Source organism: Bacillus sp. FSL H8-0492, from assembly GCF_038006145.1.
GTDB lineage: Bacteria > Bacillota > Bacilli > Bacillales > Bacillaceae_G > Bacillus_A > Bacillus_A mycoides.
This window is the reverse complement of sequence record NZ_JBBOUP010000001.1, coordinates 90,001-147,671: the sequence shown is the minus strand read 5'-3', so window position 1 is coordinate 147,671 and position 57,671 is coordinate 90,001. Positions and strand designations below refer to the sequence as shown.

The window sequence follows — 57,671 nt, the reverse complement described above, 5'->3', positions numbered from 1 at the left end:
CAATACTAAGTAATCTAAATCACCCCACTCTACTTCTGTGAAAAAGTGATTTAACATTTTCCCAAGCATCGGTCCTCTCCAAATAACAGGTGCGTTATCTTCTACAAAGAATCCCATTGAGATTACTTTCACGCCTAGACGCTCCACTGGTATTATCTTATCACCTCTTACGATTGGACGTTTTTCTATACCCATCATATCCGGTACACTAAAACCGTAAATATCCGCGTCAATGATACCAACCTTTTTGCCTAAACGAGCTAAAGCAATTGCAAGGTTAACAGAAACAGTTGATTTCCCTACTCCACCTTTTCCACTTGCCACTGCTAAAAATGTTGTATTTGAGTTCGGTGATAATAAGGATTCACTTTTCTCTTCCTCTTGCGGTGGTGCAAACTGAGCTAATTCCTCTTCTGTAAATTCTGCAAAACGAAGTCCAACTGTTGTTGCTCCAAGTTCTTTTACTAACTTTACAATTCCAGACTGCAACTGCATTTGTTCCGCTGTACCCGTCTTTACAATTGCAATTTTAACACTTACATGTTCCTTCTCAGGTTTGACTGTCACCTCTTTAATTGCATTTGTTTCTTTTAACGTTTTATGTATAAACGGATCTACAATCCCTTCCAATGCTTCCACTACCTGCTCTTTTGTTACCATAATTAGCCCAGCCCCCTGTATGAAAAATAACGTATTGTTAATTAAATTTATCTCTCTTTATTTTTGAAATAAATGCGTTTACATTTCCAGTATAACATATTTTCGGAAAACTTCGTTAACGAGAGAAACTCGAAAAAATCCTCCTTATTCTGGAGGATTTCCTTTTTCCGTAAAATAACGTAATATACCACGATATATTGCAGCAGCTACTTTTTGTTGGTATTTCTCCGAATTTAACATATATCTTTCATTCACATTCGATAAAAAGCCAGCCTCAATTAAAGCACCTGGTGTTTTGGCATACTTCAATAAATACACGTGAGGAATTGTTTTAGCAGAACGATTCGTATTTTCTAAGCTTGTTCTCAATTCAGCTTGTATAAATTTCGCAGCCCGTTCATTTTCAATCGAAGAACGATAGTAGAAAGTTTGTGCGCCCTTAGATCCACTACTAGTTAGGGCATTTAAATGAATACTCGCAAAAAAGTCTACATCAGGCTTATTAATGATCTCAACACGCTTTTTTAAATCCTCTGCTTTACGTCTACTATATGACTTTGTATCTTTATTAGCTAAATCATAATCTCCTTCACGCGTTAAAATAACTAAAGCACCTTGTTCTTGTAAATAATCTTGTACCTTTTTTGTAATCTCAAGTGTAATATCTTTTTCTACAATATCCTTTCCACCAACAGCCCCTCCGTCTGGCCCACCATGCCCAGCATCTAGTACAATCACTTTCCCTGATAAGGGTAAATTCCAAGCTCGCCACGATTTTGTAATTTGAAATTCTTGTTTAACTAAAAAAAACAAAACAACCGCAGCGAGCGCAAAAGAGATAATTCGAATTCTCTTCATACCTTTCCTCCTCCAGCTAGTCCCTCTAATTACTTATATGGGACAAGAGGAAAGTTTATGCTTGTCTTAGTGTAGCTTTAATCGATATCTTCTTTCGCCTTTTTCATAGCCTTCCTGCCACCACAAGCCGATAAACTGCTGGCAAGATTCAAAAAGCAATTCCTCGTCTTGCAACTTAATTTCACGTATAGTCATACTCGTTAAAAATTGAAATAACGTTTCAGTTAATTGTTGTTCTTCTTCTAAAGCCCTATATTTCACATCAAAGAATGATTCGCCATGATAACCAAATTTACTGTATCTCGCTCCTAATAAATAAGATTCTATCCCTAGTTCAATGCAATAATCTTCATACTGACGATGAAGTTCTTGCATTTGAAAGGCATCACGAATATTTAAACGCAATGTTTTTAATGATAATTCTCGCAGCATCTTCCGCTCGTATTTTAACTGCTTTTCTTTTTGTTTTTCTTGTAAGCTGACAATGACATTCATAGTACTTATAAACCTCCCTAATACGTATTAGTCTAAACTTCTAAAGAAGAAGCATACGTAGGACGGTAGCACTAAAATATTCCAAGCTAAAAAAATTACAAAAGAAGAATTAAACATAAAAAAACCCCAACCAAAATGGTTGGGGTTTGTAGTTCGCAAAAATTAACGTTTTGAGAACTGAGGTGCACGACGTGCGCCTTTAAGACCGTATTTTTTACGCTCTTTCATACGTGCGTCACGAGTTAATAGACCCGCACGTTTTAATGTTAGACGGTATTCTGGATCAGCTTTTAATAAAGCGCGAGAAATACCGTGACGAATAGCACCAGCTTGACCAGTGTATCCACCACCATTTACGTTTACAAGTACATTGTAGTTACCTAAAGTTTCTGTTGCAACTAGAGGTTGTTTCACTACTTCACGTAATGCAGCAAATGGGATATAGTTTTCAAAATCACGACCGTTAATAATAACGCGTCCTTCGCCTGGAACTAGGCGTACGCGCGCTACTGAACTCTTACGACGTCCAGTGCCATAGTATTGAACCTGTGCCAAAGTAAGCCCTCCTTTAATTAATTATCCGCGAAGTTCGTAAACTTCTGGTTGTTGTGCTTGGTGTGGATGCTCTGCTCCAGCATACACGTTTAATTTCTTAGACACTTGACGTCCTAAACGTCCTTTTGGAAGCATGCCTTTAATTGCAAGCTCTAACATTTGTACAGGGTAGTTTGTACGCATTTCTAGAGCTGTTCTTTGCTTAAGTCCACCTGGGTGGTTAGTGTGACGGTAGTAAATTTTATCGTTTAATTTATTACCTGTTAAATGAATTTTCTCAGCGTTAATAATAATTACATGATCACCCGTGTCAACGTGTGGTGTAAATGTTGGTTTGTGTTTACCACGTAAAATGGATGCTACTTCAGTAGATAGGCGACCTAAAGTTTGACCTTCAGCATCAACCACATACCATTTACGCTCAACTTCGTTAGCTTTTGCCATAAAAGTCGTACGCATGTGTTTCCCTCCTCGTTATCTTTTCCATAGAAAAAATCTATTGTTTATCTTAAACACGATTTCCTTCCGGGGCTAATCGTGGTTTTAGAAACAATACCATATGTTATGATATACTTTTGAGTTTCTAATGTCAAGCAAATGTTACACCAGGATTAGTTGTTATAGTTTACCTGCCATAAGTAAAGTCCATGACCTGGAGCCATCTTTCCAGCAAACTGGCGATTTTGTTTCGCTAAAATCTCTGGAATACTATCCGGATCAAGCTTTCCTTGACCTACGCTAAGTAACGTACCAACAATAATTCTGACCATATTATATAAAAATCCATTACCTACAAAGCGAAAAATTAATTCATCGTCTTGCTCAATTAATTCGATTTCATAAATTGTTCGCACTTTATCTTTTTTGTCAGTTTTTGCCGAACAAAAAGAAGTAAAGTCATGCGTTCCAATAAAATAAGGAATCGCTTTTCTTATAGAGTTTATTTCGAGCGGATATGGATATTGATATACGTAATTTCTACGGAATACATCCGCAGTCTTTGATAATAATACACGATAGCGATATTCTTTTTTCTCGACACCGTAACGTGCATGAAATTCTTCTTTTTTCTTCTCTACCTGCCTGATAATAATATCATCCGGCAACATTGTATTTAAAGCATTACTCCATTGCCACTCTTCAAGAGACAAAGGTGTATCAAAGTGTATCACTTGTCCTTTGGCGTGAACGGTAGAATCCGTTCTGCCTGATGCCTGCACACGAACAAGTTCTCCTTTATGCAACTTCTGCAATGCTTTCTCTATTTCTTGTTGAACAGTCCGATGCTGTGGTTGAATTTGGTAACCACAAAAATGAATGCCATCATATGCAACTGTACATTTTATTCTTTCCATTTCTCTATTCTCCATTACGACCGCACCCATGCCAAAATACAAGCTAAACAAAGTAAGCTTACAATTGTTACTGTATCACTTATTTTCCAGCGTAGTTGCCTAAATTTAGTACGTCCTTCGCCACTTTTATATCCACGAGATTCCATCGCAATCGCTAAGTCCTCTGCACGCTTAAAAGCACTGATAAATAATGGAACGAGTAGTGAGATAATAGCTTTCATCCTATCTTTTATCGGTCCCCCGGCGAAATCAATGCCACGTGACGCTTGTGCTTTCATAATTTTACTCGTTTCATCCATTAATGTCGGGATAAAACGTAGTGAAATTGACATCATTAATGCGATTTCATGAACAGGAACTTTTATACGCTTGAACGGCTTTAATAACGTCTCCAACCCATCTGTAATTTCAATAGGTGTCGTCGTTAACGTTAATAATGTCGTCATTAAAATAATAACGAAGAATCGTATAGAAATGTATATCCCTTGCTCTAATCCTTTTTCATGTATCGAAAACCAACCAAGCTGGAATAGTACTTCCCCTTCTTTATTTGTAAAAATATGCAGGAAAAATGTAAAAAGAAAAATCCACAGAATTGGTTTTAAGCCCGAAAGTACATAACGAATCGGCACTTTTGCAAAAAATAAAGCAATGAGTGCATATAAAAATAAAAATCCATATGAAATCGCATTATTTGCTAAGAAAACAACAAATACATATAAAAAGACAATCAACAGCTTCGTACGAGGATCAAGTTGATGAATGAGTGACTGACCTGGAATATATCTCCCAATAATCAACTGCTGCATGATTCATGACCACCTTTTCGTAACACCTGTACAACTTCATGAGTAAGATCCTCTAAAGATAAGGTAGCCTTCGAAATTGAAATACCAAACTTCTCTTCAATTGCACGTTTATACTTTAAAGACATTGGAAGATCCACACCGATTTGTTCTAATTCATCAGCATATGAAAATACTTCCTCTGCTCTTCCTTGCAAAAAGACCGTTCCTTTATGCATGACCACTATTTGATCTGCATACTTAGCGGCATCCTCCATATTATGGGTAACAAGAATGACTGTAAGCCCCTGTTCCTTATGCAAATTGTAAAACATCTCCATGAGCTCGTGCTGTCCTTTTGGATCAAGCCCTGCTGTAGGTTCATCTAATACAAGCACTTCGGGTTCCATCGCAAGTACGCCCGCTATTGCAACACGCCTCATTTGCCCACCGCTTAATTCAAACGGAGAACGTGCTAATAACTCTATGTCCAATCCAACAAGCTGGATTGCATCTTTCGCCTTTTGTTTTGCCTCTTCTTCAGATACACCAAAATTAGTCGGTCCAAAACAAATGTCCTTTTCAACTGTTTCTTCAAATAGTTGATGTTCTGGAAACTGAAAGACAACCCCTACTTTTTTTCGTAGCGGCTTAAGCTTTTTCTCTTTCTTCCCTGCTGAAATTAAATGTTCACCAATTTGAACCGTACCATTTGTCGGCTGCAATAAACCATTTAAATGTTGAATCATCGTCGACTTACCTGAACCAGTATGACCGATAATGGCATAATAGCCCCCACTTGGAAACGACACGTCTACATCATAAAGTGCGCGTCTTTCAAATGGAGTTTTATATTGATAACGATGTTCTACTTTTTGGAATGTAATCTCCAAAGTTCGTTCACCAAGCTTTCCATTGTAAGATGCGTATTTTGCAAGTGAATTTCATTTCTTTTTAATAATTCTGCTATTTTCACCGAAAAAGGTACATCTAATCCAATCTCTTGGAGCATATGAGAGGATTTGAAAATTTGCTTTGGAGTACCTTCCTCTAATATTTCTCCCTTGTTCAAAATAATAATACGGTCTGACTGTGCCGCTTCTTCTAAATCGTGCGTAATCGATAACACCGTAATACCCTTTTGATTAACAAGTTGTCTGACCGTTTCTACTACTTCACGTCTCCCCTGAGGGTCTAACATTGAAGTTGCTTCATCTAGTATTAAAATAGATGGTTGAAGTGCTAGAACACCTGCTATTGCGACTCGCTGCTTTTGTCCACCAGATAACGAATGGGGTTCTTCATTTAAAAAATCTTCCATACGGACAAGTTGCAGAGCTTGTTCTAGTCTTTCTATCATCTGCTCCCTTGGCATTCCGATGTTCTCTAGGCCGAATACAACGTCATCTTGTACTGTCGTTCCAACAAATTGATTATCTGGATTTTGAAATACCATGCCAATTTGCTTTCGAACATCCCATACTGTTTCCTCTGATAAAATCATTGTATCATTTAAAGTAATTTTCCCTGATTCCGGTAAAAATAAGCCATTCAATAATTTTGCAAGTGTAGACTTCCCTGAACCATTTTGTCCAATAACAGATACCCATTCTCCTTCATATAAGGAAAACGAAACATCTTTTAATGCATAAGAGGCTGCCCCAGGATATTGAAATGATATATTTTCTGTCCGAAGTTTCTCTTTTTTCAATACAAGGCACCCTTTCTTTCATCAAGTTAGCCTATTTTTATACTTAAAAAAAAAGGGCCATGACCAGTTACTTGAAAAGAACTGTCCTGCCCTTTTAATCATCATTATACTAACTCGATAATTACCATTGGTGCTGCGTCTCCGCGACGTGGACCAATTTTTGCAATACGAGTGTATCCGCCTTGGCGCTCAGCATAGCGTGGAGCTACATCAGCGAATAATTTTTGAAGTGCATCTTGACCAGTCTCAGCGTTAGCAACCTCATTACGGATGAAAGCTGCTGCTTGACGACGAGCATGAAGATCTCCGCGTTTACCTAAAGTGATCATTTTTTCCACTACAGAACGAAGTTCTTTTGCACGAGTTTCTGTCGTTTGGATGCGCTCGTTGATAATTAAATCAGTAGCTAAATCACGTAACATAGCTTTACGTTGCGCACTTGTACGGCCTAATTTTCTGTATGCCATTCGTAGTTCCCTCCTTTGTTGATGGGTTTAAATCCTCAGTCGTCTTTACGTAAACCTAAACCTAATTCCTCAAGTTTATGTTTAACTTCTTCTAAGGATTTACGTCCTAAGTTACGAACTTTCATCATATCTTCTTCTGTTTTGTTCGCAAGCTCTTGTACAGTATTAATTCCTGCACGTTTTAGGCAATTATAAGAACGAACAGAAAGATCTAGTTCTTCGATAGTCATCTCAAGAACTTTTTCTTTTTGATCTTCTTCCTTCTCGACCATAATCTCAGCATTTTGTGCTTCGTCAGTTAAACCAACAAAGATATTTAAATGCTCAGTTAAGATTTTGGCACCTAAAGAGATAGCTTCTTTTGGCCCGATGCTTCCATCCGTCCATACATCAAGCGTAAGCTTATCATAATTAGCCACTTGTCCGACACGTGTCTTTTCCACTTGGTAAGTCACACGTGATACTGGAGTATAAATAGAATCAATAGGAATTACTCCTATTGGTTGATCTTCGCTTTTATTTGCATCAGCTGGCGTATACCCACGGCCACGCTTTGCAGTTAAACGCATGCGGAAATGCGCATTTTTTGCTAACGTCGCAATGTGTAAATCTGGATTTAAGATTTCAACATCACTATCGTGAGTAATATCAGCAGCTGTGACAATACCTTCGCCCTGTACATCGATTTCCAACGTCTTCTCTTCTTCAGAGTAGATTTTAAGAGCTAACTTTTTCAAGTTTAAGATCATCGTCGTAACGTCTTCTACTACGCCATCAACTGTTGAAAATTCGTGTAAAACGCCATCGATTTGGATAGCAGTTACAGCGGCACCAGGGAGTGAGGATAAAAGAATACGACGTAAGGAGTTACCCAAAGTAGTACCATATCCACGCTCAAGCGGTTCAATCACGAATTTGCCATACTTAGCATCTTCGTTAAGTTCAACCGTTTCGATTTTCGGTTTTTCGATTTCAATCATTAACTAAACCCTCCTTCAAAACGTCGAAACCCCGGTTAAACAAAGGAAGAACCTCTGTTTAACCGAAAGTCCCCCTTAGGCAGTTCCCGATTGTGCACAACAAGCGATGTTTCTGTACGAAATTTCTCGATAATGCATCATATCCATTATAGACAAAAGGGAAAATTCTATACAGAAAAATTACACACGACGACGTTTTGGTGGACGACATCCATTATGAGGAACTGGAGTAACATCTCTAATTGCTGTTACTTCTAGACCTGCCGCTTGAAGAGCACGAATTGCAGCTTCACGACCAGCACCAGGACCTTTAACAGTAACCTCTAAAGTTTTTAAACCATGCTCCATTGCAACTTTAGAAGCAGCTTCAGCAGCCATTTGCGCAGCGAATGGAGTAGATTTACGAGATCCACGGAAACCAAGTGCACCAGCACTAGACCAAGAAAGTGCGTTACCATGAGTATCTGTAAGTGTTACGATTGTGTTGTTGAAAGTAGAACGAATATGAGCTATACCAGCTTCAATATTCTTTTTCACACGTTTTTTACGAGTGTTTGTTTTACGTGCCATTGTTAGTTCAACCTCCTTTACTTATTATTTCTTTTTATTTGCTACTGTACGACGTGGACCTTTACGTGTACGAGCATTGTTTTTAGAGTTTTGACCACGAACTGGTAAACCACGACGGTGACGAAGACCACGGTAAGAACCGATCTCCATTAGACGTTTAATGTTAAGAGATACTTCACGACGAAGGTCTCCCTCAACTTTAATACGATCGATGATATCACGGATACGTCCTAATTCATCTTCCGATAAATCACGAACTCGTGTTTCCGAAGAAATACCAGCTTCTGTAAGAATTTTTTCAGCAGTTGTGCGACCAATGCCGAATACGTAAGTTAAAGAAATAACAACGCGCTTGTCACGAGGAATATCTACACCTGCGATACGTGCCATTTTGAATGCACCTCCTTCTGATTAACCTTGTTTTTGTTTATGTTTAGGGTTTTCACAAATAACCATTACTTTTCCACGTCTACGAATAACTTTACATTTTTCGCAGATTGGTTTAACTGACGGTCTTACTTTCATGTCTCGAACCTCCTTAAAGATTACGGAGTGCTATATTATTTAAAACGGTACGTAATACGACCACGATTTAAATCGTACGGAGATAATTCTACCGTAACTTTGTCTCCTGGTAAAATACGAATGAAGTTCATACGGATTTTACCAGAAACGTGAGCCAATACGACATGCCCATTCTCTAATTCTACTTTGAACATAGCATTTGGCAACGTTTCAAGAACGGTACCTTCGACTTCAATTACATCATCTTTAGCCATTCAATAGTTCTCCCTTCTTCAAATCAGTAACATTTTACACTGCTCTGAAATCCCGGAGAGCCAGCTACTTATAAAGTGGTAAGGATTTCGTATCCTGCTTCTGTAAGAGCAATCGTGTGCTCAAAATGGGCACACCATTTACCATCTACCGTTACCACTGTCCAGTCATCAGATAGTGTTTTTACATATCGTCTTCCTTGATTCACCATCGGCTCAACACAGATGACCATTCCCGGCTTTAATCTAGGGCCTCTATTTAGTGGACCATAGTGCGGGATTTGAGGGTCCTCATGTAAGTCTTGCCCGATTCCGTGACCAACATACTCCCTAACGATCGAGAACCCATTCTCTTCAGCATGTGTTTGAACCGCATGCGAGATATTTGATAATCTTTCGCCTGGTTTTACTTGTTCTAGACCAAGATACAACGATTTTTCTGTGACATCAAGTAGCTTTTGAACAGATTCAGAAATGTTTCCAACTGGATACGTCCATGCAGAATCACCATGGTACCCATTGTATTTCGCACCAATATCGATACTGATGATATCGCCCTCTTCGAGCTTACGCTTCCCTGGAATCCCGTGTACAAGCTCTTCATTTACAGAAGCACAAATGCTCCCCGGAAATCCGTTGTATCCTTTAAAAGATGGCGTAGCACCATATTTTCGAATCGTCTTTTCCGCTATTTGATCGAGCTCTTTCGTTGTAATTCCTGGAGTAATATGTTGTTTCAACTCTTGATGAGTTAAAGCAACGATCCTGCCAGCTTCTCGCATGATGTCTATCTCGCGAGGAGTTTTGCAGATGATCATTACGCTAAGTCTCCGATGAGAACATCGATATCAGCAAATACTTTATTGATATCTTGCTCACCATTAATGCTTTGTAAGTAGCCAAGCTCCTCGTAGAAATCAAGCAAAGGTTTTGTTTGCTTAATATTTACATCTAAACGATTTGCTACAGTTTCTTCATTGTCATCAGAGCGTTGATATAATTCGCCACCACATTTATCGCACACATCAGCTTTTGCTGGCGGATTGAATTCTAAGTGGTAAGTCGCACCGCATTCTTTACAAATGCGACGGCCTGTAAGGCGTTTTAATAACAACCCTGAATCCACATTAATGTTTAAAACATAGTCGATTTTTTTGCCAAGATCTTTCATAATCTCTTCAAGAGCTGATGCTTGTGCAACAGTTCGTGGGAAACCATCTAATAAGAAGCCTTTAATACAGTCTTCTTGGCTTAAACGTTCACGAACAATTCCAATTGTAACTTCATCTGGAACAAGCGCACCTTTATCAATAAAAGATTTTGCTTGTAAACCAAGTTCAGTTTCAGCCTTCATAGCTGCACGGAACATATCTCCTGTTGAGATGTGAGGGATGTTATACTTGGCAATAATCTGTTCGGCTTGTGTACCTTTACCAGCACCAGGAAGCCCCATTAAAATCAAGTTCATCCTTGTTCCCCCTCAGTACATGAGCATGTAGGGAAGACAGTTCTTCCCACTTACTCACTGCTTGATAAACCCTTTGTAATGGCGTTTTACCAATTGGCTTTCTAGCTGCTTCATTGTTTCTAAAGCAACGCCGACAACGATTAACATACTCGTTCCACCAATCTGTGCAGATGGAGGAAGATTTCCCAATTTCGTAAAGATAACTGGTAAGATTGCAATCGCTGCTAGGAAAATTGATCCCACAAAGGTCAAACGATACAAGATTTTTGTTAGATATTGTTCTGTATTCTTACCCGGACGAATACCTGGAACATATCCACCTTGCTTGTTTAGATTCTCTGACATTTGCTCTGGATTAACCTGAACAAATGCATAGAAATATGTGAAGGCTACAATGAGCGCAACATATATGATCATTCCCACTGGGTGAGAATAGTTAAAGTTTGCAATAATCCACTGCGACACATCATGTTTCGGGAAGAACTGTGCAATAGTTGGAGGCGTAATTAAGAATGAAACAGCAAAAATGACTGGAATAACACCCGCACTATTTACCTTAAGTGGTAAATGAGTGTTTTGTGCTCCAGCATGATTCCCATTCCCTCCTGTTACACGCTTCGCGTATTGAATTGGGATCTTTCTAACAGCCTGTTGAATGAAAATAACACCAACAATAACCGCTAGCACAGCTAGTAAAATCAATGCAACTTTAACGATACTCATGAACAATTGATCTCCGATATTTTGAAACTGTTGTTGATACACTTGAGATATAACACTTGGGATCGCTGCGGCAATACCGCCAAAGATAAGAATGGAAATACCATTACCTACACCTTTAGCTGTAATCTGTTCACCTAACCACATTAAAAATGCAGTACCAGCAGTCAGTACCGTAGCAATGTATAAATAAGTGCTCCAACCTGGATTCAAAATTAATTGCCCACCTACCATACCGTTAAAACCGATTGACATACCAAACCCCTGAATAAACGCAAGAACAATTGTAAAATAACGCGTGAATTGCGTTAGTTTACGACGGCCCATTTCGCCTTGCTTCGACCATTCCGAAAATTTAGGAACAACATCCATCTGCAATAATTGCACGATGATGGATGCTGTAATATACGGCATGATTCCCATCGCGAAGATGGAGAAGTTCTTCAAGGCGCCACCGCCAAATGTATTTAGGATACCTAAGGCATTTAATTGATCTTGTGCTTTCAGTACGTCTCCATTTGTAAATGGCACTGGGATAAACGTGCCAATCCTGAATACGACTAACATCGCTAAAGTGAATAATATTTTACGTCTTATCTCAGCAACGCGCATAAAGTTGGAGATTGTACGAAACATTAGATCACCTCAACTGATCCGCCAGCTGCTTCAATTGCTTCTTTAGCACTTGAAGAGAACTTGTGCGCTTTAACAGTTAATTTTTTCTCTACTGCTCCGCTTGCAAGAATTTTAACACCGTCGTTTAATTTGCTGATAACGCCAGTTTCCAGCAATAATTCAGGTGTTACTTCTGTACCATCTTCAAAACGATTTAACGTTGATAAGTTTACAATAGTAAACTCTTTACGGTTAATGTTTGTGAAGCCGCGTTTTGGTAAACGACGGAATAGTGGAGTTTGACCACCTTCGAAGCCAAGACGAACACCGCCGCCAGAACGTGCGTTTTGTCCTTTATGACCTCTACCAGCAGTTTTACCGTTACCAGAACCGATACCACGACCGACACGGTTACGTACTTTACGAGAACCTTCTGCAGGTTTTAATTCATGAAGTTTCATTCCCAGGCACCTCCTTATATTAATGAGTTATCCTTAAGCTTCTTTTACAGAGATAAGGTGAGAAACTTTGTTGATCATACCAAGAATAGCAGGAGTTTCTTCCTTAACTACAGTTGAATTCAACTTTTTAAGACCTAAAGCTTCTACCGTCGCACGTTGATCTTGTGGACGACCAATTACACTACGAGTGAGGGTAATTTCTAACTTTTTCGCCATTTGTTTTCCCTCCTTAACCTAGTAGCTCTTCTACAGATTTACCGCGTAATTTTGCAACATCTTCAGCGCGCTTAAGTTCGCTTAATCCGTTCACAGTAGCGCGAATCATGTTGATTGGTGTGTTAGAACCAAGAGATTTCGAAAGAATATCTTGTACACCAGCTAATTCTAGTACCGCACGAACAGGTCCACCAGCAATAACACCAGTACCCTCAGCAGCAGGTTTTAAGAATACTTCACCAGCTCCAAAATGACCGTTGATTGTGTGAGGAATTGTTGTACCAACTAATGGTACAGCGATTAGGTTTTTCTTAGCGTCTTCGATAGCTTTACGGATTGCGTCTGGTACCTCTTGTGCTTTACCAGTACCGAATCCAACATGACCGTTTTTATCGCCAACTACAACTAGTGCAGCAAAGCGGAAACGACGACCACCCTTAACAACTTTCGCGACACGATTTATCGTAACTACACGTTCTTCAAGTTCTAATTTACTTGGGTCAATGCGTTGCATCAATTTTCCCTCCTTTGACCATTAAAATTGTAATCCAGCCTCACGAGCAGCTTCAGCTAGAGCTTTAACACGGCCATGGTATAAGTAACCACCGCGATCAAATACTACTTCTTTAACGCCTTTCTCTACAGCACGCTTAGCAACTGATTCTCCAACTTTCGTAGCAGCTTCAGTATTGCTAGTACCGTTAAGAGCAAGGTCTTTATCAAGAGTAGATGCACTTACTAATGTTACACCATTTACATCATCAATAACTTGAGCGTAAATATGTTGGTTAGAACGGTACACGTTTAAACGTGGACGTTCTGCAGTACCAGTAAGTTTAGCACGTACACGTGCATGTCTTTTCTTACGAGTCGCATTTTTAGCAGCTTTAGTGATCATTCTTGTCACTCCTTTCTTTCACCTAACGGGTTTACTTAGCAGTTTTACCTTCTTTACGACGAACAACTTCGCCTTCGTAACGAATACCTTTACCTTTATATGGTTCAGGAGCACGTACAGCGCGGATGTTAGCAGCAAATTCGCCAACACGTTGCTTGTCGATACCTTTAATTACGATTTTAGTTGGTACAGGTACTTCAACTTCAAGTCCTGCTTCTGGAGTCATTTCTACTGGATGAGAATAACCTACGCTTAAAACAAGTTTATCTCCTTGTTTTTGAGCACGGTAACCAACACCGACTAATTCAAGTCCGCGTACGAAACCTGTAGTTACACCTTCAACCATGTTTCCGATTAAAGCACGAGTTGTACCGTGTAATGCACGGTGTTCCTTCTGTTCAGATGGACGCTCAACTGTTAGTGTATTTTCTTCAATTTTGATAGACATATCAGTTTTGAAAGTACGAGTTAATTCACCTTTAGGGCCTTTTACTGTTACAGTATTGTCTTCTGCAACTGTAATAGTAACACCTGCAGGGATTTCAAGAATCTTTTTACCAATACGAGACATGTGGTCACACCTCCGTTCGTTTTAAATATATATTACCAAACGTATGCTACTACTTCTCCACCAGTTTGTAATTGACGAGCGTCTTTGTCTGTCATTACTCCCTTAGATGTAGAAACAAGAGCGATACCTAATCCGTTAAGTACACGTGGTACTTCATCAGCTTTTGCGTAAACGCGTAAGCCAGGTTTACTGATACGTTTTAATCCAGTGATTACACGTTCATTGTTTGCACCATATTTCAGGAAAATACGAAGGATACCTTGTTTGTTATCCCCAATGTATTCTACATCACGAATGAAACCTTCACGTTTTAAAAGTTCAGCGATCTCTTTTTTGATTTTAGAAGCAGGAACCTCTAATTTCTCATGACGTACCATGTTCGCATTACGGATGCGAGTAAGCATGTCTGCAATTGGATCTGTCATCACCATGTGTTTTACCTCCTTCCCATTTGTGGGTTTTACCAACTAGCTTTTTTAACACCAGGAATTTGACCTTTATATGCAAGTTCACGGAAACAAATACGGCAAAGCTTAAATTTGCGGTATACAGAATGCGGACGACCGCAGCGTTCGCAACGTGTATACTCTTGTACTTTAAACTTAGGAGTACGCTTTTGTTTCGCGATCATAGATTTTTTAGCCACGTTTTCGCCTCCTCTACTTAGCGTTGGCTTCCATTATTTTTGGAATGGCATACCGAATTGTGTTAAAAGTTCACGAGCTTCTTCATCAGTTTTCGCTGTAGTAACGATTACGATGTCCATACCGCGGACTTTACTTACTTTATCATAATCAATCTCAGGGAAAATTAGTTGCTCTTTAACACCTAATGTGTAGTTCCCACGACCATCGAATGATTTCTTAGAAACACCACGGAAATCACGTACACGTGGTAAAGAAACTGATACTAATTTGTCGAAGAACTCATACATTTGTTGTCCGCGTAAAGTTACTTTCGCACCGATTGGCATACCTTCACGAAGACGGAAACCAGCGATTGATTTTTTAGCGCGAGTTACAACAGGTTTTTGACCTGCGATTTGCGTTAATTCTTCTACTGCATTGTCTAAAGCTTTTGAGTTAGATACCGCGTCACCAACACCAGTGTTGATTACGATCTTTTCGATTTTCGGTACTTCCATCACAGATTTATAGTTAAACTTGCTCATTAGAGCAGGAGTAATTTCCTTTTGGAACTTCTCTTTAAGGCGATTCAATGAAGTGACCTCCTTTCTTAAGAAAATTATTTATCTAATAATTCACCAGATTTTTTTGCAATACGAACTTTTTTACCATCTTCTACTTTGAAGCCTACGCGAGTAGGTTCGCCTGTTTTCGGATCTAATACCATAACATTAGAAACGTGAATAGGTGCTTCTTTCGTAATAATTCCACCTTGTGGATTTAATTGAGATGGCTTAGAGTGTTTTTTAACGATGTTAACACCCTCAACGATAACACGGTTTTGCTTTGGGAAAGCCACAAGGATAACGCCTTGTTTTCCTTTGTCTTTACCAGTGATTACCTGAACTTTATCACCTTTTTTTACATGCATCTTAATTCTGCACCTCCTTAGCAAGGCAATACCTTAAATTATAGAACTTCTGGAGCTAAAGAAACGATCTTCATGAAGTTGCTATCACGTAATTCACGAGCTACTGGTCCGAAGATACGAGTACCACGTGGGCTCTTATCGTCTTTGATGATAACCGCTGCGTTTTCATCAAATTTAATATAAGAACCGTCCGGACGACGAGCTCCGCTCTTCGTACGTACCACTACTGCCTTAACAACGTCACCTTTTTTAACAACGCCACCTGGTGTTGCTTGTTTTACCGTAGCAACGATAATATCACCAATATTAGCATATTTACGACCAGAGCCGCCTAATACTTTAATTGTTAAAAGTTCACGTGCACCAGAGTTGTCAGCAACTTTCAAACGAGATTCTTGTTGGATCATGTTATGAAACCTCCCTTCGGACTAAAAATTCCGATTCGTCTATTTAGATAACAACCGCTTCTTCAACGATTTCAACTAAACGGAAACGCTTAGTAGCAGAAAGCGGGCGAGTTTCCATGATTTTAACGATATCGCCAAGTTTTGCTTGGTTTTGCTCATCATGGGCTTTGTACTTTTTAGAATACTTAACACGTTTTCCGTACAAGGAATGAGTTTTGTAAGTTTCAACTAAAACTGTAATCGTTTTGTCCATTTTATCAGACACAACACGACCAGTATAAACTTTGCGTTGGTTACGTTCGCTCACTATGCAAACCTCCCCTCAATTTATCGATTAATTCCGATCTCTCTTTCACAAACTACAGTTTTCATACGAGCAATCGCTTTACGCACTTCACGGATGCGAGTTGGATTCTCTAATTGTCCTGTAGCAAGTTGGAAGCGAAGATTGAACAATTCTTCCTTTAAAGCTTTAACTTTTGTTTCGATTTCGGCAGTGGTTAATTCACGAATATCATTAGTTTTCATTAGATTCACCACCATTTTCTTCACGTTTTACGAACTTACATTTCACAGGTAGTTTGTGAGCTGCAAGACGTAATGCTTCGCGTGCTACCTCTTCAGATACACCCGCGATTTCAAACATAATTTTCCCAGGTTTTACTACTGCTACCCAGCCTTCTGGTGCCCCTTTACCGGAACCCATACGTACTTCTAGAGGTTTTGCAGTGTAAGGTTTAGAAGGGAAAATTTTAATCCATACTTTACCGCCACGTTTCATGTAACGAGTCATTGCACGACGAGCAGCTTCGATTTGACGGTTTGTAATCCATGAAGCAGCTTGTGCTTGTAAACCGAATTCACCGAAAGCAATTTCAGTTCCACCTTTTGCACGACCACGCATTTTACCACGATGCTCTCTACGATATTTTACGCGTTTTGGCATTAACATATTATTTTCCTCCTTCCTCAGAAGCTTTCTTTTTTGTAGGAAGGACTTCTCCACGGTAGATCCATACTTTTACGCCTAATTTACCGTATGTTGTATCAGCTTCAACTGCTGCATAGTCAATATCAGCGCGAAGTGTATGAAGTGGAACAGTTCCTTCACTGTAAGATTCTGCACGAGCGATATCAGCCCCGCCAAGACGACCAGAAACCTGTGTTTTAATACCTTTTGCTCCTGCACGCATAGCACGTTGAATAACTTGCTTTTGTGCACGACGGAATGATACACGGTTTTCTAATTGACGAGCGATGTTTTCGCCCACTAATTTAGCGTTAAGATCAGCTCTCTTAACTTCTAAAATGTTAATGTGTACACGCTTGCCTGTTAATTGGTTAAGAGCTTTACGAAGTGCTTCAACTTCAGTACCACCTTTACCAATTACCATACCAGGTTTTGCAGTGTGAATTGTAACATTTACACGATTTGCTGCACGTTCGATTTCTACTTTAGCAACAGCAGAATCTTTTAAGCGTACAGTAATGTACTCACGGATTTTGATGTCTTCATGTAATAACGTAGCATAATCTTTCTCAGCGAACCAACGAGATTCCCAGTCGCGGATAATACCGACACGAAGACCAATTGGATTAACCTTCTGACCCATCGATTATCCCTCCTTCTTTTCTGATACCACAACTGTGATGTGGCTTGTGCGTTTGTTAATTTGGCTTGCACGACCCATTGCACGTGGACGGAAACGTTTCAACGTTGGACCTTCGTCAACGAAGACTTTTTCAACAACTAGGTTGTTAATATCCATCTCATAATTGTGCTCTGCATTTGCGATTGCAGATTTTAAAACTTTTTCTACAACTGGAGAAGCAGTTTTTGGTGTGTGGTTAAGGATAGCAATCGCTTCACCCACTTGCTTACCTCGGATTAAGTCTACTACTAAACGAACCTTACGAGGAGCAATACGAACTGTTCTCACTACTGCTTTAGCTTGCATTGAAGTGCCTCCTCTCATTATCTTCTAGTTTTCTTATCGTCAGCAAGGTGACCTTTATACGTACGAGTTGGTGCGAATTCACCTAACTTATGGCCAACCATATCCTCAGTGATGTACACAGGTACGTGTTTACGACCATCATATACAGCAATTGTATGTCCGATGAACTGAGGGAAGATTGTTGAACGGCGAGACCAAGTTTTAACAACTTGTTTTTGCTCAGATGCAACTAATTTTTCCATTTTGTTCATTAAGTGATCATCGACAAATGGTCCTTTTTTTAAGCTACGAGCCATTTTGGTGCCTCCCTTCGTGATTGGCGTACGGTTCTTGAAATGAACCGTACTACAATCCCATTATTTTTTACGACGACGAACGATAAATTTATCAGACGCTTTGTTTTTCTTACGAGTCTTGAATCCAAGAGTTGGTTTACCCCATGGAGACATTGGAGACTTACGTCCGATTGGAGAGCGTCCTTCACCACCACCGTGTGGGTGATCAACCGGGTTCATTACAGAACCACGAACTGTTGGGCGCTTACCTAACCAGCGAGAGCGACCTGCTTTACCGATTTTGATAAGTTCGTGTTGTTCGTTACCAACTTGACCGATTGAAGCGCGACAAGCAGATAATACTAAACGTACTTCACCAGAAGTTAAACGTACAAGTACGTATTTTCCTTCTTTACCAAGTACTTGAGCAGACGTACCAGCAGAACGGACTAATTGTCCTCCACGACCAGGCTTAAGCTCGATATTATGAACAACAGTACCTACTGGAATGTTGATTAATGGTAATGCGTTACCGATTTTAATGTCAGCTTCAGGGCCAGACATAACTTCCATACCTACTTCTAAAGTTTTAGGAGCAAGAATGTAACGTTTTTCACCGTCAACGTAGTTAATTAATGCGATATTCGCAGAGCGGTTTGGATCGTATTCGATCGTAGCAACGCGTCCTGGAATTCCATCTTTGTTACGCTTAAAGTCGATGATACGGTATTGACGCTTATGTCCGCCACCTTGATGACGTACAGTAATTTTACCTTGGTTATTACGACCAGCCTTTTTGCTTAAAGGAGCAAGTAAAGACTTTTCTGGTCTGTCAGTCGTGATTTCAGCGAAATCATTCGTAGTCATGTTACGACGACCGTTAGTAGTTGGATTATACTTTTTAATTCCCATCTCAATTTCCCTCCTTCTTTAGTAAGAATTAAACGCCTTGGAAGATTTCGATTTCTTTGCTGTCAGCAGTTAGCTTAACGATTGCTTTACGACGACGGCTAGTAAAACCAGCGTGACGACCAACACGTTTTGCTTTCGGCTTGTAGTTCATGATATTTACTTTGTCTACATTAACACCAAAGATCGCTTCTATAGCGTCTTTAACCTCTGTTTTATTAGATTTAACGTCCACGTCGAACGTGTATTTTTTTTCAGCCATCATTTCCATAGAACGTTCAGTGATAACTGGGCGCTTAATGATATCACGAGGATCTCTCATTATGCAAGCACCTCCTCTACTTTTTCCACTGCCGCTTTTGTCATGATTAGCTTATCATGATGAAGCACATCTAGCACGTTTACGCCATCAGCAGTGATTACTGTTACTCCAGGGATATTGCGAGCAGATAACTCTACAGATTCGTTTGCATCAGCAGTTACGATAAGAGCTTTCTTCTCAACAGTTAATCCTTTAAGTACTGCTACCATGTCTTTTGTTTTTGGTGCATTTAACACTAGGTCCTCAAGAACTACAATGTTGTTCTCAACTACTTTAGTAGCTAATGCAGATTTGATTGCTAAACGACGAACTTTCTTAGGAAGTTTGTACGCATAGCTTCTTGGTGTAGGTCCGAATACCGTACCACCACCACGCCATTGAGGAGAGCGGATAGAACCTTGACGAGCACGTCCAGTTCCTTTTTGACGCCATGGTTTACGACCACCACCACGAACTTCAGAGCGAGTTTTTACTTTGTGTGTACCTTGACGTAAAGATGCACGTTGCATCATTACAGCTTCAAATAGTACAGCTTCATTTGGTTCGATACCGAAAATAGCTTCAGCTAATTCGATTTCACCAACCTGTGAACCAGTTTGGTTATATACAGTAACTTTTGGCATTGGAATTCCTCCTTCCTATTGTGAATTATTTGCTAACCTTCACAGCGCCTTGAACAACTACAAGAGATTTCTTAGCACCTGGAACGTTACCTTTTACTAGTAATAAGTTGCGCTCAGTGTCAACTTGAACGATTTCTAAGTTTTGGATAGTAACTTGGTCTCCACCCATACGTCCAGCAAGTTTTTTGCCTTTGAATACACGGTTCGGAGCAACTGGCCCCATTGAACCTGGACGACGGTGATAGCGAGAACCATGAGACATAGGTCCGCGAGATTGTCCGTGGCGTTTAATAACACCTTGGAAACCTTTACCTTTAGAAATTCCTGTTACGTCAACGATTTCACCTGCAGCGAAAACTTCAACTTTTACCTCTTGACCAACCTCTAATCCGTCCACGTCTGCATCGCGGATTTCGCGAATGAAGCGCTTAGGAGTTGTAGATGCTTTAGCAGTGTGGCCTTGTTCAGGTTTGTTAGTTAACTTTTCACGTTTATCTTCAAATCCTAACTGAATTGCGTTGTAGCCATCAGTTTCAGTTGTTTTCTTTTGAAGAACAACGTTTGGATTAGCAGCGATTACCGTTACTGGGATTAACTCACCGTTCTCAGCAAATACTTGAGTCATACCGATCTTTCTTCCTAAGATTCCTTTGGTCATGAGTTACACCTCCTACATTTTTAAGTTATATGAATTATAGTTTGATTTCGATATCTACACCAGATGGTAAATCTAAACGCATTAATGAATCTACTGTTTGCGGAGTAGGACTCACGATGTCGATTAGACGTTTGTGTGTGCGCATTTCGAATTGTTCACGAGAATCTTTGTACTTATGAACAGCACGAAGAATTGTGTAAATAGTCTTCTCAGTTGGTAATGGGATCGGACCAGAAACTGTTGCCCCAGAACGCTTAGCTGTTTCTACAATTTTCTCAGCTGATTGATCAAGAATACGGTGATCATAAGCTTTTAAACGGATACGAATTTTTTCTTTTGCCATTATTTTCCCTCCTTCGTTCGCCTATTTCTAAAATAGACCTTCTCCATGGAAATTTCCCCACACCATGCCATGGCAAAGCGGCCGGGTGTGTCAGCAACCTTCCACTTCATCGCAGTCAAAGACCAACATTGTCTATTATACAATGTTATTCGTCTAGATGCAAGCATCTTTTTGTTCGCATCTGCTTTTCTCTACTTTTGCTATTATACATGGCACTTTAAAGAATATCAAGTTTTCATCTACTCTTATTCAACTTACAGTTTTTGGGTGTTATTTTCGTTTTATATACTATAGAAGAAACTCATCCGAAAATAGAAAATACATCTCTTTCTTCTATAGTAATAAGCAATAAAAAAACTCAAGGGAGAATCCCTTGAGTTTTTAATAATCTAATTAAAGACTACTCAGCAACGATTGTAGCAACTACACCGTAACCTACTGTACGTCCACCTTCACGAATAGAGAATTTAGTTCCCTCTTCGATAGCGATTGGAGCGATAAGTTCGATAGTCATTTCGATGTTGTCACCAGGCATTACCATTTCAGTACCTTCTGGTAATTGGATGATACCAGTTACGTCAGTTGTACGGAAGTAGAACTGTGGACGGTAGTTAGCGAAGAATGGAGTATGACGTCCACCTTCTTCTTTAGATAATACGAAAACCTCAGCTTTGAATTTAGCGTGTGCTTTTACAGAGCCAGTTTTAGCAAGAACTTGTCCACGTTGGATGTCTTCACGAGCAACCCCACGAAGTAGAGCACCGATGTTGTCTCCAGCTTGAGCTTGGTCAAGAAGCTTACGGAACATTTCTACACCAGTTACAGTTGTAGTAGCATTCTCTTCAGCAAGACCGATGATTTCTACTACGTCACCAACTTTAACGATTCCACGCTCAACACGACCAGTTGCAACTGTACCACGACCTGTGATAGAGAATACATCCTCGATAGGCATTAAGAATGGTTTGTCAGTTTCACGTTCTGGAGTTGGGATGTAAGCATCAACTTCAGTCATTAATTCGATGATTTTTTCTTCCCACTCAGCTTCTCCTTGAAGAGCTTTAAGAGCAGAACCTTTAATTACAGGAATATCGTCGCCTGGGAATCCGTATTCAGATAATAGGTCGCGAACTTCCATTTCTACTAATTCTAATAATTCTTCGTCATCTACCATGTCGCATTTGTTTAAGAATACAACGATGTAAGGAACACCTACTTGACGAGAAAGAAGGATGTGCTCACGTGTTTGAGGCATTGGACCATCAGCAGCAGATACTACTAAGATACCGCCGTCCATTTGAGCAGCACCAGTGATCATGTTTTTAACATAGTCAGCATGACCTGGGCAGTCAACGTGTGCATAGTGGCGAGTTTCAGTTTCGTACTCAACGTGTGCAGTTGAGATTGTGATTCCGCGCTCTCTTTCTTCTGGAGCAGCGTCGATTTGATCGTATCCGCGTGCTTCAGCACCACCAGCTTTTGCAAGAACTGTAGTGATCGCAGCAGTTAATGTAGTTTTACCATGGTCAACGTGGCCGATTGTACCGATGTTAACATGGGGTTTAGAACGTTCGAATTTAGCTTTAGCCATTCTAAATTCCTCCTTAGTTTATATGGGTTATTTTATATTTAGACTAGAAAGTGAAACTTGCGTCTCACTTTCTAAGCTTACATAAGTAGTTATACTTGAACAATCGATAAAAATCAATTATTCACCTTTATTTTTTTTAATAATTTCTTCAGAAACAGACTTCGGTACTTCTTCATAATGATCAAATGTCATTGAGAATGTTCCGCGTCCTTGAGTGTTAGAACGTAATGCCGTTGCATAACCGAACATTTCAGAAAGTGGAACCATAGCGCGAACAACTTGAGCGTTACCGCGAGCTTCCATACCTTCTACACGTCCACGACGAGATGTTACGTCGCCCATAATGTCACCCATGTACTCTTCAGGAATTACAACTCCAACTTTCATCATTGGCTCAAGAATTACTGGGCTACATTTAGAAACCGCAGCTTTAAGCGCCATAGATGCAGCGATTTTGAACGCCATCTCAGATGAATCGACATCATGGTAAGATCCGTCAACTAACGCAGCTTTGATGTCAACTAATGGGTAACCAGCTAGTACACCATTTTTAAGTGAGTCTTCAAGACCCGCTCCAACAGCTGGGATGTATTCACGTGGAACTACACCGCCGACGATTTTGTTTTGGAATTCAAAACCTTTACCTTCTTCGTTAGGTTCAAACTCAATCCAAACGTGACCGAATTGTCCACGACCACCAGATTGACGAGCGAACTTACCTTCAACTTTCGCAGCAGCGCGGAAAGTCTCACGGTATGCTACCTGAGGAGCACCAACGTTCGCTTCCACTTTGAATTCACGGCGCATACGGTCAACGATGATATCAAGGTGAAGTTCACCCATACCAGCGATGATTGTTTGGCCAGTTTCTTGGTCAGTGTGAGCACGGAATGTTGGATCTTCTTCAGAAAGCTTAGATAATGCTGTACCCATTTTATCTTGGTCAGCTTTAGATTTTGGTTCGATAGCTACAGAGATAACTGGTTCTGGGAATTCCATAGACTCAAGGATAACAAGGCTCTTCTCGTCACAAAGAGTATCACCAGTAGTAGTATCTTTTAAACCTACAGCAGCAGCGATATCACCAGCGTAAACTGTTGAAATCTCTTCACGGCTGTTAGCGTGCATTTGTAGGATACGACCTACACGCTCACGCTTACCTTTAGTTGAGTTTTTCACGTATGATCCAGAGTTTAACACACCAGAGTACACACGGAAGAACGTTAACTTACCAACATAAGGATCAGTCATGATTTTGAATGCTAAAGCTGCGAATGGTTCTTCATCGCTAGACTTACGCTCGATAGCTTCATCTGTATCCGGAAGAGTACCTTTAATAGCAGGTACATCTAATGGAGATGGTAGGTAGTCGATAACTGCGTCTAACAGAATTTGAACACCTTTATTTTTGAATGCAGAACCACAGATTACTGGGAAGAATTCTACAGAAGTTGTAGCCTTACGGATACCAGCTTTAAGCTCTTCTACAGTGATTTCTTCACCTTCTAGGTACTTCATCATCATTTCTTCATCAAGCTCAGCTACCGCTTCAATAAGTTTTCCACGGTATTCTTCAGCTAATTCTTTATGCTCTTCAGGAATTTCGACACGCTCGATGTCTGTTCCTAAATCGTTAGCGTACATGTAAGCACACTCTTCAACAAGGTCAATGATACCATTGAACTCATCTTCAGCACCGATTGGTAACTGAATTGGATGTGCGTTTGCTTGTAAACGATCGTGGATTGTTCCTACAGAGTATAAGAAATCTGCACCAATCTTATCCATTTTGTTAACGAATACGATACGAGGTACACCATAAGTAGTAGCCTGACGCCAAACAGTTTCTGTTTGTGGTTCTACACCAGATTGTGCATCAAGTACTGCTACTGCGCCATCAAGTACGCGTAAAGAACGTTCTACTTCTACTGTGAAATCTACGTGTCCTGGAGTGTCAATGATATTTACACGGTGACCTTTCCATTGTGCTGTAGTTGCAGCAGAAGTAATTGTGATACCACGTTCTTGCTCTTGCTCCATCCAGTCCATCTGAGATGCACCTTCATGAGTTTCACCGATTTTATGAATACGTCCTGTGTAATACAGAATACGCTCAGTTGCTGTTGTTTTACCAGCATCGATGTGAGCCATGATACCAATATTACGAGTGTTTTCTAAAGAGAACTCTCTAGTCATTTGGTGTCTTGCTCCTTCCATATATGGATTGGATTATTTTATTTTAAGTAGCAAAAAAGCCACTTTATATTGTTACATATGCCAGTGTCCAGTACCCTCATTATGTAAAACGAGCGCCCAACGAAAGGGAGAGGCATTCTCCCTCTCCACACTTCCATAAGCGACAAATAAAGCGGTTTATGCTTACATTTATTTTACGTTGAATCCTACCAACGGTAATGAGCAAATGCTTTGTTAGCTTCTGCCATTTTATGAGTGTCTTCACGTTTCTTAACAGATGCACCAGCGTTGTTAGCTGCATCTAAGATTTCGTAAGCTAGACGCTCTTCCATAGTTTTTTCACCACGAAGACGAGCATAGTTTACTAACCAGCGAAGACCTAAAGTTGTACGGCGTTCTGGACGAACCTCAACTGGAACTTGGTAGTTAGCACCACCAACACGACGAGCGCGTACTTCAAGAACAGGCATGATGTTCTTAAGAGCTTGCTCGAATACTTCCATTGGTTCTTTATCTGAACGTTCACGAACGATATCGAAAGCGTTATAAAGAATTGTTTGAGATTTACCTTTTTTACCGTCAACCATCATTTTGTTGATTAGGCGTGTTACAAGTTTAGAATTGTACATTGGATCTGGTAACACGTCACGTTTCGCAACAGGTCCTTTACGAGGCATATTGAGTTCCTCCTTTCATTATAAGTTTATTATTTTTTAGCAGGTTTTGGTCGCTTAGTACCATATTTAGAACGTCCTTGCATACGTTTGTCAACACCAGCTGTATCAAGCGCACCACGAACGATGTGGTAACGTACCCCTGGTAAATCCTTTACTCGACCACCGCGAATTAATACTACGCTATGCTCTTGTAGGTTATGACCGATACCTGGGATGTAAGCTGTAACTTCAATACCGTTTGTTAAACGTACACGAGCGTATTTACGTAACGCTGAGTTCGGTTTCTTCGGAGTCATTGTACCAACACGAGTACACACACCACGTTTTTGAGGTGCAGAGATATCAGTTGATTTTTTCTTTAAAGAATTAAAACCTTTGTTTAACGCAGGTGATTTAGACTTCCATACTTTATCAGTACGACCATTTCTCACTAATTGGTTAATAGTAGGCATTTGATTATCCTCCCTTCGCATGTTTGTATGACCACATATCCAGGTGGTTCATTATTAGTTGAAAACAAAGTTTTTGCAAGGAAGAGCAAATGCTCTCTCCTCACAAAAACAGTTTTAACTTATTATTCCTATTGCTGAAGCTCCCACTTGAATCCCCGAAACTTTTCCAAGCTTACGAACTGATTCAACTTTGGTTATGGGTATGTTATGTTGCAAGGCAGTACGAATGATAACATGGGTTAACCGCACATCAGCATCTTCCGCAATAACAACTTCTTTAACTATACCATTTTTGATTGCTTCCAATGTTCGTTTATGACCAACGACTACATTTTCAGCATTTGACACTTTTTGATAAGACATTTAAATATCCTCCAAAGCATCATTCAGGAGCAACCTTGATTATAGTAACATTTTGTCTCATACAATGTCAACTAGGATCAGCTGTTTTTATACAAAATTTACGACGGAAAATTTTACTGTTCCACATAAACTTCATCGTTTTCTACATTCATGTTATCTTGTGTTGTTTTTACAAGATCCACTTTGCGATAACGATTCATACCTGTTCCAGCAGGAACAAGCTTACCGATAATAACATTCTCTTTCAATCCTAGAAGCTCATCGCGTTTACCCTTAATTGCTGCATCTGTTAGAACACGAGTTGTTTCTTGGAATGACGCCGCAGATAAGAACGAATCTGTCTCAAGTGAAGCTTTTGTAATACCAAGTAGAACCGGTCTAGCCGTTGCTGGTTGTTTACCTTTCAGTAACACCTTCGCATTCGCATCAGTAAACTGATGGATATCTAGTAATGTTCCTGGTAATACATCCGTTTCACCCGCATCACTTACACGAACTTTACGTAGCATTTGACGTACCATTACTTCTACGTGTTTGTCACCAATTTCTACCCCTTGCATACGGTATACTTTTTGAACTTCACGTAATAAGTATTCTTGAACTGCTGTAATGTCCGTTACTTTTAGTAATTCCTTCGGATCAATAGAACCTTCTGTTAACTCTTTACCGTGGCTAATTGGCTGTCCTAGAGTTACTTTCAGACGAGCACCGTAAGGAATAGCATACGTACGAGCTTCAACTTCACCCTGTACAACTACTTCTTGGCGATCTTTAACATCGTTGATCGCTGCGATAACACCGTCAATTTCACTGATAACTGCCTGACCCTTCGGATTACGAGCTTCGAAGATCTCTTGGATACGAGGTAAACCTTGTGTGATATCATCTCCGGCAACCCCACCTGTATGGAACGTACGCATCGTTAACTGTGTACCTGGCTCACCGATAGATTGAGCTGCGATAATACCTACCGCTTCTCCTACTTCTACGTCTGTACCAGTTGCTAAGTTACGACCGTAACACTTCTTACATACACCATGGCGAGTATTACACGTAAACGCTGAACGAATGTTTACAGTTTCAACACCCGACTTTTCAACGATATGAGCAATATCTTCAGTAATTAATTGATTTTCAACAACTAATACTTCACCTGTTTCAGGGTGTTTTACAGTTTTTCTTGCAAAACGTCCAACAAGACGATCATATAGTGACTCAATAACTTCATTACCCTCTTTAATCGCACCAATTAGTAAACCGCGATCTGTTCCACAATCATCTTGACGAACAATTACATCTTGTGCAACGTCTACAAGACGACGTGTTAAGTAACCAGAATCGGCAGTTTTAAGTGCTGTATCGGCAAGACCTTTACGCGCACCATGCGTAGAGATGAAGTACTCAAGTACTGTTAAACCTTCACGGAAACTCGATTTGATCGGAAGCTCAATGATACGACCAGATGGATTGGCCATCAGACCACGCATACCAGCAAGCTGAGTAAAGTTCGATGCGTTACCACGGGCACCGGAATCACTCATCATGAAGATTGGGTTGCGTTTATTCAAGGATTTCATCAGCTTTCCTTGGATAACATCTTTTGCATTACTCCAAATAGAGATAACGCGATCGTAACGTTCTTCTTCCGTGATTAAACCGCGACGGAATTGTTTAATTACATTATCTACTTTTGCTTGTGCTTCATGGAGAATTTCATCTTTTTCACCTAATACAAGAATATCTGATACCCCAACTGTAATACCAGCTTTTGTAGAGTATTTAAATCCTAAGTTTTTCATACGGTCAAGCATGCGAGACGTTTCTGTAATTTGGAAACGTTTGAATACTTCCGCAATAATATTACCAAGGATTTTCTTGCTAAATGGTGCCACTTCTTCGCGACTAGCAATAATTTCTTTAATGTTCGCACCTTTTTCAACGAAATATTCCGCTGGTGTTTCTTTTTCAAGGTTTGAGTTTGTTGGTTCATTAATATAAGGGAACGACTCTGGTAAGATTTCGTTAAATATTAATTTACCAACTGTTGTTAATAGAAGCTTACTCTTTTGCTCTTCAGTAAACGTTACATTATTTACCGAACTCGCAGCAACTGCAACACGTGTGTGCAGATGTACATATCCATTTTGGTATGCAAGTATTGCTTCGTTTGCATCTTTGAAGACCATACCTTCACCGATTGCACCCTCGCGCTCAAGTGTTAAGTAATAGTTACCTAATACCATATCCTGAGATGGAGTAACAACTGGTTTTCCGTCTTTTGGATTCAAGATGTTTTGTGCCGCTAACATAAGGATACGAGCTTCTGCTTGTGCCTCTGATGATAACGGAACGTGAACCGCCATTTGGTCACCGTCAAAGTCCGCGTTGTATGCAGTACATACAAGTGGGTGAAGACGGATTGCACGACCTTCTACTAGTGTAGGTTCAAACGCCTGGATACCAAGACGGTGAAGTGTTGGTGCGCGGTTTAGAAGTACTGGATGCTCTTTGATCACAGATTCTAAAACGTCCCAAACTTCAGGGTGTACACGCTCGATTTTACGTTTAGCACTCTTAATGTTGTGTGCTAATCCTTTTCCAACTAACTCTTTCATAACGAAAGGTTTAAACAATTCAAGTGCCATTTCTTTCGGCAATCCACATTGGTACATCTTTAAGTTCGGTCCTACAACGATTACAGAACGGCCAGAGTAGTCAACACGTTTACCTAATAAGTTTTGACGGAAACGTCCTTGTTTACCTTTAAGCATGTGAGATAGTGATTTTAATGGACGGTTACCTGGTCCAGTAACTGGACGGCCACGGCGACCATTATCGATTAATGCGTCTACAGCTTCTTGTAACATACGTTTTTCGTTTTGAACGATAATGCTTGGTGCACCTAAGTCCAATAGACGTTTTAAACGGTTGTTACGGTTAATTACACGACGATATAAGTCGTTTAAGTCAGAAGTAGCAAAACGTCCACCATCTAACTGTACCATTGGGCGTAGTTCTGGTGGGATAACTGGAAGAACCTCTAAGATCATCCAAGATGGGTGATTTCCAGAGTTACGGAATGCTTCTAATACTTCTAGACGTTTAATAGCACGAGTACGGCGTTGTCCTTGTGCTGTTTTTAATTCTTCTTTTAAGAAGTCTACTTCTTTATCTAAATCGATGTCTTGCAGTAATTTTTTAATCGCTTCTGCACCCATAGCAGCATGGAATGTACTGCCATATCGATCACGATATGCACGGTATTCTTTTTCAGAAAGTAATTGCTTCTTATCAAGTGGTGTATCTCCACTTTCTGTTACAACATAAGAAGCGAAATAAATTACTTCTTCAAGCGCGCGAGGGGACATGTCTAAGACAAGTCCCATGCGGCTCGGGATACCTTTGAAATACCAAATATGAGATACAGGAGCAGCTAATTCGATATGACCCATACGTTCACGACGAACTTTTGCACGCGTTACTTCAACGCCACATCGATCACAAACTACACCTTTATAACGTACACGTTTATATTTCCCGCAATGACATTCCCAGTCCTTTTGTGGTCCGAAAATACGCTCACAGAACAAGCCATCTTTTTCAGGCTTTAACGTACGATAGTTAATTGTTTCTGGTTTCTTAACTTCACCGTATGACCAAGAACGAATCTTGTCAGGTGAAGCAAGTCCAATCTTCATATATTCAAAGTTATTTACATCTATCAAGGGGCCTACCTCCCTTTTAGTCTACAGGTTATCCCAATTATTCCTTAGTTGTCTCAACTTCAACATTCAATTTATCTGCTGATTGATGATCATCGTCATCTTCCGTATCACGCATTTCAATTTCTGTATCGTTGATAGACATCATTTTAACGTCCATACCTAAACTTTGCAGTTCTTTAATCAATACTTTGAATGATTCAGGAACGCCTGGTTCTGGAACATTTTCACCTTTAACAATTGCTTCATACGTCTTAACACGTCCAATAACATCATCAGACTTCACTGTTAAGATTTCTTGAAGAGTATAAGCAGCACCATAAGCTTCAAGTGCCCAAACCTCCATCTCACCAAAACGCTGTCCACCGAACTGAGCTTTACCTCCAAGAGGTTGCTGCGTTACAAGTGAGTATGGTCCAGTAGAACGAGCATGAAGTTTATCGTCAACCATGTGCGCAAGTTTGATCATATACATGACACCAACAGATACACGGTTATCGAATGGCTCACCAGTACGTCCGTCATACAGGATTGTTTTCGCGTCATTTGCCATACCAGCTTCTTCAATTGTGCCCCATACATCTTCCTCACGAGCACCATCGAATACCGGTGTTGCAATGTGAATACCAAGGTATCTTGCCGCCATACCAAGATGAAGCTCTAATACCTGACCGATATTCATACGAGATGGTACCCCTAATGGGTTTAACATGATATCGATTGGCGTACCATCTGGTAAGTAAGGCATATCTTCTTCCGGTAAAATACGGGAGATAACACCTTTGTTACCATGACGACCAGCCATTTTGTCACCTTCAGAAATTTTACGCTTTTGAACGATATATGCACGTACAAGTTGATTCACGCCTGGTGGCAATTCATCGCCATCTTCACGGTTAAACACTTTTACATCTAAGATAATACCGCCACCACCGTGTGGTACACGTAGTGATGTATCACGTACTTCACGTGCTTTTTCACCGAAGATTGCATGTAATAGACGTTCTTCTGCCGTTAATTCTGTTACACCTTTTGGCGTTACTTTACCAACAAGTAGATCTCCATCTTTTACTTCAGCACCGACGCGAATAATACCGCGCTCGTCAAGATTACGAAGTGCATCTTCTCCAACATTCGGGATATCACGTGTAATTTCTTCTGGTCCAAGCTTCGTATCACGAGCTTCTGATTCATATTCTTCAATATGGATAGAAGTGTACACATCATCTTTTACAAGGCGCTCACTCATGATGATCGCATCCTCATAGTTATAACCGTCCCATGTCATAAAGCCAACAAGCACGTTACGTCCAAGCGCCAGTTCACCTAGTTCCATAGAAGGACCATCCGCAAGGATTTCACCTTTTACAACTTGGTCTCCAACACTTACGATTGGACGTTGGTTGTAGCAAGTTCCTTGGTTAGAACGAATGAATTTTTGCATTTTGTAGCGATCTAAGTCGCCTTTTACTGTTTGACCGTCAACGTCTACATAGCGACGTACCCAAACTTCACGTGCTTCTACGCGCTCAACAACACCAGGCTGTTTACAGATTACTGCAGCACCTGAGTCTTTTGCTGATACGTACTCCATACCTGTACCTACAATCGGAGATTCCGGATTTATTAACGGAACCGCCTGACGTTGCATGTTCGCTCCCATAAGTGCGCGGTTAGAGTCATCGTTTTCTAAGAACGGAATACAAGCTGTCGCTGCCGACACTACTTGTTTTGGAGATACATCCATGTAGTCGATGCGTTCTTTATTTGTGACAATGTTTTCACCACGGAAACGAGCTACGATATCTTCATCAAGGAATTCCCCTACTTCAGATAATTTCATATTCGCTTGGGCTACAACATAGTTATCTTCTTCATCTGCTGTTAAATAATCAACCTGCCCTGTTACAAGACCAGTTTCTGGGTCAACACGACGGTATGGCGTTTCAATGAAACCAAACTCATTTACTTTCGCAAACGAAGATAACGAGTTAATCAAACCGATGTTTGGTCCCTCTGGCGTTTCAATTGGACACATACGACCATAGTGAGAGTAGTGAACGTCACGTACTTCAAAGCCTGCGCGCTCACGCGTTAAACCACCGGGTCCTAATGCAGATAGTCTTCGTTTGTGAGTTAACTCTGCTAATGGGTTTGTTTGATCCATGAACTGAGATAACTGAGAACTTCCGAAGAACTCTTTAATAGATGCAATAACCGGGCGAATGTTAATTAACGCTTGTGGTGTAATTGCATTTGTATCTTGAATCGACATTCTCTCACGAACAACACGTTCCATACGAGAAAGACCGATACGGAATTGGTTTTGTAGTAACTCTCCTACAGAACGCAGACGACGATTTCCTAAGTGGTCAATATCATCTGTATCCCCTACTTTATATAGCAAGTTAAAGAAGTAGCTAATAGAAGCAAGAATATCACCTGGTGTGATGTGTTTTATATCACGAGTAATATTTGCATTCCCAATTACGTTTATAGATCGTTCGCCTTCTGATTCTGGAGCATAAATCTTAATAGATTGCAGCTCAACATCGCCTGCTACCACTCCACCCATTGGTTTCGCTGTTTTGAATCCAATGTTTTTCTCTAAGTAAGGTAGAATGCGATCCAGTGTACGACGATCTAAGACTGTTCCTTCTGCCGCTAAAATTTCACCAGTTTCTGGATCCACCAGTGTTTCAGCTAAACGTTGGTTAAACAATCTGTTTTTAATGTGTAGCTTTTTGTTGATCTTATAGCGACCTACATTTGCTAAATCGTAGCGCTTTGGATCAAAGAAACGAGACACAAGTAAGCTCTTTGCATTTTCTACTGTTGGTGGTTCACCAGGGCGTAGACGCTCATAAATTTCAAGCAATGCTTTCTCTGTGCTATCTGTGTTGTCTTTTTCTAACGTATTGCTTAAGTATTCGTTATCACCTAAAAGCTCGGTGATTTCTTGATCAGAGCCAAACCCTAATGCGCGTAACAAAACAGTTACAGGAAGTTTACGCGTACGGTCAATACGCACATATACAACATCCTTAGCATCTGTTTCATACTCTAACCAAGCTCCGCGGTTTGGAATTACAGTAGCAGTAAAACCACGTTTTCCGTTTTTATCCACTTTGCCACTATAGTATACGCTTGGAGAGCGAACTAACTGGGAAACGATAACACGTTCTGCACCGTTAATTACGAATGTTCCAGTCTCTGTCATGAGTGGGAAATCTCCCATGAACACATCTTGTTCTTTTACTTCACCAGTTTCCTTGTTGATTAGACGCACTTTTACACGAAGTGGTGCTGCATACGTCACATCACGCTCTTTGCATTCTTCTACAGAGTATTTAGGTTCACCCAAGCTGTAGTCGATAAATTCAAGCGATAGATTTCCCGTAAAGTCTTCGATCGGAGAAATGTCTTGGAACATTTCTCGCAAACCCTCATCAAGAAACCACTGATAAGAAGAGGTTTGAATTTCGATAAGATTTGGTAACTCTAATACTTCACTAATACGGGCATAACTTCTTCGTTGGCGGTGGCGTCCGTATTGAACTAGTTGACCTGTCAACTGCTTCACCCCTCAAATCATGAGTATTATAAATGCACAAAAAAATTTGTGCAAAATCACAAATAAATACAACTACTGCTATTAGCGTAGTTTTTTTCTCTTAAAGATAGATACGTTGAGTCTTTCTACCTGCTCAAAAAAGAAAAATGGCTTCTATAAGAAAACCATCATTCTGTTTCATAATCTGCTGATTTTACTATCTTTTCCAAGAGAAGCAAAAATATACATCTTTCTCAACGCAGAAAATCATATATTGGCATTGTATAATGTTAACATAGCCAAAAATAACCGTCAACGCTTTTTTGATTTTATGATATAATATCCTTTTTTCTTTTCTACAACTTCAACTTCAGAAAATACTTCTTCTAGTTTTTTCATCGCAGATGGCGCACCTTGTTTCTTTTGAATAACAATCCACAATTCTCCACCTGAAACTAAATACTCCACAGCCTTTTCTAAAATCTCATGCACGATATCTTTACCAGCACGAATTGGAGGATTAGATAGAATAACAGCATACTTGCCATCTACATTTTCATAGACACTACTTTGCAAAATACGTATATTTTCAATTCTGTTATTAGCGGCATTTTCTTTTGCAAGTCCCAAGGCCCTTTCATTCACATCCACCATGTGAATTTCACGATTTTGAAACTCTTTCGCTAACGACAAACCGATTGGACCGTACCCACATCCTACGTCTAACACATTACCTTTAACATCTGGCATTTGAAACGCTTCAATTAAAAGACGAGAACCAAAGTCCACTTCGTTTTTCGAGAACACCCCATGGTCAGATAAAAAAGTAAATCGAGATTCACGAAGTGTAACTTCCCATCGTTTACGATCACTTTTACTAGAAGGGTCGTTAGAAAAATAATGGTCTGCCATATGGCCACCTCTTTTCTTTACAGTTAAAAAAAAAGCTCGCATAAGAGCGAGCTTTTTTTAAAGCACCAAAAGTTAATTACTTAACTTCTACAGCAGCGCCAACTTCTTCAAGTTTAGCTTTCATTTCTTCAGCTTCCTCTTTAGTAACGCCTTCTTTGATTGCTTTTGGAGTGTTGTCAACTAATTCTTTAGCTTCTTTTAAGCCAAGACCAGTGATTTCACGTACAGCTTTGATAACTTTGATTTTTTGAGCGCCAGCACTTGCAAGTACTACGTCAAATTCAGTTTGCTCAGCAGCAGCTTCACCAGCGCCACCAGCTACAGCTACAGGAGCAGCAGCAGTTACGCCGAATTCTTCCTCGATAGCTTTTACTAAGTCGTTAAGTTCTAATACAGTCATAGATTTAACTGCTTCAATGATTTGTTCTTTAGTCATTGTAAATATCCTCCCTTAAATAGGTTTGTATTGTTTTATAGATAACAAGTAATTATCTTTTAAAAAATTAAGCGCCTTGCTCTTCCTTTTGATCTGCAACTGCTTTAGTAGCAAGTGCAAGGTTACGGATTGGAGCTTGAAGAACGCTAAGAAGCATAGAAAGTAAGCCTTCACGTGATGGAAGAGTAGCGATAGCTTTAACCTCATCAAGTGTTACAAGTTTACCTTCGATTACGCCCGCTTTAATTTCTAAAGCTTCATGATTTTTAGCGAAGTCGTTTAATACTTTCGCAGGAGCAACTACATCCTCGTTACTGAACGCGATTGCGTTTGGTCCTGTTAAGAATTCGTTTAACTCAGCCATTTCAGCAGACTCTGCAGCACGACGAGTTAAAGAGTTTTTGTAAACTTTGAACTCAACGCCAGCTTCACGTAAGTTTTTACGTAATTCTGTTGCTTCAGAAACTGTTAAACCACGGTAGTCAACAACAATTGTAGATTTACTCGCGCGAAGTTTTTCAGCGATTTCAGTTACAACTTGTTGTTTAGTTTCGATTACTTTGCTCATGTTATTACACCTCCTGTAGATTATATAGAAGATGTACCGAAAGTGCACTAAAAACCTCCATGCCCAACTTGTAGACATGGAGGCATATAGTCACAGAAAAAAGATTCCGCTTCGTATATTAACACCTAGGTAGGAAATTAAGTCGAATCGACTCCTACTGTCTACGGTACACTATTAAAATTCACAACATAAATGATTATATTAAAACTTCTTTATGAAGTCAACTTCCAATTTTTACGCAAGTGTAGAAACGTCTACGCGTACGCCAGGTCCCATTGTAGAAGCAACAGTTGCGTTCTTCATGTAAGTACCTTTTGCAGCAGCTGGCTTAGCTTTTTGTAGCGTGTCAGCAATTGTTTTGAAGTTTTCTACTAATTTAGCATCTTCGAAAGATACTTTACCGATTGGAACGTGGATGTTACCAGCTTTATCAACGCGGTATTCAACTTTACCAGCTTTGATTTCGTTAACAGCTTTAGTTACATCGAAAGTAACTGTTCCAGTTTTAGGGTTTGGCATTAAACCTTTAGGTCCTAATACACGACCAAGTTTACCAACTTCACCCATCATGTCAGGAGTTGCTACTACTACATCGAAATCAAACCAACCTTTTTGGATTTTACCGATGTAATCAGCATCGCCTACGAATTCAGCGCCAGCAGCTTCAGCTTCTTTTGCTTTTTCGCCTTTAGCGAATACTAATACACGTTGTACTTTACCAGTACCGTGTGGAAGAACAACTGCACCACGAATTTGTTGGTCAGCTTTCTTAGGGTCAACACCTAAACGGAATGCAGCTTCTACAGTTGCATCAAATTTAGCTGTGTTTGTTTTCTTTACTAATTCTACTGCTTCTGTTGCAGAGTAAGCAGATGCACGATCAACAAGCTTCGCAGCTTCAACGTACTTTTTACCTCTTTTAGCCATGTTTGTTTCCTCCTTGAATGTGGTTTTAGCGGAATAACCTCCCACGTTTACGCCTTCATTCCGGGAACCCCCGAGGATGTGCGCCCATCCATTTATTTAAAAATGATGATCATTTACGATAATAAAGGTTGCGAATTGGAATTCCAGACCCGCAACCTTTTTTACAAAAAACAAATCGAATTAGTCTTCGATAACGATGCCCATACTGCGCGCAGTACCTTCAACCATACGCATTGCAGCTTCTACGCTAGCAGCGTTTAGGTCAGGCATTTTAGTTTCAGCGATTTCGCGTACTTTATCACGCTTAACAGTTGCCACTTTATTACGATTTGGTTCACCAGAACCAGACTCAATACCAGCTACTTTCTTAAGAAGAACAGCAGCAGGAGGAGTTTTAGTAATGAAAGTGAATGAACGGTCCTCAAATACCGTAATTTCAACAGGGATGATAAGACCAGCTTGATCAGCTGTACGAGCGTTAAACTCTTTACAGAAGCCCATGATGTTAACACCTGCTTGTCCTAATGCTGGACCAACCGGCGGAGCTGGATTAGCTTTACCTGCAGGAATCTGAAGTTTTACCATTTTAATTACCTTTTTAGCCACGAGACACACCTCCTTAAGTCCGTGATGTGGTCAATTGGGCAGTGATTTGCCCTCCCACTTCATATTTTATCATAATGATAAAATCTTTTTCAAAAAACGTCTCCGTTACCGAAGACGTACTGACTTAAAAGATATTATCACTTTTTACAATTCATTTCAAGTTTCATTTTATAATTTTTCAATTTGATGGAAATCAAGTTCAACCGGAGTCTCGCGACCGAACATGTCTACAAGCACGCTAACTTTTTTCTTTTCCACATCAATTTCTTCAATCGCACCTGTATAATCCGCGAATGGCCCCTCATTTACACGCACTGTTTCATGAAGTTCAAATTCGAAATCAACCACTTCATTGTCCATTCCCATATGCTTCATGATGGTAACAACTTCCTCTTCTAATAGAGGCGATGGTTTAGATCCTGAACCAGAAGAACCGACAAAGCCTGTTACACCTGGCGTATTACGAACAACATACCAAGAATCATCAGTCATGATTAGTTCTACTAATACGTAACCTGGGAACACTTTTCTTTTCGTTATTTTTTCTTTACCATTTTTCATTTCTACTTCTACTTCTTCCGGGACAACAACACGGAAAATTTTATCTTGCATACCCATTGATTCTACACGTTTCTCTAGGTTTGCTTTTACTTTATTTTCATATCCAGAATAAGTATGGACAACATACCAACTTTTTTCCATTCATTTAGGACGAGCGTCCTTCCCTCCCTGACGTACATTTTTTTGCGCAAATGAAAAAACCCGTTCACCGGGCTTTTACACAGTTCTTATAAATAACATTATATCATGGATAAGTGCTTCTTATTCAAGAATTAACCAAGAATTAACCAAGAATTAACCGAATTAAAGAAGAAATGCCCATATCAACCACTGCGAAGAAAATCGCAAAGAACACAACTGTCGCGATAACAGTCGTTGTTGATCGGAGTAATTCATCTTTTTTAGGCCAACTTACTTTTTTCATTTCGCGACCTACATCGCCGAAAAAGTTCGTTAAACGCATCTACGGGACCTCCAGTTTATTATTTCAATTATTTATTTTGTTTCTTTGTGAACTGTATGCTTATTGCATGTTTTACAAAACTTCTTTATCTCAAGTCGCTCTACTGAGCTCGTATCTTTCATCGTAGAGTAGTTTCGATTTTTACACTCTTCACATGAGAGTACAACTTTTTTCCTCATTAGTTACACCAACCTTGTAACATTGTCCCTAAAAATGTATCATACAACAAAAGACAATGTCAATGTCATGACTTTCACTCTCTTAACAAAAAGAAAACAGGTGAATTATTTTACACCTGCGTCACTTGCTATGAATTTAAAGTTGTGCTCTCTCTCATCTCCATATATCTTTCTAATTTCCTTTTTACACGCTGCAATGCGTTATCAATAGATTTCACGTGCCTGTTTAACTGTTCTGAAATTTCTTGATAGGAACGACCATCTAAGTATAAAGAGAGCACTTTTCTTTCTAAATCGCTTAATAATTCAGATATTTTAGATTCTATGTCTGTATATTCTTCCTGACTTATAATCATCTCTTCTGGATCAGTTACTTTCGATTCCGAAATAACATCTAATAATGTTCGATCAGATTCCTCATCGTAAATTGGCTTATCTAAAGACACATACGAATTTAACGGAATATGTTTTTGCCTTGTTGCTGTTTTAATAGCGGTAATAATTTGTCGAGTGATACACAGTTCAGCAAATGCTTTGAACGAAGACAGCTTGTCCCCTTTATAATCACGAATAGCTTTAAACAATCCAATCATGCCTTCTTGAACAATATCTTCTCGATCGGCACCCACTAAGAAATAAGATCTTGATTTCGCGCGAACAAAGTTCTTATATTTGTGAATTAAATATTCTAGAGCGTCAGTATTACCTTTTCGAACTAACTCAACGATTGCCTCATCCTCTAAATCACGAAATGTAACGTCGCCTACACTTACGAAGCCTGCTTCCACCCTGATCCCTCCGACCGCTATATATTTAGCAATATTATACAGTAAAAAGATAAAGAGCGTCAATGCTTCAACGCTCTCCTCTTCTTAATTTTTCTAATTTTTCTGTAATATCTTCACTAAATATCTTTCGCATGGCGGGTTGCTTTTCTTTCGTGTCTTTTGTACACCTTCTTACTTGTTGTTCCATCGCTTGCACTTCTAACTCTAATTCACGCGCAGATTTTCGAAGTGCACCTTGCGCAAATATAATCCACTGCTCCGTATAATCCGAAGTTGCAACGTATATTTGTGTATTTATATTTCTAAGCTCAATCGCAAGTTGTTCTATCTTTTCATCTGCAGTTTGATTTTTTCTCGTGAATATTACTTCCACCCGTGATTGTTTCATCTTTTTTTCAATACCATAGACTGTATAGGCATCAAAGACAATCATTACCTTTGTGCCTGTATACCCTTGATAATTCGCCATCTTATCAATAAGTGCGTCTCTTGATGACTGTAAATCTACATCCCGCAGTTTCTTCAAGTCTCCCCAAGCCCCGATAATGTTGTAACCGTCAACGATTAAAATATCGTTCATTTTTTATTTACCAATTTCGTGACGTTTACGATATACCTCATACATTAACAAACTTGCGGCTACTGAAGCATTTAAGGATGTAACTTTACCGACCATCGGTAAAGTAATTAGGAAATCACACTTTTCACCAATAATACGACTCATACCTTTTCCTTCACTACCAATTACTAGTCCGATTGGCATATTACCATCTAAATTACGGTAATCTGTTTTCCCTTTGGCATCTGTACCAGCAATCCAAAGTCCACGTTCTTTTAATTCATCAATTGTACGCGATAAATTTGTTACACGTGCAACAGGAATATATTCAATTGCCCCAGTCGACGCTTTCGCAACTGACGCTGTAAGCCCCACCGCTCTTCTTTTTGGAATAATAACCCCATGAGCCCCTGTTGCATCCGCAGTACGCATAATAGAGCCTAAGTTATGCGGGTCTTCAATTTCATCTAAAATTAAGAAGAACGGATCTTCATTGCGTTTTTCTGCTAATTTAAACAAATCCTCTAACTCAGCATATTGATATGCAGCTACTTGAGCAATTACACCTTGATGATTACCCTCAACCAATTGATCTAATTTTTTCTTTGGTGCGTGTTGCAAAATAACCTTATTCTCTTTTGCTAATGCTAGTACAATTTGCACTTGTCCTTTGGCAGCACCTTCCGCTACCAAAATTTTATTAATATCTCTCCCCGCTCTTAAAGCTTCAATTACAGGGTTACGTCCGATAATATATTCACTACTCATGATGATGTGCTCCCTTCCTTTTCTTCCAAAACGTCAATCGCCTTATATACAATCTCGTCCAATCTTTCACGATTATTCAACAAGTGATGATAACCGATTAGCGCTTCAAAGGCTGTACTATGTCGATATGTTTGTACATCTGTATTTTTTGGAACAGTACCCGAATTCGCATTACGCCCTCTTCTTAATACCGCCTCTTCCTCTTCTGTCAAAAATGCCGTTTCTAATAAATGATAAACAACTTTCGCCTGTGCTTTTGCCGAAACAAAGCCCGTCCCTAAGCGATGTAATTGATTAGGGCGAACTGTCCCCTTTTGAAGGAGGTGATAGCGGATATATTGCTCATATACCGCATCACCCATATATGCTAAAGCTAAGCTGTTCAATTGCTTTGCATCAATCATTCTTATCCTCTTTTCCATCTTGTACCTTGAGCGGTATCTTCTAAAATAATATTACGTCCTTTTAAATCATCGCGAATTTGATCAGATAGTGCGAAGTCACGATTTTGACGAGCTTCAATACGCTTTTGGATTAGTGCTTCAATTTCTTCATCAAGCAACTCTTCTTGTGCTAATTCTAATCCTAAAATACTAAATAATGTTTCAAGTTGTTTTACATACGCTTCAATTACAACTTTAGAAGTATGTTCTTCTAACAAATATTGATTTGCGTGATTTGCTACGTTATATAATTCAGTAATCGCATTAGCCGTATTGAAATCATCATCCATCGCTTCTTCGAATGCAACCTGGAACTTTTCCATTTCAGCTAACCATTTTTCATTATGGTCCGTTAAATCCGTACTACTTTCCATACGATGCTTTAAGTTACCGTAAGCTGTTTTAATTCTTTCTAGTCCATTATTAGTACTTTGCAATAAATCCTCGCTAAAGTTAATTGGGTGACGGTAATGTACCGATAGCATAAAGAACCTGATTAACTGTGGATCATATTGTTTAATGATATCGTGAACTAAAATGAAGTTTCCAAGCGACTTAGACATCTTCTCGTTATTAATATTAATATATCCGTTATGCATCCAATAACGTGCAAATGTTTTTCCAGTCAACGCCTCAGACTGCGCAATTTCATTTTCATGATGAGGAAATGCTAAATCTTGACCACCAGCATGAATATCAATTGTATCCCCTAAATATTTACGCGCCATTGCTGAGCATTCAATATGCCACCCTGGGCGTCCTTTCCCCCAAGGGCTTTCCCAGAAGATTTCTCCTTCTTTCGCAGCTTTCCATAAAGCAAAATCAAGAGGGTCTTGTTTCTTTTCTCCTACTTCAATACGTGCACCGTGACGTAAGTCTGCAATCGGTTGATGTGATAATTTACCGTAACCTTCGAATTCTTTCGTTTTAAAGTACACATCACCTTCTGATTCATATGCATACCCTTTATTCACAAGTTCTTGAATAAATTCAATAATGATATCCATATTTTCCGTTACACGTGGATGAACCGTTGCATGTTTGCAACCTAGTGCCGTTACATCTTCAAAGTAAGCTTCAACAAAACGATCTGCAATTGTTGGCACATCTTCACCTAATTCGTTTGCCGCCTTAATTAATTTATCATCCACGTCAGTAAAGTTAGATACATACTGCACATCATATCCTTTATATTCTAAGTAACGGCGTACTGTATCAAACACCATAGGTGGTCTTGCATTCCCAATGTGAATGTAGTTATACACTGTAGGTCCGCACACATACATCTTTACCTTATTTTCTTCTAATGGCATAAACTCTTCTTTTTGACGCGTTAACGTATTATAAATGTGAATAGTCATTTTTATCCTTCCTTCCTACCTTTACTTCAAGTTGCTTTCTCAATTTATCAAGTTCTACTTCCATAACCTTTAATTTATCAAAAATCGGATCCGGAAGATCAGAATGATTTAATTCTTGACCAATCTTTACTCCATTTTGAATAACGACTCGGCCAGGTATACCTACAACTGTAGAATGCGCAGGAACTTCCTTTAACACGACAGATCCTGCTCCAATTTTAGAATTCTCTCCAATAGTAATAGAACCTAGTACTTTAGCACCTGTTGCAATTAATACATTATCCTGAATTGTAGGGTGCCTCTTTCCTTTTTCTTTACCTGTACCACCTAATGTGACACCTTGATAAATTGTTACGTTTTCGCCAATTTCACACGTTTCTCCAATTACAACCCCCATTCCATGATCAATGAAAAAACGACGACCAATAGTTGCTCCTGGATGAATCTCAATGCCAGTAAAAAAACGGCTAACTTGCGAAATCCAACGTGCCATAAAGAAAAAATTCCTTTTATAAAAAGCATGTGCAATTCGATGGGCCCAAACTGCATGTAATCCAGAGTAAGTTAAAATGACTTCGAAATAACTTCTTGCCGCTGGATCCTGTTCAAAAACGACTTCAATATCTTCCCGAATCCTCTTAAACATCGATGTTCCCTCCCCTTTATGGGCTGCTTTTTTCGAGTGAACTAACTCCCCACTTCCCCCTAAATCTTTATACAAGGGGATAAAACTTATACTCACACCATTTACATGGTATAAAAAAAAGACGCCTCTGTCATATAGACAGAGACGCCTTTTAAGCGCGGTTCCACTCTGTTTAGGCTAAAGAAGCCTCAAACTCATCCATGATAACGGTTTACACCGCTTCTGTTTACTTTGCGCCCTAAGACGTTCCGCGAAATACTTCGCTGTTCAACAGAAGACTCGAAGGGGCATTTCAAAAATCCGCTTATAAACCACTTCCAGCCTAAGGGTGGTTCTCTCTGTAAAAAGCCTGATTTTTTACTTCTCCTTCTCGTCGCTTTTCCTTATTAGATTTTAGATATACTTATTATATTGCTAAACCTAGAAAATGTTAACCAATTACTTTTTGAATACGATTTAAAACTTTTTCTTTTCCAAGAAGAGCAATAGCGTTAGGAAGCTCTGGACCATGTGTTTGTCCAGTAGTAGCAACACGGATTGGCATAAATAGGTTTTTACCTTTATGTCCTGTTTCTTTTTGAACTGCTTTAATAGCCGCCTTAACTGCCGCTGGCTCCATTGCTTCTAAAGCTTCTAATTGATCGGCAAATGCACGAAGTACTTCAGGTACTTGTTCACCTTTCAATACTTCTTGTCCCTCTTCTTCATGATCAACATGATCTTTAAAGAACATTTCAGAAAGCTCTACAATTTCAGCTCCAAAGCTCATTTGGTCATGATATAAAGCAATTACATCACGAACCCACGCTTGTTCTTGTTCGCTTAAGTTTTCACCTACGCGACCCGCCTTCACTAAATGCGGTAAGCTTAGTTCAACAACCGTATCTAAATCTTGTTTTTTCATATATTGGTTGTTCATCCATTTTAGTTTTTGGGAATCAAATAATGCAGGTGATTTTGATAAACGAGCTGCATCAAACATTTTGATAAACTCATCTTGAGAGAAGACTTCTTCTTCACCTACTGGTGACCAACCTAGTAATGCAATAAAGTTAAAAATTGCTTCTGGAAGATATCCAAGCTCTTTATATTGCTCAATAAATTGAATAATAGATTCGTCACGCTTACTTAGCTTTTTACGGCTTTCGTTTACAATTAAAGTCATATGACCGAACTTCGGGATATCCCAACCGAAAGCTTCATAAATCATCATTTGTTTTGGCGTGTTTGAAATATGATCATCACCACGAAGTACGTGTGTAATCTCCATTAAGTGATCATCTACCGCTACCGCAAAGTTATAAGTTGGAATTCCATCTTTTTTCACGATAACGAAATCACCAAAATCATTTGAATGGAATGCAACTTCATCTTTTACGAGATCTTTAAACGTGTAGTCGCTATCAGCCGGCACACGGAAGCGAATACTTGGAATACGGCCTTCAGCCTCAAATCCTTTAATTTGCTCCTCAGTTAAATCACGGTGGTTTCCTGCATAACGCGGTGTTTCACCACGAGCGATTTGACCTTCACGCTCTGCTTCTAGCTCTTCTTCTGTCATATAACATTTGTAAGCTAAATCACGCTCTAATAAATCTTTATATAATTTTTTATAAATATCTAAACGCTCTGTTTGACGATATGGTCCAAATTCACCACCAACATCAACACCTTCATCCCAGTCCATACCGAGCCATTTCAAGTATTTTAATTGGCTTTCTTCTCCACCAGCAACATTACGTTTCACATCAGTATCTTCAATACGAATAATAAACTTACCATCTTGATGACGAGCAAATAAATAATTAAATAATGCCGTACGCGCATTTCCGATATGTAAGTGTCCTGTTGGACTTGGCGCATAGCGCACTCTCACTTGCTTTTCCATAGTTGGTACACCTTCCAATCTTAATGTCAACACATTCTATAATTGTACACCAAAAAAACGTGATTATCCATCTTACGAATTAAAAACCACTATTTTTTCTGTAATAAAACAACCGCTTGAGAAGCAATCCCTTCTTCTCTACCTGTAAATCCTAATTTTTCTGTTGTTGTTGCCTTTACATTAATATTATCAATAGACGTTTCTAATAGTTCACTAATGCGTTTACGCATGCTTTCAATATGCGGTGCCATTTTTGGCTTTTGGGCAATAATTGTACAATCTAGGTTCCCTAGCTCATAACCTTGTTCACGCACAAATTCCCAAACCTTTTGTAACAATACAGCTGAATCCGCATCTTTAAAGGCAGGATCTGTATCGGGAAAATGTTTTCCAATATCTCCTGCTGCAATTGCTCCTAGACATGCGTCAGCAATCGTATGTAACAATACATCTGCATCCGAGTGACCGATTAATCCTTTTTCATGAGGAATTGTAATTCCACCGATAATTAACGGTCTACCTTCCGCAAATTCATGTACATCAAAACCTTGTCCAATTCGAAACATTCTTTACATCCTCCTCAATCTAAACTACTTTATGAATTCTATATTATATTGCTATCTCTATAAAGAAAAGCCCGGCAACTGCCGAGCTTTTCTTTACTATAATACCATCACTTCTATTTCTTCTGAACATGAAGGAAACTTTCAGCAATTAGTAAATCCTCTGGAGTCGTTACTTTAATATTATAGTAACTCCCCTCTACTACGCCTACTTTCTTCCCTACACGTTCTACGAGACTTGCGTCATCTGTACCAAGAAAACAACTTTGCTTTGCACTTCTATGAGCTTCTAATAAAAGAGGAACAGAAAATCCTTGCGGTGTTTGAACCGCTTTAAGCTGAGAACGTTCTACCGTTTCAACAACAACACCCTGTTCTACTTTCTTAATGGTATCCTTCACTGGCACCGCACAAATGGAAGCACCATATTTCTCTGCTGCAGTTAATACATCTTGCATCATCTTATTCGTTACGAACGGGCGCGCACCATCGTGTACGAGAACATATTCAACACCAATCACATACTGAAGCGCATTATACACACTATCTTGTCTTTCGGCCCCGCCTTGAATAAATTGCACCTGCTTTTCAACCGGGTACTTCTGCATTAACTCCTCAAAATAAGGGCGTTCCTCTTCGTTAATTGCCATGATAATACGTTTACATGCTTTATCTTTTTCAAAAGCACGTAATGTATGCACAATGATAGGTACTCCATTTATAAGTAAGAACAACTTGTTTTTGCCAGCACCCATCCGTTTCCCTTGACCCGCTGCTGGAATAATTAACGTATACATATTAATAATCCTCTACTTATAATGCTTTTTCTAATAATTTACGTTTTGCGAAAATCATACGACCAGCCGATGTTTGCAACACACTTGTAACTAGTACATTAAGTTGCGAACCGACATATTCTCTACCGTCTTCTACTACAATCATCGTGCCATCATCTAAATATGCCACACCTTGATTTTGTTCTTTACCATCTTTCACAACATAAACACTTAATTCTTCGCCAGGGAGTACGACTGGTTTAATTGCATTTGCTAAATCGTTAATGTTTAATACTGTTACTCCTTGTAATTCAGAAACTTTGTTTAAGTTGAAATCATTTGTTACAACAGTTCCACCAGTGATTTTAGCTAACTTTACAAGCTTGCTATCCACCTCTTGGATATCCTCAAAATCGCCTTCATAAATTTCCACCGGAATTGGTAGCTCTTTTTGAATACGATTTAAAATGTCTAATCCTCTGCGACCACGATTACGCTTTAAAGCATCAGAAGAATCGGCAATATGCTGAAGCTCTTCTAATACGAATTGTGGAATCACAATTGTTCCTTCTAAAAACTTCGTTTGGCAAATATCCGCAATACGTCCATCAATAATTACACTTGTATCGAGAATTTTCCAATGAGTTGTAGATTTTTCTACCTCTACCTCTTCGTTCTCGCTATTGTTTTTCTTCTTACCTCCACGCTGGGGTAATGTAAATAATCCTAGCAATTCATTTCTCTTTTTAAATCCTACTTGGAATCCTAAATAACCAAGTAAAAGAGTAAAGAACACTTGTAATACTGTACTAATGACTGGAATCGTGAATTCACGAATTGGTATCAAAATTAAATATGCAACAATAAGACCAGAGATCAACCCTAATGTACCAAATAAAACATCCGCTACCGGTGCCTTTACAAGGGCTTCTTCGATATGTTTAATAAGTTGAACAATATAATCCACAAGCCAAAATGTTGTTAAAAATAAAATAATTGCACCAATAATTGCACGAACGTACGATCCCTCAAGCAAAGGAACAGCACCAACGTCCAATACATTAATAACTTTTGGGATTAGAAAAATCCCTAACGCTCCCCCAATCACTAAAAAGAAGAGCTGTACGATCCTTTTTAACATCCAACCACCTCCTACTCATTATTAACCATTGTTTTGCTAATCAAAACGCCGAATGCAAAAGCGGACGTGTTTTTTTGTAAATAGTTTTATTTACCAATATACCATATCATATAACAAAAATGTTCTAGTGTCGTTATATTATGGAATCAATGTAATATTCTTAATTGTGTCTACTCATATAGAGATGCTCTTGAATTCTTTTTAGGCCCTCTCGTATTTTCTTCGCCCTAACTTCCCCAATTCCTTCCACATCATCCAATTCATTAATAGTTGCACGACAAACACCTTGCAATGTTTTAAATCGATTAATTAAATTTTCAATGATAAGTGGTGGAACACGAGAAATTTTGCTTGCGATTCGGTATCCCCTCGGTGTCACGCTTTCTTCTAAGCTCATTTGCCCTGGATAGCCGAGCAATTTAACTAAATCGCTATCCTCTAAAAGCTGTGTATTTGCAAGATCTTGTAACTTTTTCAAAATTTGATGGTGATCCTGCGTTTTTTCTTGATAATAATCCTTAATTAATAACGCTGCCTCTGCTTCTAAGTCGGCTAGTAATTCTGTAAGTTGTAAACGAATTAACCTTCCTTCCGTTCCTAACTCATGAATGTAGCTCACTATTTCATTTTTAATACGCAGTACCATTTCAACACTATGTAAAACGTGGACTACCTCGGACATTGTAACGACCTCTTCAAATTCTAGAATGCCCAAATTCGTAATCCCATCATTCCATACAGCTTTATATTTTTCTAACGTTTGAATAGCTTGGTTTGCCTTTGTTAAAATTACACCTATATCTTTTAGTGTATAACGTAAGTTCCCTTGATATAGTGTAATTACGTTACGTCTTTGTGAAATAGCCACAACAAGGCTAGCCGTCTGCTTTGCTACACGCTCTGCCGTTCGGTGACGCATACCTGTTTCAATAGAATCAATGGATGGATCTGGAACTAATTGTGCATTTGCAATTAAAATTTTGCTCCCAGTTTCATTTAAAATAAGTGCCCCATCCATTTTTGCTAATTCATATAAACTAGCCGGTGAGAATGCACAATTAATGTGAAATCCTCCATCAACAATACTTTTAATCTGCTCATTATACCCAAGAACAATTAGCCCTCCAGTTTGCGCACGAAGTACGTTATCTATCCCTTCGCGTAGTGGTGTTCCTGGGGCAACAAGCTGTAGAATATTAATCATACTTTTGACACGTTGCTTGTTTTCCTCCATAGCCTAGCCTCCTAATGTCAAACGAAGCGCTTCTCCTAAATTAGAAACACCTACTACCTCAATCCCATCTGGAATTGTCCATCCTCCCAAATTTTTTCTAGGAATAATAGCACGTTGAAATCCTAATTTCGCTGCTTCTTGTACACGTTGTTCAATTCTTGATACTCTTCTTATTTCTCCAGTTAGGCCTACTTCTCCTATTACCGCATCGGCTGGTGCAGTAGCTTTATCTCTGAAGCTTGAAGCAATACTTAAGGCGACAGCTAAATCGATTGCTGGTTCATCTAATTTCAAGCCACCCGCAACTTTTAAATATGCGTCTTGATTTTGCAACAATAAACCTGTTCTTTTTTCTAGCACTGCCATAATAAGTGAAACGCGGTTATGATCAATTCCCGTCGCCATTCTTCGAGGATTTCCAAAACTAGTAGGGGAGATTAATGCTTGTATTTCTACTAAAACCGGTCTTGTTCCTTCCATGGAAGCAACCACTGTGGATCCTGCAACTCCAACTGGACGTTCCTCAAGGAAAATTTCAGAAGGATTTAGTACTTCTGCAAGACCTAGTTCCTTCATTTCAAAGATACCCATTTCATTTGTGGAACCAAAACGGTTCTTCACAGCTCGCAAAATACGATATGTATGGTGACGATCTCCTTCAAAGTAAAGAACTGCATCAACCATATGTTCTAGCATACGTGGTCCTGCAATTGCACCTTCTTTTGTCACATGTCCGACGATAAAAATAGGAATCCCTTTCGTCTTTGCAAGTTTCATTAATTCCGCTGTACATTCACGTACTTGTGTTACACTCCCTGGGGCTGACGTCACTTCAGGTAAATGTATCGTCTGAATGGAGTCAATAACAACAAAAGCTGGATTCATCTCTTCAATGTGCGCTGCAATTCTCTGTAAATCAGTCTCTGCTACAACAAATAGATTACTACCCTTTACATGCAAACGATCTGCACGCAGTTTGATCTGCTTTGCTGACTCCTCACCTGATATGTATAGTACATCATATGAAGAATCTGCTAATTGCGATGAAATTTGTAATAACAATGTTGATTTCCCAATCCCAGGGTCTCCACCAATAAGTACTAAAGATCCATCTACAATCCCGCCACCAAGTACACGGTTAAACTCTTGAAATTTCGTTTCAATACGCGCCTCAGACTTTGTTTCTACCTCTGTTAAGCGTCTTGGTTTTGTTACTTCTGATTGAATTGCATTGGCATAATTAAGGCGTCTTGATGATACAACTGGTTCCATCTCTTCAACAAGCGTATTCCATTGACCACATCCAGGACATTTCCCCATATATTTTGGCGACTGATAACCACATTCTTGACATGTAAATTTTGTTTTCTTTTTAGCCATATCTTTTATAGTTCACTTCACTTTCATCTACAAACGTTTATCCTTCTCGTACAAGAAAGAGGGCTATCGCGTAGCCCTCTTTGTTTGTCTATACTTATTTTACCTTTTCCGCACTATGAATGACAAATGATTCTCCTTCTATATCAAAGATAACTTTTTGTCCTTTCTCAATAGCACCTTTTAACAGTTCTTCTGATAGTCTATCTTCTACATGTTTTTGAATTGCTCTACGAAGCGGACGAGCACCGTACTCTCGATCAAATCCTTTATCAGCAATTGCTGAAATTGCTCCTTCTGTTAAGTGCAATTCAATCTCTTGTTCTTTTAAGCGTTTCACTAACTGATTCACCATAAGAGTTACAATTTCTTGAATATGTTTTTTCTCAAGCATATGGAACACGATAATTTCATCAATACGGTTTAAGAATTCTGGACGAAATGCTTTTTTCAATTCATCCATTACTTTACCTTTCATATCTGAATAATCGCGGCTCTCATCTTGTACGTTAAATCCAAGATGTTTATTACGTTTTAATGCGTCTGCACCAACATTAGACGTCATAATAACAATTGTATTACGGAAATCAACTGTACGTCCTTTAGAATCTGTTAAACGGCCATCTTCTAATACTTGTAGTAAAATATTAAACACATCAGGATGAGCTTTCTCTACTTCATCTAATAAGACAACTGAATATGGCTTACGACGAACTTTCTCTGTTAATTGTCCACCTTCTTCATATCCAACATATCCTGGAGGAGATCCAACTAAACGAGAAGTAGAATGCTTTTCCATGTACTCAGACATATCGATGCGGATCATTGCATCCTCATCACCGAACATAGATTCTGCTAATGCCCTTGCTAGTTCTGTTTTACCTACACCAGTAGGTCCTAGGAAAATAAATGAGCCAATTGGACGTTTCGGATCTTTTAATCCCGCTCTCGCACGACGAACAGCTTTTGCCACAGCTACAACTGCTTCATCCTGCCCAATTAAACGATCATGTAAAATTGATTCCAAGTTTAATAATTTATCTGTCTCTGTTTGTGCAAGTTTAGAAACTGGAATACGTGTCCATGTGGAAACGACATTTGCAATATCTTCTACTGTTACTTCTGAGTTTTCTTGTCCTTGTTTCTCTTTCCACTGACGCTTTGTATCTTCTAACTTTTCACGTAAACGTTGTTCCATATCACGTAAGGAAGCAGCTTTTTCAAATTCTTGGCTTTGTACAGCTGCATCTTTTTCTTTTCTAATTTCCTCAAGCTTCACTTCAAGCTCTTTTAAGTTTGGCGGTGTTGTATAAGAACGTAAGCGCACTTTTGATGCAGCCTCATCAATTAAATCGATTGCTTTATCAGGTAAAAAACGGTCTGTAATGTAACGATCTGAAAGTTTTACAGCTGCATCGATTGCATCATCTGTAATAGATACGCGGTGATGCGCCTCATAACGGTCACGTAAACCTTTTAAAATTTGAACTGATTCTTCTAAGTTTGGTTCATCAACATGAATTGGTTGGAAACGTCTTTCTAATGCCGCATCCTTTTCAATATATTTACGATATTCGTCTAAAGTTGTTGCACCAATACATTGTAATTCACCACGTGCTAAAGATGGTTTTAAAATATTCGATGCATCAATTGCACCTTCCGCCCCGCCTGCACCAATTAACGTATGAAGCTCATCAATAAATAGAATGATGTTACCAGCTTGGCGAATCTCATCCATCACTTTCTTTAAACGATCCTCAAATTCACCACGATATTTTGTTCCAGCAACAACTGTACCCATATCTAATGTCATAACACGCTTATCTCTTAAAGTTTCAGGAACTTCATTATTTACAATTTGCTGTGCTAATCCTTCCGCAATTGCTGTCTTACCTACACCAGGTTCTCCAATTAATACTGGATTGTTTTTTGTTCTACGGCTTAACACTTCAATTACACGTTGAATTTCTTTACTACGTCCAATAACAGGATCTAAACGATTTTCACGTGCAACAACTGTTAAATCACGTGCTAGACTGTCAAGTGTAGGTGTATTCGCATTTGTTGATGAACCACCCTGGTGACCTGAACTAGCTTCATTACTTCCAAGGAGTTGTAACACTTGTTGTCTTGCTTTATTTAGGCTTACACCTAAATTATTTAAAACGCGTGCTGCTACACCTTCACCTTCACGGATTAAACCAAGTAAAATATGTTCTGTTCCAACGTAGGAATGGCCTAGCTTACGAGCTTCGTCCATAGACAACTCAATAACTTTTTTAGCACGAGGTGTGTAATGTACTGTTTGAGAAGCTTCTGTTCCACGTCCAATTAATGCTTCTACCTCTTTTTGAACTTTCTCTGGACTTAATCCAAGAGCAATTAACGCTTTTGCTGCAATTCCTTCACCTTCGCGTACAAGCCCAAGTAAAATATGTTCTGTTCCAATATTATTATGCCCAATGCGAATTGCTTCCTCTTGAGATAAAGCTAATACTTTCTGTGCTCGTTCTGTAAATCTTCCAAACATCATAGAAATCGCCTCCTACTTGCGCTTAATTTTGTTCAATTCGTAATCGCTCACGGATTAAGGTTGCTCTTCGATAATCTCTTTCTTCTGGTCCTAAAGGTCCTCCTGCATATTGTTGCAAAATGCCTGGCTGAGTAAGAACCATTAACTCAGTTAAAATATTTCTCGATATACCTTGTATATATCCTAAGTCAATACCAAGCCGTACATCTGATAAGCAAGTGGCTGCTTCTGCAGATTGAATTAAACGACTGTTAGCTAGTATTCCGTAAGAACGATATACTTTATCTTCAAGCTCAATGCTTGAATTTTGTACAATTAATTCTCTAGCCGTTTTTTCTTGATGGATGATTTGTTGAATGACACTCTTTAAATCTGCAATAATATCTTCTTCTGATTTCCCTAGTGTCATTTGATTTGACACTTGAAATATATTACCTAACGCTTCGCTACCTTCACCGTATATTCCTCTTACTACTAACCCTAATTTTTGAATTACTTGTATAATACGGTTAATTCTTTTCGTTAAAACCAGTCCCGGCAAATGAATCATTACCGAAGCCCTTAATCCTGTACCGACGTTAGTGGGGCAACTCGTAATATATCCAAGCGATTCATCAAAAGCATATTCAACCTGCTCCTCGATCCAATTATCTATTTGATTGGCACTTTGAAGCGCCTCTGATAACTGTAAACCTGAAAATAGGCACTGAATCCTAACATGATCCTCTTCATTAAGCATGATACTTATATGTTCACTTTCTGATAGTAGGCATGCTCCGTATTCTGTTCCTGCAAGATTTGGACTAATTAAATGCTTCTCCACTAAAACTCTCCTTTGAAGAGGATTTAATTCATTCATTTTTAATAGTTCAAACTCCCCAAAAGGTTCTACAGTTTTTTTTATAAACTTCTTCTTAAATAACTCATGAATCTGCTTAGCTTCTTCCTCGTTTTGCATAGTAGAGAATTGATATTTTTTAAAATTACGAGCCAAACGAATTCGACTACTTAAAACAATATCAGAATCAGGGCCATCTCCCTTCATCCATGGACTAATCGCTTCATTCATGATTCTGTCCAGTGACATAGAACTATTCCCCCTCTCTATGCTCACTAAGCTGATTTACAAGACCTCGAATTTTATCTCGTACTTCAGCCGCTTTCTCAAATTCCTCTTTCTGTACATATTGTTTCAGATTGAGTTTTAGTTCATCTAATTCTTTCTTTAAGTAGATATTTCCTTCTATACGTTCAGGAATTTTTCCACAATGATCCGTATGCCCACCGTGAAGACGTTTTAACAACGGTTTTAAATGCCCCTTAAATGTATCGTAACAAGAAGCACATCCAAAGCGTCCCACTTTTGTAAATTGTTCATATGTCATCTTACAATTCGGACATCTTGATATATTTGTATTTGAAAATGCATCTTGCCCTTCTTCAAACATTGCCGGTTCACTATGCAATAATCCGGCTAATAGGTCATGGAATGAAAAATTAGACTGCGGTGATTGAAAGAAAGACGTATAGCCACTTTGTTCTGCACATTGCTCGCAAAGATGAACTTCCGCCTTTTTTCCGTTGATTACTTTTGTATAATGTAAAGTTGCTGGTCTTATATTACAGTTTTGACAAGTCATCGCTATCCCCCACCTTTACAACAGGAACGATCTATCTCATGATACTTTTCATACATTACTAGATTGTTCTCTTTCCTTAATCCATTTAGTAAAAGCACATGTCATCTTTCAAAATCCCTACAATATTAAACTGCATTATCTTAGCTATCATTCTTAACAAAAGTTATATTTATTTATATTTCAGTGTTCTTAACATTGCGCATAATATTCGAGCCCTAAGTTCATCTCGAGAAGGAACATCCATTAATAATACAGAACGATCTAGTACGCTTAACATAAGTTTAGCTTCACGATTTGTTATAATACCCTCTTCTATTAAACGTATAATCATGCTTTCTGCATTTCCTTGTGCAACGCTATGATCAATCATATGAAGCATTTGATCAATAATGTCTATATCATCATGCAGTTTGACTTTTATAATGCGAATGTAACCTCCTCCACCTCGTTTACTTTCTACTACGAATCCTCTTTCTAACGTAAAACGGGTATTGATTACATAGTTGATTTGAGACGGCACACAATCGAATCGATCAGCGACCTCATTCCTCTTGATTTCAATCGCATTATTATTGCTTAAGTCAATAACTTGCTTTAGATATTTCTCAATGATATCAGATATATTTCTCATTTATCCGCCACCTTTATTGACTTTGACTATCTTTGACTTTAATTATATACGTATTAAAAAAATTTGCAACTCTTTTGCTTATTCACTATCCTAGCCACATTTCCCTGTCTTTAATCAAAAGGACGATTCTTTAAGTAAAGATTTTTTAAATTACTATGAATTGTAAAAAGAAACACGAAAAAACACAAGTCAAAAGACTTGTGTTTTTATTTTGCTTGGCGACGTCCTACTCTCACAGGGACAAGGTCCCAACTACCATCGGCGCTAGAGAGCTTAACTTCCGTGTTCGGTATGGGAACGGGTGTGACCTCTCTGCCATCATCACCAAACTGATGAAGGTATATTCCTTCAAAACTAGATAACATTAGCTTCATATTATATGGTTAAGTCCTCGATCTATTAGTATTCGTCAGCTCCACATGTCACCATGCTTCCACCTCGAACCTATCAACCTGATCATCTTTCAGGGATCTTACTAGCTTACGCTATGGGAAATCTCATCTTGAGGGGGGCTTCATGCTTAGATGCTTTCAGCACTTATCCCTTCCGCACATAGCTACCCAGCTATGCCCTTGGCAGAACAACTGGTACACCAGCGGTGCGTCCATCCCGGTCCTCTCGTACTAAGGACAGCTCCTCTCAAATTTCCTGCGCCCACGACGGATAGGGACCGAACTGTCTCACGACGTTCTGAACCCAGCTCGCGTACCGCTTTAATGGGCGAACAGCCCAACCCTTGGGACCGACTACAGCCCCAGGATGCGATGAGCCGACATCGAGGTGCCAAACCTCCCCGTCGATGTGGACTCTTGGGGGAGATAAGCCTGTTATCCCCGGGGTAGCTTTTATCCGTTGAGCGATGGCCCTTCCATGCGGAACCACCGGATCACTAAGCCCGACTTTCGTCCCTGCTCGACTTGTAGGTCTCGCAGTCAAGCTCCCTTATGCCTTTGCACTCTACGAATGATTTCCAACCATTCTGAGGGAACCTTTGGGCGCCTCCGTTACACTTTAGGAGGCGACCGCCCCAGTCAAACTGCCCACCTGACACTGTCTCCCGGGTCGATAAGACCCGTAGGTTAGAATTTCAATACAGTCAGGGCGGTATCCCACCAGCGCCTCCACCGAAGCTAGCGCTCCGGTTTCAATGGCTCCCGCCTATCCTGTACAAACTGTACCAAAATTCAATATCAGGCTACAGTAAAGCTCCACGGGGTCTTTCCGTCCTGTCGCGGGTAACCTGCATCTTCACAGGTACTATAATTTCACCGAGTCTCTGGTTGAGACAGTGCCCAAATCGTTACACCTTTCGTGCGGGTCGGAACTTACCCGACAAGGAATTTCGCTACCTTAGGACCGTTATAGTTACGGCCGCCGTTTACTGGGGCTTCAGTTCAGAGCTTCGCTTACGCTAACCCCTCTCCTTAACCTTCCAGCACCGGGCAGGTGTCAGCCCCTATACTTCGCCTTACGGCTTCGCAGAGACCTGTGTTTTTGCTAAACAGTCGCTTGGGCCTATTCACTGCGGCTTTCCGTTAAGAAAGCACCCCTTCTCCCGAAGTTACGGGGTCATTTTGCCGAGTTCCTTAACCAGAGTTCTCTCGCACACCTTAGGATTCTCTCCTCGCCTACCTGTGTCGGTTTGCGGTACAGGCACCTTTTATCTCGCTAGAAGCTTTTCTTGGCAGCGGGGAATCAAAGACTTCGCTCCATAAGGAGCTTCCCCATCACAGCTCAGCCTTCACGATAAGCGGATTTGCCTACTTATCAGCCTAACTGCTTGGACGTGCACAACCAATCGCACGCTTCTTCTATCCTTCTGCGTCCCTCCATTGCTCAAACGATAAAGAGGTGGTACAGGAATATCAACCTGTTGTCCATCGCCTACGCCTGTCGGCCTCGGCTTAGGTCCTGACTAACCCTGAGCGGACGAGCCTTCCTCAGGAAACCTTAGGCATTCGGTGGACGGGATTCTCACCCGTCTTTCGCTACTCATACCGGCATTCTCACTTCTAAGCGCTCCACCAGTCCTTCCGGTCTGACTTCACTGCACTTAGAACGCTCCCCTACCACTGATACCATTGGTATCAATTCGCAGCTTCGGTGGTGTATTTAGCCCCGGTACATTTTCGGCGCAGAGTCACTCGACTAGTGAGCTATTACGCACTCTTTAAATGGTGGCTGCTTCTGAGCCAACATCCTAGTTGTCTAAGCAACTCCACATCCTTTTCCACTTAATACACACTTTGGGACCTTAGCTGGCGATCTGGGCTGTTTCCCTCTTGACTACGGATCTTATCACTCGCAGTCTGACTCCTAAGGATAAGTCATTGGCATTCGGAGTTTGACTGAATTCGGTAATCCGATGAGGACCCCTAGTTCAATCAGTGCTCTACCTCCAAGACTCTTACACTTAAGGCTAGCCCTAAAGCTATTTCGGGGAGAACCAGCTATCTCCAGGTTCGATTGGAATTTCTCCGCTACCCACACCTCATCCCCGCACTTTTCAACGTGCGTGGGTTCGGGCCTCCATTCAGTGTTACCTGAACTTCACCCTGGACATGGGTAGATCACCTGGTTTCGGGTCTACGACCACGTACTAAACGCCCTATTCAGACTCGCTTTCGCTGCGGCTCCGCCTCTTCAGCTTAACCTCGCACGGGATCGTAACTCGCCGGTTCATTCTACAAAAGGCACGCCATCACCCATTAACGGGCTCTGACTATTTGTAGGCACACGGTTTCAGGATCTCTTTCACTCCCCTTCCGGGGTGCTTTTCACCTTTCCCTCACGGTACTGGTTCACTATCGATCACTAGGGAGTATTTAGCCTTGGGAGATGGTCCTCCCAGATTCCGACGGAATTTCACGTGTTCCGCCGTACTCAGGATACATTCAAGAGAGA

General features: G+C 39.7%; 70 protein-coding genes, 2 rRNA genes and 2 other annotated features (2 of these 74 only partly in view). All 72 genes read right to left on the bottom strand.

Annotated elements, in window-relative coordinates; translation table 11 throughout:
- Positions 1-660: the 5' portion of an Mrp/NBP35 family ATP-binding protein gene (locus MHH66_RS00855; protein ID WP_063218464.1), read on the bottom strand. Its footprint begins 408 nt before the window's first position; 660 of the gene's 1,068 nt are visible here — the first part of the coding sequence; its start codon is at positions 658-660; its stop codon lies beyond the left edge, outside the window.
- Positions 661-804: 144 nt separating this feature from the next.
- Positions 805-1,518, bottom strand: coding sequence for an N-acetylmuramoyl-L-alanine amidase CwlD (gene cwlD / locus MHH66_RS00850; RefSeq protein WP_002009721.1), 714 nt, complete (start codon positions 1,516-1,518; stop codon positions 805-807).
- Between the two features lie 66 nt (positions 1,519-1,584).
- The gene (locus MHH66_RS00845; protein ID WP_002029335.1) at positions 1,585-2,013 is read right to left on the bottom strand and encodes a DUF2521 family protein; all 429 of its coding nucleotides are present in this window, start codon (positions 2,011-2,013) and stop codon (positions 1,585-1,587) included.
- Between the two features lie 162 nt (positions 2,014-2,175).
- Positions 2,176-2,568 carry a 30S ribosomal protein S9 gene (gene rpsI / locus MHH66_RS00840; protein ID WP_002009728.1) on the bottom strand — a complete coding sequence of 131 codons (393 nt, stop codon included), beginning with the start codon at positions 2,566-2,568 and terminating at the stop codon, positions 2,176-2,178.
- Positions 2,569-2,589: 21 nt separating this feature from the next.
- The gene (rplM, locus tag MHH66_RS00835; protein WP_002029337.1) at positions 2,590-3,027 is read right to left on the bottom strand and encodes a 50S ribosomal protein L13; all 438 of its coding nucleotides are present in this window, start codon (positions 3,025-3,027) and stop codon (positions 2,590-2,592) included.
- Positions 3,028-3,179: 152 nt separating this feature from the next.
- The gene (gene truA / locus MHH66_RS00830) at positions 3,180-3,923 is read right to left on the bottom strand and encodes a tRNA pseudouridine(38-40) synthase TruA (protein WP_078185655.1); all 744 of its coding nucleotides are present in this window, start codon (positions 3,921-3,923) and stop codon (positions 3,180-3,182) included.
- A gap of 14 nt (positions 3,924-3,937) precedes the next feature.
- Positions 3,938-4,732 carry an energy-coupling factor transporter transmembrane component T family protein gene (locus MHH66_RS00825; RefSeq protein ID WP_002124692.1) on the bottom strand — a complete coding sequence of 265 codons (795 nt, stop codon included), beginning with the start codon at positions 4,730-4,732 and terminating at the stop codon, positions 3,938-3,940.
- Positions 4,720-5,601, bottom strand: a complete 882-nt coding sequence (locus MHH66_RS00820; protein ID WP_002124690.1) for an energy-coupling factor ABC transporter ATP-binding protein — start codon at positions 5,599-5,601, stop codon at positions 4,720-4,722. The genes MHH66_RS00825 and MHH66_RS00820 overlap by 13 nt, the downstream gene beginning before the upstream one ends.
- On the bottom strand, positions 5,577-6,419 hold the full coding sequence (locus MHH66_RS00815; RefSeq protein ID WP_078185650.1) for an energy-coupling factor ABC transporter ATP-binding protein: 843 nt from the start codon (positions 6,417-6,419) through the stop codon (positions 5,577-5,579). Before MHH66_RS00815 ends, MHH66_RS00820 begins: the two co-directional genes overlap by 25 nt.
- Positions 6,420-6,523: 104 nt before the next feature.
- A complete protein-coding gene (rplQ, locus tag MHH66_RS00810) occupies positions 6,524-6,886 on the bottom strand; it encodes a 50S ribosomal protein L17 (protein WP_000331490.1) in 363 nt (120 codons plus the stop codon).
- Between the two features lie 35 nt (positions 6,887-6,921).
- A complete protein-coding gene (locus MHH66_RS00805; RefSeq protein WP_078185651.1) occupies positions 6,922-7,866 on the bottom strand; it encodes a DNA-directed RNA polymerase subunit alpha in 945 nt (314 codons plus the stop codon).
- A gap of 180 nt (positions 7,867-8,046) precedes the next feature.
- A complete protein-coding gene (gene rpsK / locus MHH66_RS00800; RefSeq protein ID WP_002009745.1) occupies positions 8,047-8,436 on the bottom strand; it encodes a 30S ribosomal protein S11 in 390 nt (129 codons plus the stop codon).
- Between the two features lie 24 nt (positions 8,437-8,460).
- Positions 8,461-8,826, bottom strand: a complete 366-nt coding sequence (rpsM, locus tag MHH66_RS00795; RefSeq protein WP_002009746.1) for a 30S ribosomal protein S13 — start codon at positions 8,824-8,826, stop codon at positions 8,461-8,463.
- A gap of 21 nt (positions 8,827-8,847) precedes the next feature.
- Positions 8,848-8,961: a 50S ribosomal protein L36 gene (rpmJ, locus tag MHH66_RS00790; protein WP_000868344.1), complete on the bottom strand. Its 114-nt coding sequence runs from the start codon at positions 8,959-8,961 to the stop codon at positions 8,848-8,850.
- A 35-nt stretch (positions 8,962-8,996) separates the two neighbouring features.
- Positions 8,997-9,215 (bottom strand): translation initiation factor IF-1, encoded by a 219-nt coding sequence (gene infA / locus MHH66_RS00785; RefSeq protein WP_001029884.1) that lies wholly within the window; start codon positions 9,213-9,215, stop codon positions 8,997-8,999.
- Positions 9,216-9,283: 68 nt separating this feature from the next.
- Positions 9,284-10,030, bottom strand: a complete 747-nt coding sequence (map, locus tag MHH66_RS00780; RefSeq protein ID WP_078185652.1) for a type I methionyl aminopeptidase — start codon at positions 10,028-10,030, stop codon at positions 9,284-9,286.
- Positions 10,030-10,680 carry an adenylate kinase gene (locus tag MHH66_RS00775; protein ID WP_002009751.1) on the bottom strand — a complete coding sequence of 217 codons (651 nt, stop codon included), beginning with the start codon at positions 10,678-10,680 and terminating at the stop codon, positions 10,030-10,032. Before MHH66_RS00775 ends, map begins: the two co-directional genes overlap by 1 nt.
- 54 nt (positions 10,681-10,734) lie before the next feature.
- Complete coding sequence (gene secY, locus MHH66_RS00770; protein WP_002124688.1) at positions 10,735-12,036, bottom strand: preprotein translocase subunit SecY; 1,302 nt, start codon at positions 12,034-12,036, stop codon at positions 10,735-10,737.
- On the bottom strand, positions 12,036-12,476 hold the full coding sequence (rplO, locus tag MHH66_RS00765; protein ID WP_002009754.1) for a 50S ribosomal protein L15: 441 nt from the start codon (positions 12,474-12,476) through the stop codon (positions 12,036-12,038). Before rplO ends, secY begins: the two co-directional genes overlap by 1 nt.
- 33 nt (positions 12,477-12,509) lie before the next feature.
- Complete coding sequence (rpmD, locus tag MHH66_RS00760; RefSeq protein ID WP_002009757.1) at positions 12,510-12,692, bottom strand: 50S ribosomal protein L30; 183 nt, start codon at positions 12,690-12,692, stop codon at positions 12,510-12,512.
- 13 nt (positions 12,693-12,705) lie between these two features.
- On the bottom strand, positions 12,706-13,206 hold the full coding sequence (rpsE, locus tag MHH66_RS00755; RefSeq protein ID WP_002009759.1) for a 30S ribosomal protein S5: 501 nt from the start codon (positions 13,204-13,206) through the stop codon (positions 12,706-12,708).
- A 21-nt stretch (positions 13,207-13,227) separates the two neighbouring features.
- Entirely contained in the window at positions 13,228-13,590 is a 363-nt protein-coding gene (rplR, locus tag MHH66_RS00750; RefSeq protein ID WP_002009761.1) for a 50S ribosomal protein L18, read from the bottom strand.
- 31 nt (positions 13,591-13,621) lie between these two features.
- Entirely contained in the window at positions 13,622-14,161 is a 540-nt protein-coding gene (gene rplF, locus MHH66_RS00745) for a 50S ribosomal protein L6 (protein WP_002009762.1), read from the bottom strand.
- Between the two features lie 32 nt (positions 14,162-14,193).
- Positions 14,194-14,592: a 30S ribosomal protein S8 gene (rpsH, locus tag MHH66_RS00740; protein WP_002009764.1), complete on the bottom strand. Its 399-nt coding sequence runs from the start codon at positions 14,590-14,592 to the stop codon at positions 14,194-14,196.
- A gap of 29 nt (positions 14,593-14,621) precedes the next feature.
- Positions 14,622-14,807, bottom strand: coding sequence for a 30S ribosomal protein S14 (gene rpsN / locus MHH66_RS00735; protein WP_001085700.1), 186 nt, complete (start codon positions 14,805-14,807; stop codon positions 14,622-14,624).
- A 33-nt stretch (positions 14,808-14,840) separates the two neighbouring features.
- On the bottom strand, positions 14,841-15,380 hold the full coding sequence (gene rplE, locus MHH66_RS00730) for a 50S ribosomal protein L5 (protein WP_002091528.1): 540 nt from the start codon (positions 15,378-15,380) through the stop codon (positions 14,841-14,843).
- Positions 15,381-15,406: 26 nt separating this feature from the next.
- Positions 15,407-15,718 (bottom strand): 50S ribosomal protein L24, encoded by a 312-nt coding sequence (rplX, locus tag MHH66_RS00725; RefSeq protein WP_000558201.1) that lies wholly within the window; start codon positions 15,716-15,718, stop codon positions 15,407-15,409.
- A gap of 38 nt (positions 15,719-15,756) precedes the next feature.
- A complete protein-coding gene (rplN, locus tag MHH66_RS00720; protein ID WP_000615912.1) occupies positions 15,757-16,125 on the bottom strand; it encodes a 50S ribosomal protein L14 in 369 nt (122 codons plus the stop codon).
- A gap of 43 nt (positions 16,126-16,168) precedes the next feature.
- Positions 16,169-16,432, bottom strand: a complete 264-nt coding sequence (gene rpsQ / locus MHH66_RS00715; RefSeq protein WP_002091526.1) for a 30S ribosomal protein S17 — start codon at positions 16,430-16,432, stop codon at positions 16,169-16,171.
- A gap of 20 nt (positions 16,433-16,452) precedes the next feature.
- Positions 16,453-16,653, bottom strand: a complete 201-nt coding sequence (gene rpmC / locus MHH66_RS00710) for a 50S ribosomal protein L29 (protein ID WP_002091523.1) — start codon at positions 16,651-16,653, stop codon at positions 16,453-16,455.
- Complete coding sequence (gene rplP, locus MHH66_RS00705) at positions 16,643-17,077, bottom strand: 50S ribosomal protein L16 (protein WP_000928969.1); 435 nt, start codon at positions 17,075-17,077, stop codon at positions 16,643-16,645. Before rplP ends, rpmC begins: the two co-directional genes overlap by 11 nt.
- A gap of 1 nt (position 17,078) precedes the next feature.
- Entirely contained in the window at positions 17,079-17,738 is a 660-nt protein-coding gene (gene rpsC / locus MHH66_RS00700; protein ID WP_002009771.1) for a 30S ribosomal protein S3, read from the bottom strand.
- Between the two features lie 3 nt (positions 17,739-17,741).
- On the bottom strand, positions 17,742-18,083 hold the full coding sequence (gene rplV / locus MHH66_RS00695) for a 50S ribosomal protein L22 (RefSeq protein WP_002009773.1): 342 nt from the start codon (positions 18,081-18,083) through the stop codon (positions 17,742-17,744).
- Between the two features lie 17 nt (positions 18,084-18,100).
- On the bottom strand, positions 18,101-18,379 hold the full coding sequence (gene rpsS, locus MHH66_RS00690) for a 30S ribosomal protein S19 (protein ID WP_000124452.1): 279 nt from the start codon (positions 18,377-18,379) through the stop codon (positions 18,101-18,103).
- A 60-nt stretch (positions 18,380-18,439) separates the two neighbouring features.
- Entirely contained in the window at positions 18,440-19,270 is an 831-nt protein-coding gene (gene rplB / locus MHH66_RS00685; RefSeq protein ID WP_000511584.1) for a 50S ribosomal protein L2, read from the bottom strand.
- A 28-nt stretch (positions 19,271-19,298) separates the two neighbouring features.
- Positions 19,299-19,589 carry a 50S ribosomal protein L23 gene (gene rplW, locus MHH66_RS00680; RefSeq protein WP_001205557.1) on the bottom strand — a complete coding sequence of 97 codons (291 nt, stop codon included), beginning with the start codon at positions 19,587-19,589 and terminating at the stop codon, positions 19,299-19,301.
- Positions 19,589-20,212, bottom strand: coding sequence for a 50S ribosomal protein L4 (gene rplD, locus MHH66_RS00675; RefSeq protein WP_001127261.1), 624 nt, complete (start codon positions 20,210-20,212; stop codon positions 19,589-19,591). Before rplD ends, rplW begins: the two co-directional genes overlap by 1 nt.
- A gap of 25 nt (positions 20,213-20,237) precedes the next feature.
- Positions 20,238-20,870 (bottom strand): 50S ribosomal protein L3, encoded by a 633-nt coding sequence (gene rplC, locus MHH66_RS00670; RefSeq protein ID WP_000160209.1) that lies wholly within the window; start codon positions 20,868-20,870, stop codon positions 20,238-20,240.
- 34 nt (positions 20,871-20,904) lie between these two features.
- Positions 20,905-21,213 (bottom strand): 30S ribosomal protein S10, encoded by a 309-nt coding sequence (gene rpsJ, locus MHH66_RS00665; RefSeq protein WP_001040595.1) that lies wholly within the window; start codon positions 21,211-21,213, stop codon positions 20,905-20,907.
- A 400-nt stretch (positions 21,214-21,613) separates the two neighbouring features.
- Positions 21,614-22,804 (bottom strand): elongation factor Tu, encoded by a 1,191-nt coding sequence (gene tuf / locus MHH66_RS00660; protein ID WP_002009778.1) that lies wholly within the window; start codon positions 22,802-22,804, stop codon positions 21,614-21,616.
- Between the two features lie 117 nt (positions 22,805-22,921).
- Entirely contained in the window at positions 22,922-25,000 is a 2,079-nt protein-coding gene (gene fusA / locus MHH66_RS00655; protein ID WP_078185653.1) for an elongation factor G, read from the bottom strand.
- Positions 25,001-25,206: 206 nt separating this feature from the next.
- A complete protein-coding gene (gene rpsG, locus MHH66_RS00650) occupies positions 25,207-25,677 on the bottom strand; it encodes a 30S ribosomal protein S7 (RefSeq protein ID WP_001137492.1) in 471 nt (156 codons plus the stop codon).
- 29 nt (positions 25,678-25,706) lie between these two features.
- The gene (rpsL, locus tag MHH66_RS00645; RefSeq protein ID WP_001142341.1) at positions 25,707-26,129 is read right to left on the bottom strand and encodes a 30S ribosomal protein S12; all 423 of its coding nucleotides are present in this window, start codon (positions 26,127-26,129) and stop codon (positions 25,707-25,709) included.
- Between the two features lie 114 nt (positions 26,130-26,243).
- On the bottom strand, positions 26,244-26,492 hold the full coding sequence (locus MHH66_RS00640; protein ID WP_000121833.1) for a 50S ribosomal protein L7ae-like protein: 249 nt from the start codon (positions 26,490-26,492) through the stop codon (positions 26,244-26,246).
- Between the two features lie 113 nt (positions 26,493-26,605).
- Positions 26,606-30,217, bottom strand: coding sequence for a DNA-directed RNA polymerase subunit beta' (gene rpoC / locus MHH66_RS00635; protein WP_002009783.1), 3,612 nt, complete (start codon positions 30,215-30,217; stop codon positions 26,606-26,608).
- Positions 30,218-30,254: 37 nt separating this feature from the next.
- A complete protein-coding gene (rpoB, locus tag MHH66_RS00630; RefSeq protein WP_002113316.1) occupies positions 30,255-33,788 on the bottom strand; it encodes a DNA-directed RNA polymerase subunit beta in 3,534 nt (1,177 codons plus the stop codon).
- A gap of 291 nt (positions 33,789-34,079) precedes the next feature.
- A complete protein-coding gene (locus MHH66_RS00625) occupies positions 34,080-34,679 on the bottom strand; it encodes a class I SAM-dependent methyltransferase (RefSeq protein WP_002124684.1) in 600 nt (199 codons plus the stop codon).
- Between the two features lie 76 nt (positions 34,680-34,755).
- Positions 34,756-35,115, bottom strand: a complete 360-nt coding sequence (gene rplL, locus MHH66_RS00620; protein WP_002009788.1) for a 50S ribosomal protein L7/L12 — start codon at positions 35,113-35,115, stop codon at positions 34,756-34,758.
- A gap of 67 nt (positions 35,116-35,182) precedes the next feature.
- On the bottom strand, positions 35,183-35,683 hold the full coding sequence (gene rplJ / locus MHH66_RS00615) for a 50S ribosomal protein L10 (protein ID WP_002009790.1): 501 nt from the start codon (positions 35,681-35,683) through the stop codon (positions 35,183-35,185).
- 39 nt (positions 35,684-35,722) lie between these two features.
- Positions 35,723-35,868 (bottom strand) — a sequence feature (ribosomal protein L10 leader region).
- A gap of 49 nt (positions 35,869-35,917) precedes the next feature.
- Positions 35,918-36,610, bottom strand: coding sequence for a 50S ribosomal protein L1 (gene rplA, locus MHH66_RS00610; RefSeq protein WP_002009792.1), 693 nt, complete (start codon positions 36,608-36,610; stop codon positions 35,918-35,920).
- A 180-nt stretch (positions 36,611-36,790) separates the two neighbouring features.
- Complete coding sequence (gene rplK / locus MHH66_RS00605; RefSeq protein WP_001085872.1) at positions 36,791-37,216, bottom strand: 50S ribosomal protein L11; 426 nt, start codon at positions 37,214-37,216, stop codon at positions 36,791-36,793.
- Positions 37,217-37,384: 168 nt separating this feature from the next.
- Positions 37,385-37,918, bottom strand: coding sequence for a transcription termination/antitermination protein NusG (nusG, locus tag MHH66_RS00600; RefSeq protein ID WP_002009795.1), 534 nt, complete (start codon positions 37,916-37,918; stop codon positions 37,385-37,387).
- A gap of 142 nt (positions 37,919-38,060) precedes the next feature.
- Entirely contained in the window at positions 38,061-38,240 is a 180-nt protein-coding gene (secE, locus tag MHH66_RS00595; RefSeq protein ID WP_002009797.1) for a preprotein translocase subunit SecE, read from the bottom strand.
- 32 nt (positions 38,241-38,272) lie between these two features.
- Positions 38,273-38,419, bottom strand: coding sequence for a 50S ribosomal protein L33 (gene rpmG / locus MHH66_RS00590; RefSeq protein ID WP_012260172.1), 147 nt, complete (start codon positions 38,417-38,419; stop codon positions 38,273-38,275).
- Between the two features lie 128 nt (positions 38,420-38,547).
- On the bottom strand, positions 38,548-39,207 hold the full coding sequence (locus tag MHH66_RS00585) for an RNA polymerase sporulation sigma factor SigH (RefSeq protein WP_002009799.1): 660 nt from the start codon (positions 39,205-39,207) through the stop codon (positions 38,548-38,550).
- A gap of 67 nt (positions 39,208-39,274) precedes the next feature.
- Complete coding sequence (locus MHH66_RS00580) at positions 39,275-39,787, bottom strand: NYN domain-containing protein (protein WP_063218466.1); 513 nt, start codon at positions 39,785-39,787, stop codon at positions 39,275-39,277.
- Positions 39,788-39,790: 3 nt separating this feature from the next.
- Positions 39,791-40,534: a 23S rRNA (guanosine(2251)-2'-O)-methyltransferase RlmB gene (gene rlmB, locus MHH66_RS00575; protein ID WP_002091503.1), complete on the bottom strand. Its 744-nt coding sequence runs from the start codon at positions 40,532-40,534 to the stop codon at positions 39,791-39,793.
- Positions 40,531-40,938: a Mini-ribonuclease 3 gene (locus MHH66_RS00570; protein ID WP_002009804.1), complete on the bottom strand. Its 408-nt coding sequence runs from the start codon at positions 40,936-40,938 to the stop codon at positions 40,531-40,533. Before MHH66_RS00570 ends, rlmB begins: the two co-directional genes overlap by 4 nt.
- 2 nt (positions 40,939-40,940) lie before the next feature.
- Positions 40,941-42,338, bottom strand: coding sequence for a cysteine--tRNA ligase (cysS, locus tag MHH66_RS00565; RefSeq protein ID WP_002091500.1), 1,398 nt, complete (start codon positions 42,336-42,338; stop codon positions 40,941-40,943).
- Complete coding sequence (gene cysE, locus MHH66_RS00560) at positions 42,319-42,984, bottom strand: serine O-acetyltransferase (protein ID WP_078185654.1); 666 nt, start codon at positions 42,982-42,984, stop codon at positions 42,319-42,321. The genes cysS and cysE overlap by 20 nt, the downstream gene beginning before the upstream one ends.
- A gap of 137 nt (positions 42,985-43,121) precedes the next feature.
- Positions 43,122-43,367: a binding site (T-box leader), on the bottom strand.
- Between the two features lie 47 nt (positions 43,368-43,414).
- Positions 43,415-44,872 (bottom strand): glutamate--tRNA ligase, encoded by a 1,458-nt coding sequence (gltX, locus tag MHH66_RS00555; RefSeq protein WP_002091496.1) that lies wholly within the window; start codon positions 44,870-44,872, stop codon positions 43,415-43,417.
- A gap of 89 nt (positions 44,873-44,961) precedes the next feature.
- Positions 44,962-45,438, bottom strand: coding sequence for a 2-C-methyl-D-erythritol 2,4-cyclodiphosphate synthase (gene ispF, locus MHH66_RS00550; RefSeq protein WP_000488386.1), 477 nt, complete (start codon positions 45,436-45,438; stop codon positions 44,962-44,964).
- Positions 45,439-45,551: 113 nt separating this feature from the next.
- The gene (gene ispD, locus MHH66_RS00545; protein ID WP_063218467.1) at positions 45,552-46,232 is read right to left on the bottom strand and encodes a 2-C-methyl-D-erythritol 4-phosphate cytidylyltransferase; all 681 of its coding nucleotides are present in this window, start codon (positions 46,230-46,232) and stop codon (positions 45,552-45,554) included.
- A 16-nt stretch (positions 46,233-46,248) separates the two neighbouring features.
- Entirely contained in the window at positions 46,249-47,352 is a 1,104-nt protein-coding gene (locus tag MHH66_RS00540; RefSeq protein WP_002063406.1) for a PIN/TRAM domain-containing protein, read from the bottom strand.
- A 160-nt stretch (positions 47,353-47,512) separates the two neighbouring features.
- Complete coding sequence (gene disA / locus MHH66_RS00535) at positions 47,513-48,586, bottom strand: DNA integrity scanning diadenylate cyclase DisA (protein WP_000392162.1); 1,074 nt, start codon at positions 48,584-48,586, stop codon at positions 47,513-47,515.
- A gap of 3 nt (positions 48,587-48,589) precedes the next feature.
- On the bottom strand, positions 48,590-49,966 hold the full coding sequence (gene radA, locus MHH66_RS00530) for a DNA repair protein RadA (protein ID WP_002009817.1): 1,377 nt from the start codon (positions 49,964-49,966) through the stop codon (positions 48,590-48,592).
- A 94-nt stretch (positions 49,967-50,060) separates the two neighbouring features.
- Positions 50,061-52,496, bottom strand: coding sequence for an ATP-dependent protease ATP-binding subunit ClpC (clpC, locus tag MHH66_RS00525; protein WP_002009819.1), 2,436 nt, complete (start codon positions 52,494-52,496; stop codon positions 50,061-50,063).
- 22 nt (positions 52,497-52,518) lie between these two features.
- Positions 52,519-53,583 (bottom strand): protein arginine kinase, encoded by a 1,065-nt coding sequence (locus MHH66_RS00520; RefSeq protein ID WP_002167152.1) that lies wholly within the window; start codon positions 53,581-53,583, stop codon positions 52,519-52,521.
- 4 nt (positions 53,584-53,587) lie between these two features.
- Positions 53,588-54,136, bottom strand: a complete 549-nt coding sequence (locus tag MHH66_RS00515; RefSeq protein ID WP_002009823.1) for a UvrB/UvrC motif-containing protein — start codon at positions 54,134-54,136, stop codon at positions 53,588-53,590.
- Between the two features lie 169 nt (positions 54,137-54,305).
- Positions 54,306-54,767: a transcriptional regulator CtsR gene (gene ctsR, locus MHH66_RS00510; RefSeq protein ID WP_002029353.1), complete on the bottom strand. Its 462-nt coding sequence runs from the start codon at positions 54,765-54,767 to the stop codon at positions 54,306-54,308.
- Positions 54,768-54,980: 213 nt separating this feature from the next.
- Positions 54,981-55,096, bottom strand: a 5S ribosomal RNA gene (gene rrf, locus MHH66_RS00505).
- Between the two features lie 50 nt (positions 55,097-55,146).
- Positions 55,147-57,671: ribosomal RNA gene (locus MHH66_RS00500) — 23S ribosomal RNA — on the bottom strand (it continues 397 nt past the right edge of the window).

Coding starts and splice junctions, on each gene's coding strand:
- cwlD (WP_002009721.1), bottom strand. CDS start 1,518: ATGAAGAGAATTCGAATTATCTCTTTTGCGCTCGCTGCGGTTGTTTTG.
- MHH66_RS00845 (WP_002029335.1), bottom strand. CDS start 2,013: ATGAATGTCATTGTCAGCTTACAAGAAAAACAAAAAGAAAAGCAGTTA.
- rplM (WP_002029337.1), bottom strand. CDS start 3,027: ATGCGTACGACTTTTATGGCAAAAGCTAACGAAGTTGAGCGTAAATGG.
- truA (WP_078185655.1), bottom strand. CDS start 3,923: ATGGAAAGAATAAAATGTACAGTTGCATATGATGGCATTCATTTTTGT.
- MHH66_RS00825 (WP_002124692.1), bottom strand. CDS start 4,732: ATGCAGCAGTTGATTATTGGGAGATATATTCCAGGTCAGTCACTCATT.
- rplQ (WP_000331490.1), bottom strand. CDS start 6,886: ATGGCATACAGAAAATTAGGCCGTACAAGTGCGCAACGTAAAGCTATG.
- MHH66_RS00805 (WP_078185651.1), bottom strand. CDS start 7,866: ATGATTGAAATCGAAAAACCGAAAATCGAAACGGTTGAACTTAACGAA.
- rpsK (WP_002009745.1), bottom strand. CDS start 8,436: ATGGCACGTAAAACAAACACTCGTAAAAAACGTGTGAAAAAGAATATT.
- rpsM (WP_002009746.1), bottom strand. CDS start 8,826: ATGGCACGTATCGCAGGTGTAGATATTCCTCGTGACAAGCGCGTTGTT.
- rpmJ (WP_000868344.1), bottom strand. CDS start 8,961: ATGAAAGTAAGACCGTCAGTTAAACCAATCTGCGAAAAATGTAAAGTT.
- infA (WP_001029884.1), bottom strand. CDS start 9,215: ATGGCTAAAGATGATGTAATTGAAGTCGAAGGTACCGTTCTTGAAACG.
- map (WP_078185652.1), bottom strand. CDS start 10,030: ATGATCATCTGCAAAACTCCTCGCGAGATAGACATCATGCGAGAAGCT.
- MHH66_RS00775 (WP_002009751.1), bottom strand. CDS start 10,680: ATGAACTTGATTTTAATGGGGCTTCCTGGTGCTGGTAAAGGTACACAA.
- secY (WP_002124688.1), bottom strand. CDS start 12,036: ATGTTTCGTACAATCTCCAACTTTATGCGCGTTGCTGAGATAAGACGT.
- rplO (WP_002009754.1), bottom strand. CDS start 12,476: ATGAAACTTCATGAATTAAAACCTGCAGAAGGTTCTCGTAAAGTACGT.
- rpmD (WP_002009757.1), bottom strand. CDS start 12,692: ATGGCGAAAAAGTTAGAAATTACCCTCACTCGTAGTGTAATTGGTCGT.
- rpsE (WP_002009759.1), bottom strand. CDS start 13,206: ATGCAACGCATTGACCCAAGTAAATTAGAACTTGAAGAACGTGTAGTT.
- rplR (WP_002009761.1), bottom strand. CDS start 13,590: ATGATCACTAAAGCTGCTAAAAATGCGACTCGTAAGAAAAGACATGCA.
- rplF (WP_002009762.1), bottom strand. CDS start 14,161: ATGTCTCGTATTGGTAAAAAGATTCTTGAAATCCCTGCAGGTGTTACT.
- rpsH (WP_002009764.1), bottom strand. CDS start 14,592: ATGGTGATGACAGATCCAATTGCAGACATGCTTACTCGCATCCGTAAT.
- rplX (WP_000558201.1), bottom strand. CDS start 15,718: ATGCATGTAAAAAAAGGTGATAAAGTTCAGGTAATCACTGGTAAAGAC.
- rplN (WP_000615912.1), bottom strand. CDS start 16,125: ATGATCCAACAAGAATCTCGTTTGAAAGTTGCTGACAACTCTGGTGCA.
- rpmC (WP_002091523.1), bottom strand. CDS start 16,653: ATGAAAACTAATGATATTCGTGAATTAACCACTGCCGAAATCGAAACA.
- rplP (WP_000928969.1), bottom strand. CDS start 17,077: ATGTTAATGCCAAAACGCGTAAAATATCGTAGAGAGCATCGTGGTAAA.
- rpsC (WP_002009771.1), bottom strand. CDS start 17,738: ATGGGTCAGAAGGTTAATCCAATTGGTCTTCGTGTCGGTATTATCCGC.
- rplV (WP_002009773.1), bottom strand. CDS start 18,083: ATGCAAGCTAAAGCAGTAGTGAGAACAGTTCGTATTGCTCCTCGTAAG.
- rpsS (WP_000124452.1), bottom strand. CDS start 18,379: ATGGCTCGTAGCTTAAAAAAAGGACCATTTGTCGATGATCACTTAATG.
- rplB (WP_000511584.1), bottom strand. CDS start 19,270: ATGGGAATTAAAAAGTATAATCCAACTACTAACGGTCGTCGTAACATG.
- rplW (WP_001205557.1), bottom strand. CDS start 19,589: ATGAGAGATCCTCGTGATATCATTAAGCGCCCAGTTATCACTGAACGT.
- rplD (WP_001127261.1), bottom strand. CDS start 20,212: ATGCCAAAAGTTACTGTATATAACCAAACTGGTTCACAGGTTGGTGAA.
- rplC (WP_000160209.1), bottom strand. CDS start 20,870: ATGACCAAAGGAATCTTAGGAAGAAAGATCGGTATGACTCAAGTATTT.
- rpsJ (WP_001040595.1), bottom strand. CDS start 21,213: ATGGCAAAAGAAAAAATTCGTATCCGTTTAAAAGCTTATGATCACCGT.
- tuf (WP_002009778.1), bottom strand. CDS start 22,804: ATGGCTAAAGCTAAATTCGAACGTTCTAAACCCCATGTTAACATCGGT.
- fusA (WP_078185653.1), bottom strand. CDS start 25,000: ATGACTAGAGAGTTCTCTTTAGAAAACACTCGTAATATTGGTATCATG.
- rpsG (WP_001137492.1), bottom strand. CDS start 25,677: ATGCCTCGTAAAGGACCTGTTGCGAAACGTGACGTGTTACCAGATCCA.
- rpsL (WP_001142341.1), bottom strand. CDS start 26,129: ATGCCTACTATTAACCAATTAGTGAGAAATGGTCGTACTGATAAAGTA.
- MHH66_RS00640 (WP_000121833.1), bottom strand. CDS start 26,492: ATGTCTTATCAAAAAGTGTCAAATGCTGAAAATGTAGTCGTTGGTCAT.
- MHH66_RS00625 (WP_002124684.1), bottom strand. CDS start 34,679: ATGGCAGACCATTATTTTTCTAACGACCCTTCTAGTAAAAGTGATCGT.
- rplL (WP_002009788.1), bottom strand. CDS start 35,115: ATGACTAAAGAACAAATCATTGAAGCAGTTAAATCTATGACTGTATTA.
- rplJ (WP_002009790.1), bottom strand. CDS start 35,683: ATGAGCAAAGTAATCGAAACTAAACAACAAGTTGTAACTGAAATCGCT.
- rplA (WP_002009792.1), bottom strand. CDS start 36,610: ATGGCTAAAAGAGGTAAAAAGTACGTTGAAGCTGCGAAGCTTGTTGAT.
- nusG (WP_002009795.1), bottom strand. CDS start 37,918: ATGGAAAAAAGTTGGTATGTTGTCCATACTTATTCTGGATATGAAAAT.
- secE (WP_002009797.1), bottom strand. CDS start 38,240: ATGCGTTTAACGAACTTTTTCGGCGATGTAGGTCGCGAAATGAAAAAA.
- rpmG (WP_012260172.1), bottom strand. CDS start 38,419: ATGAGGAAAAAAGTTGTACTCTCATGTGAAGAGTGTAAAAATCGAAAC.
- MHH66_RS00580 (WP_063218466.1), bottom strand. CDS start 39,787: ATGAACGATATTTTAATCGTTGACGGTTACAACATTATCGGGGCTTGG.
- rlmB (WP_002091503.1), bottom strand. CDS start 40,534: ATGAGTAGTGAATATATTATCGGACGTAACCCTGTAATTGAAGCTTTA.
- MHH66_RS00570 (WP_002009804.1), bottom strand. CDS start 40,938: ATGATTGATGCAAAGCAATTGAACAGCTTAGCTTTAGCATATATGGGT.
- cysS (WP_002091500.1), bottom strand. CDS start 42,338: ATGACTATTCACATTTATAATACGTTAACGCGTCAAAAAGAAGAGTTT.
- cysE (WP_078185654.1), bottom strand. CDS start 42,984: ATGTTTAAGAGGATTCGGGAAGATATTGAAGTCGTTTTTGAACAGGAT.
- gltX (WP_002091496.1), bottom strand. CDS start 44,872: ATGGAAAAGCAAGTGAGAGTGCGCTATGCGCCAAGTCCAACAGGACAC.
- ispF (WP_000488386.1), bottom strand. CDS start 45,438: ATGTTTCGAATTGGACAAGGTTTTGATGTACATGAATTTGCGGAAGGT.
- ispD (WP_063218467.1), bottom strand. CDS start 46,232: ATGTATACGTTAATTATTCCAGCAGCGGGTCAAGGGAAACGGATGGGT.
- MHH66_RS00540 (WP_002063406.1), bottom strand. CDS start 47,352: ATGTTAAAAAGGATCGTACAGCTCTTCTTTTTAGTGATTGGGGGAGCG.
- disA (WP_000392162.1), bottom strand. CDS start 48,586: ATGGAGGAAAACAAGCAACGTGTCAAAAGTATGATTAATATTCTACAG.
- radA (WP_002009817.1), bottom strand. CDS start 49,966: ATGGCTAAAAAGAAAACAAAATTTACATGTCAAGAATGTGGTTATCAG.
- clpC (WP_002009819.1), bottom strand. CDS start 52,496: ATGATGTTTGGAAGATTTACAGAACGAGCACAGAAAGTATTAGCTTTA.
- MHH66_RS00520 (WP_002167152.1), bottom strand. CDS start 53,583: ATGTCACTGGACAGAATCATGAATGAAGCGATTAGTCCATGGATGAAG.
- MHH66_RS00515 (WP_002009823.1), bottom strand. CDS start 54,136: ATGACTTGTCAAAACTGTAATATAAGACCAGCAACTTTACATTATACA.
- ctsR (WP_002029353.1), bottom strand. CDS start 54,767: ATGAGAAATATATCTGATATCATTGAGAAATATCTAAAGCAAGTTATT.